General features: G+C 37.8%; 54 protein-coding genes, 4 tRNA genes and 3 pseudogenes (1 of these 61 running past the window's edge). 36 read left to right on the top strand and 25 right to left on the bottom strand.

The window, feature by feature from the left end:
• Positions 1–2,097: the 5' portion of a penicillin-binding protein 1B gene (mrcB, locus tag HJG58_RS09095; protein WP_170248641.1), read on the bottom strand. 300 nt of this gene lie to the left of the window's left edge; only the first 2,097 of its 2,397 coding nucleotides appear in the window; its start codon is at positions 2,095–2,097; the stop codon falls past the left edge of the window.
• 185 nt (positions 2,098–2,282) lie between these two features.
• On the opposite strand from mrcB, the gene HJG58_RS09090 reads away from it, so the two are divergent.
• Complete coding sequence (locus HJG58_RS09090) at positions 2,283–3,191, top strand: NAD(+) kinase (protein ID WP_005073476.1); 909 nt, start codon at positions 2,283–2,285, stop codon at positions 3,189–3,191.
• Positions 3,188–3,460, top strand: coding sequence for a YeaC family protein (locus HJG58_RS09085; protein ID WP_002118245.1), 273 nt, complete (start codon positions 3,188–3,190; stop codon positions 3,458–3,460). The genes HJG58_RS09090 and HJG58_RS09085 overlap by 4 nt, the downstream gene beginning before the upstream one ends.
• 201 nt (positions 3,461–3,661) lie before the next feature.
• Here HJG58_RS09085 and HJG58_RS09080 read toward each other — a convergent pair whose 3' ends face one another.
• A complete protein-coding gene (locus HJG58_RS09080) occupies positions 3,662–4,675 on the bottom strand; it encodes a glycosyl transferase family protein (RefSeq protein ID WP_170248640.1) in 1,014 nt (337 codons plus the stop codon).
• Positions 4,676–5,178: 503 nt separating this feature from the next.
• On the opposite strand from HJG58_RS09080, the gene HJG58_RS09075 reads away from it, so the two are divergent.
• Both HJG58_RS09075 and HJG58_RS09070 read left to right on the top strand, forming a co-directional pair.
• On the top strand, positions 5,179–6,537 hold the full coding sequence (locus HJG58_RS09075; protein ID WP_002118145.1) for a dicarboxylate/amino acid:cation symporter: 1,359 nt from the start codon (positions 5,179–5,181) through the stop codon (positions 6,535–6,537).
• A 163-nt stretch (positions 6,538–6,700) separates the two neighbouring features.
• The gene (locus tag HJG58_RS09070; RefSeq protein WP_002118240.1) at positions 6,701–7,846 is read left to right on the top strand and encodes an acyl-CoA dehydrogenase family protein; all 1,146 of its coding nucleotides are present in this window, start codon (positions 6,701–6,703) and stop codon (positions 7,844–7,846) included.
• 50 nt (positions 7,847–7,896) lie between these two features.
• On the opposite strand, the pseudogene HJG58_RS09065 reads toward HJG58_RS09070, so the two are convergent.
• Both HJG58_RS09065 and HJG58_RS09060 read right to left on the bottom strand, forming a co-directional pair.
• Positions 7,897–8,522, bottom strand: a pseudogene (locus HJG58_RS09065) (hypothetical protein).
• 108 nt (positions 8,523–8,630) lie between these two features.
• Positions 8,631–9,575, bottom strand: coding sequence for an alpha/beta hydrolase (locus tag HJG58_RS09060; protein ID WP_170248639.1), 945 nt, complete (start codon positions 9,573–9,575; stop codon positions 8,631–8,633).
• Positions 9,576–9,758: 183 nt separating this feature from the next.
• On the opposite strand from HJG58_RS09060, the gene pheA reads away from it, so the two are divergent.
• The 4 genes from pheA to HJG58_RS09040 all read left to right on the top strand — a co-directional run bounded on the left by pheA (position 9,759) and on the right by HJG58_RS09040 (position 15,362).
• Positions 9,759–10,868, top strand: coding sequence for a prephenate dehydratase (gene pheA, locus HJG58_RS09055; protein ID WP_002049199.1), 1,110 nt, complete (start codon positions 9,759–9,761; stop codon positions 10,866–10,868).
• Between the two features lie 107 nt (positions 10,869–10,975).
• Positions 10,976–13,222 (top strand): bifunctional prephenate dehydrogenase/3-phosphoshikimate 1-carboxyvinyltransferase, encoded by a 2,247-nt coding sequence (locus HJG58_RS09050; protein ID WP_216076553.1) that lies wholly within the window; start codon positions 10,976–10,978, stop codon positions 13,220–13,222.
• Between the two features lie 127 nt (positions 13,223–13,349).
• Positions 13,350–13,733, top strand: a complete 384-nt coding sequence (locus HJG58_RS09045) for a hypothetical protein (protein WP_044100993.1) — start codon at positions 13,350–13,352, stop codon at positions 13,731–13,733.
• Positions 13,734–13,901: 168 nt separating this feature from the next.
• Positions 13,902–15,362, top strand: a complete 1,461-nt coding sequence (locus HJG58_RS09040) for an aminoacyl-histidine dipeptidase (protein ID WP_170248637.1) — start codon at positions 13,902–13,904, stop codon at positions 15,360–15,362.
• A gap of 36 nt (positions 15,363–15,398) precedes the next feature.
• Here HJG58_RS09040 and rtcA read toward each other — a convergent pair whose 3' ends face one another.
• The 5 genes and pseudogenes from rtcA to HJG58_RS09015 all read right to left on the bottom strand — a co-directional run bounded on the left by rtcA (position 15,399) and on the right by HJG58_RS09015 (position 20,059).
• On the bottom strand, positions 15,399–16,445 hold the full coding sequence (gene rtcA, locus HJG58_RS09035) for an RNA 3'-terminal phosphate cyclase (RefSeq protein WP_170248636.1): 1,047 nt from the start codon (positions 16,443–16,445) through the stop codon (positions 15,399–15,401).
• A 258-nt stretch (positions 16,446–16,703) separates the two neighbouring features.
• Positions 16,704–17,162, bottom strand: a complete 459-nt coding sequence (locus HJG58_RS09030; RefSeq protein WP_170248635.1) for a DIP1984 family protein — start codon at positions 17,160–17,162, stop codon at positions 16,704–16,706.
• Positions 17,163–17,175: 13 nt separating this feature from the next.
• Positions 17,176–17,558, bottom strand: a pseudogene (locus HJG58_RS09025) (DUF7684 family protein).
• Positions 17,559–17,560: 2 nt separating this feature from the next.
• On the bottom strand, positions 17,561–18,829 hold the full coding sequence (locus HJG58_RS09020) for an RtcB family protein (protein ID WP_170248634.1): 1,269 nt from the start codon (positions 18,827–18,829) through the stop codon (positions 17,561–17,563).
• A 255-nt stretch (positions 18,830–19,084) separates the two neighbouring features.
• Entirely contained in the window at positions 19,085–20,059 is a 975-nt protein-coding gene (locus tag HJG58_RS09015; RefSeq protein WP_170248633.1) for a ribonuclease Z, read from the bottom strand.
• 67 nt (positions 20,060–20,126) lie between these two features.
• Here HJG58_RS09015 and rtcR point away from each other — a divergent pair, with 67 nt between their 5' ends.
• Entirely contained in the window at positions 20,127–21,728 is a 1,602-nt protein-coding gene (gene rtcR, locus HJG58_RS09010) for an RNA repair transcriptional activator RtcR (RefSeq protein WP_170248632.1), read from the top strand.
• Between the two features lie 56 nt (positions 21,729–21,784).
• Here rtcR and HJG58_RS09005 read toward each other — a convergent pair whose 3' ends face one another.
• Positions 21,785–22,417 (bottom strand): alpha/beta hydrolase, encoded by a 633-nt coding sequence (locus HJG58_RS09005; protein WP_032053414.1) that lies wholly within the window; start codon positions 22,415–22,417, stop codon positions 21,785–21,787.
• A 125-nt stretch (positions 22,418–22,542) separates the two neighbouring features.
• Here HJG58_RS09005 and yaaA point away from each other — a divergent pair, with 125 nt between their 5' ends.
• Positions 22,543–23,316 carry a peroxide stress protein YaaA gene (gene yaaA / locus HJG58_RS09000; protein ID WP_170248630.1) on the top strand — a complete coding sequence of 258 codons (774 nt, stop codon included), beginning with the start codon at positions 22,543–22,545 and terminating at the stop codon, positions 23,314–23,316.
• Between the two features lie 19 nt (positions 23,317–23,335).
• Entirely contained in the window at positions 23,336–23,959 is a 624-nt protein-coding gene (locus tag HJG58_RS08995) for an HD domain-containing protein (protein ID WP_170248629.1), read from the top strand.
• A gap of 99 nt (positions 23,960–24,058) precedes the next feature.
• On the opposite strand, the gene HJG58_RS08990 is transcribed toward HJG58_RS08995, so the two are convergent.
• The 5 genes from HJG58_RS08990 to HJG58_RS08970 form a co-directional block, all read right to left on the bottom strand.
• The gene (locus tag HJG58_RS08990; RefSeq protein ID WP_001154366.1) at positions 24,059–24,844 is read right to left on the bottom strand and encodes a thiazole synthase; all 786 of its coding nucleotides are present in this window, start codon (positions 24,842–24,844) and stop codon (positions 24,059–24,061) included.
• A gap of 13 nt (positions 24,845–24,857) precedes the next feature.
• Positions 24,858–25,055 carry a sulfur carrier protein ThiS gene (gene thiS, locus HJG58_RS08985; RefSeq protein ID WP_002115323.1) on the bottom strand — a complete coding sequence of 66 codons (198 nt, stop codon included), beginning with the start codon at positions 25,053–25,055 and terminating at the stop codon, positions 24,858–24,860.
• A 13-nt stretch (positions 25,056–25,068) separates the two neighbouring features.
• Complete coding sequence (locus HJG58_RS08980) at positions 25,069–25,434, bottom strand: DUF423 domain-containing protein (RefSeq protein WP_002115263.1); 366 nt, start codon at positions 25,432–25,434, stop codon at positions 25,069–25,071.
• 112 nt (positions 25,435–25,546) lie between these two features.
• Positions 25,547–26,413 carry an RNA polymerase sigma factor RpoH gene (gene rpoH, locus HJG58_RS08975; protein WP_002115267.1) on the bottom strand — a complete coding sequence of 289 codons (867 nt, stop codon included), beginning with the start codon at positions 26,411–26,413 and terminating at the stop codon, positions 25,547–25,549.
• Between the two features lie 133 nt (positions 26,414–26,546).
• The gene (locus HJG58_RS08970; RefSeq protein ID WP_086265859.1) at positions 26,547–26,792 is read right to left on the bottom strand and encodes a sulfurtransferase TusA family protein; all 246 of its coding nucleotides are present in this window, start codon (positions 26,790–26,792) and stop codon (positions 26,547–26,549) included.
• A gap of 373 nt (positions 26,793–27,165) precedes the next feature.
• Here HJG58_RS08970 and HJG58_RS08965 point away from each other — a divergent pair, with 373 nt between their 5' ends.
• Together HJG58_RS08965 and rhlB are read left to right on the top strand one after the other, a co-directional pair.
• Positions 27,166–27,378, top strand: coding sequence for a cold-shock protein (locus tag HJG58_RS08965; RefSeq protein ID WP_000126912.1), 213 nt, complete (start codon positions 27,166–27,168; stop codon positions 27,376–27,378).
• A gap of 108 nt (positions 27,379–27,486) precedes the next feature.
• Entirely contained in the window at positions 27,487–28,638 is a 1,152-nt protein-coding gene (rhlB, locus tag HJG58_RS08960) for an ATP-dependent RNA helicase RhlB (protein ID WP_016140502.1), read from the top strand.
• A gap of 37 nt (positions 28,639–28,675) precedes the next feature.
• Here rhlB and HJG58_RS08955 read toward each other — a convergent pair whose 3' ends face one another.
• Positions 28,676–29,056, bottom strand: coding sequence for a putative periplasmic lipoprotein (locus tag HJG58_RS08955; RefSeq protein ID WP_170248628.1), 381 nt, complete (start codon positions 29,054–29,056; stop codon positions 28,676–28,678).
• A 204-nt stretch (positions 29,057–29,260) separates the two neighbouring features.
• Here HJG58_RS08955 and HJG58_RS08950 point away from each other — a divergent pair, with 204 nt between their 5' ends.
• The 12 genes from HJG58_RS08950 (at position 29,261) to HJG58_RS08895 (ending at position 41,616) form a co-directional block, all read left to right on the top strand.
• Positions 29,261–29,836 carry a nitroreductase family protein gene (locus HJG58_RS08950; protein ID WP_170248627.1) on the top strand — a complete coding sequence of 192 codons (576 nt, stop codon included), beginning with the start codon at positions 29,261–29,263 and terminating at the stop codon, positions 29,834–29,836.
• Positions 29,837–29,870: 34 nt separating this feature from the next.
• On the top strand, positions 29,871–30,944 hold the full coding sequence (locus tag HJG58_RS08945) for an NAD(P)H-dependent glycerol-3-phosphate dehydrogenase (RefSeq protein ID WP_002115297.1): 1,074 nt from the start codon (positions 29,871–29,873) through the stop codon (positions 30,942–30,944).
• Positions 30,945–31,000: 56 nt separating this feature from the next.
• Positions 31,001–31,456 (top strand): SixA phosphatase family protein, encoded by a 456-nt coding sequence (locus HJG58_RS08940; RefSeq protein ID WP_086265862.1) that lies wholly within the window; start codon positions 31,001–31,003, stop codon positions 31,454–31,456.
• Positions 31,457–31,479: 23 nt separating this feature from the next.
• Complete coding sequence (gene gspL, locus HJG58_RS08935; RefSeq protein ID WP_170248626.1) at positions 31,480–32,619, top strand: type II secretion system protein GspL; 1,140 nt, start codon at positions 31,480–31,482, stop codon at positions 32,617–32,619.
• Positions 32,619–33,098 carry a type II secretion system protein GspM gene (gspM, locus tag HJG58_RS08930; RefSeq protein WP_170248625.1) on the top strand — a complete coding sequence of 160 codons (480 nt, stop codon included), beginning with the start codon at positions 32,619–32,621 and terminating at the stop codon, positions 33,096–33,098. The genes gspL and gspM overlap by 1 nt, the downstream gene beginning before the upstream one ends.
• An 89-nt stretch (positions 33,099–33,187) precedes the next feature.
• Entirely contained in the window at positions 33,188–34,192 is a 1,005-nt protein-coding gene (locus tag HJG58_RS08925; RefSeq protein WP_086265864.1) for a quinone-dependent dihydroorotate dehydrogenase, read from the top strand.
• 6 nt (positions 34,193–34,198) lie between these two features.
• Positions 34,199–34,786, top strand: coding sequence for a CvpA family protein (locus tag HJG58_RS08920; protein ID WP_002115251.1), 588 nt, complete (start codon positions 34,199–34,201; stop codon positions 34,784–34,786).
• A gap of 25 nt (positions 34,787–34,811) precedes the next feature.
• Positions 34,812–36,353 (top strand): amidophosphoribosyltransferase, encoded by a 1,542-nt coding sequence (gene purF, locus HJG58_RS08915; protein ID WP_044100970.1) that lies wholly within the window; start codon positions 34,812–34,814, stop codon positions 36,351–36,353.
• 78 nt (positions 36,354–36,431) lie between these two features.
• Positions 36,432–38,321, top strand: coding sequence for a M48 family metalloprotease (locus HJG58_RS08910; RefSeq protein WP_078221132.1), 1,890 nt, complete (start codon positions 36,432–36,434; stop codon positions 38,319–38,321).
• A gap of 100 nt (positions 38,322–38,421) precedes the next feature.
• Positions 38,422–39,069, top strand: a complete 648-nt coding sequence (locus HJG58_RS08905; protein ID WP_170248624.1) for a hypothetical protein — start codon at positions 38,422–38,424, stop codon at positions 39,067–39,069.
• An 11-nt stretch (positions 39,070–39,080) separates the two neighbouring features.
• Positions 39,081–40,046, top strand: a complete 966-nt coding sequence (locus tag HJG58_RS08900; protein ID WP_078221130.1) for a 2-hydroxyacid dehydrogenase — start codon at positions 39,081–39,083, stop codon at positions 40,044–40,046.
• 142 nt (positions 40,047–40,188) lie between these two features.
• Entirely contained in the window at positions 40,189–41,616 is a 1,428-nt protein-coding gene (locus tag HJG58_RS08895; RefSeq protein ID WP_080759594.1) for a M48 family metalloprotease, read from the top strand.
• A gap of 90 nt (positions 41,617–41,706) precedes the next feature.
• On the opposite strand, the gene HJG58_RS08890 is transcribed toward HJG58_RS08895, so the two are convergent.
• Both HJG58_RS08890 and rpsU read right to left on the bottom strand, forming a co-directional pair.
• Positions 41,707–42,153: a GatB/YqeY domain-containing protein gene (locus HJG58_RS08890; RefSeq protein WP_002115302.1), complete on the bottom strand. Its 447-nt coding sequence runs from the start codon at positions 42,151–42,153 to the stop codon at positions 41,707–41,709.
• A 25-nt stretch (positions 42,154–42,178) separates the two neighbouring features.
• A complete protein-coding gene (gene rpsU / locus HJG58_RS08885) occupies positions 42,179–42,394 on the bottom strand; it encodes a 30S ribosomal protein S21 (RefSeq protein ID WP_001136722.1) in 216 nt (71 codons plus the stop codon).
• A 145-nt stretch (positions 42,395–42,539) separates the two neighbouring features.
• Between rpsU and tsaD the strand changes: the two genes are divergently transcribed.
• On the top strand, positions 42,540–43,550 hold the full coding sequence (gene tsaD / locus HJG58_RS08880) for a tRNA (adenosine(37)-N6)-threonylcarbamoyltransferase complex transferase subunit TsaD (protein ID WP_005068344.1): 1,011 nt from the start codon (positions 42,540–42,542) through the stop codon (positions 43,548–43,550).
• A gap of 2 nt (positions 43,551–43,552) precedes the next feature.
• On the opposite strand, the gene HJG58_RS08875 is transcribed toward tsaD, so the two are convergent.
• Together HJG58_RS08875 and HJG58_RS08870 are read right to left on the bottom strand one after the other, a co-directional pair.
• Positions 43,553–44,656 carry a DUF6670 family protein gene (locus HJG58_RS08875; RefSeq protein WP_170248623.1) on the bottom strand — a complete coding sequence of 368 codons (1,104 nt, stop codon included), beginning with the start codon at positions 44,654–44,656 and terminating at the stop codon, positions 43,553–43,555.
• 105 nt (positions 44,657–44,761) lie between these two features.
• Positions 44,762–45,643: an ATP-binding protein gene (locus HJG58_RS08870; RefSeq protein WP_170248622.1), complete on the bottom strand. Its 882-nt coding sequence runs from the start codon at positions 45,641–45,643 to the stop codon at positions 44,762–44,764.
• A 177-nt stretch (positions 45,644–45,820) separates the two neighbouring features.
• Here HJG58_RS08870 and HJG58_RS08865 point away from each other — a divergent pair, with 177 nt between their 5' ends.
• The 8 genes from HJG58_RS08865 to HJG58_RS08830 all read left to right on the top strand — a co-directional run bounded on the left by HJG58_RS08865 (position 45,821) and on the right by HJG58_RS08830 (position 50,082).
• Positions 45,821–47,329 carry a DUF3336 domain-containing protein gene (locus HJG58_RS08865; RefSeq protein WP_170248621.1) on the top strand — a complete coding sequence of 503 codons (1,509 nt, stop codon included), beginning with the start codon at positions 45,821–45,823 and terminating at the stop codon, positions 47,327–47,329.
• Positions 47,316–48,131, top strand: a complete 816-nt coding sequence (locus HJG58_RS08860; RefSeq protein ID WP_216076549.1) for a protein kinase domain-containing protein — start codon at positions 47,316–47,318, stop codon at positions 48,129–48,131. The genes HJG58_RS08865 and HJG58_RS08860 overlap by 14 nt, the downstream gene beginning before the upstream one ends.
• Positions 48,132–48,223: 92 nt before the next feature.
• Positions 48,224–48,308 (top strand) — tRNA-Leu (locus HJG58_RS08855).
• Positions 48,309–48,363: 55 nt separating this feature from the next.
• Positions 48,364–48,437 (top strand) — tRNA-Trp (locus HJG58_RS08850).
• Positions 48,438–48,464: 27 nt separating this feature from the next.
• Positions 48,465–48,549 (top strand) — tRNA-Leu (locus tag HJG58_RS08845).
• Positions 48,550–48,616: 67 nt separating this feature from the next.
• A tRNA-Trp gene (locus HJG58_RS08840) sits at positions 48,617–48,690 on the top strand.
• Positions 48,691–49,126: 436 nt separating this feature from the next.
• On the top strand, positions 49,127–49,336 hold the full coding sequence (locus HJG58_RS08835) for a cold-shock protein (RefSeq protein WP_086265869.1): 210 nt from the start codon (positions 49,127–49,129) through the stop codon (positions 49,334–49,336).
• A 275-nt stretch (positions 49,337–49,611) separates the two neighbouring features.
• Positions 49,612–50,082 carry an AnBLUF65 family BLUF photoreceptors gene (locus tag HJG58_RS08830; protein ID WP_170248620.1) on the top strand — a complete coding sequence of 157 codons (471 nt, stop codon included), beginning with the start codon at positions 49,612–49,614 and terminating at the stop codon, positions 50,080–50,082.
• On the opposite strand, the gene HJG58_RS08825 is transcribed toward HJG58_RS08830, so the two are convergent.
• On the bottom strand, positions 50,083–50,406 hold the full coding sequence (locus HJG58_RS08825) for a hypothetical protein (RefSeq protein WP_005073518.1): 324 nt from the start codon (positions 50,404–50,406) through the stop codon (positions 50,083–50,085).
• Positions 50,407–51,111: 705 nt separating this feature from the next.
• Entirely contained in the window at positions 51,112–52,263 is a 1,152-nt protein-coding gene (locus HJG58_RS08820) for an alpha/beta fold hydrolase (RefSeq protein WP_170248619.1), read from the bottom strand.
• Positions 52,264–52,620: 357 nt separating this feature from the next.
• Between HJG58_RS08820 and gltS the strand changes: the two genes are divergently transcribed.
• Together gltS and HJG58_RS08810 are read left to right on the top strand one after the other, a co-directional pair.
• Positions 52,621–53,856 (top strand): sodium/glutamate symporter, encoded by a 1,236-nt coding sequence (gltS, locus tag HJG58_RS08815; RefSeq protein ID WP_170248618.1) that lies wholly within the window; start codon positions 52,621–52,623, stop codon positions 53,854–53,856.
• 194 nt (positions 53,857–54,050) lie between these two features.
• Positions 54,051–55,886 carry a monovalent cation:proton antiporter-2 (CPA2) family protein gene (locus tag HJG58_RS08810; RefSeq protein WP_170248617.1) on the top strand — a complete coding sequence of 612 codons (1,836 nt, stop codon included), beginning with the start codon at positions 54,051–54,053 and terminating at the stop codon, positions 55,884–55,886.
• A gap of 148 nt (positions 55,887–56,034) precedes the next feature.
• Here the strand turns inward: HJG58_RS08810 and HJG58_RS08805 are convergent, their stop codons facing one another.
• The 3 genes and pseudogenes from HJG58_RS08805 to HJG58_RS08795 all read right to left on the bottom strand — a co-directional run.
• The gene (locus tag HJG58_RS08805) at positions 56,035–56,868 is read right to left on the bottom strand and encodes an SDR family NAD(P)-dependent oxidoreductase (RefSeq protein WP_170248616.1); all 834 of its coding nucleotides are present in this window, start codon (positions 56,866–56,868) and stop codon (positions 56,035–56,037) included.
• 31 nt (positions 56,869–56,899) lie between these two features.
• Positions 56,900–57,301: a DoxX-like family protein gene (locus HJG58_RS08800; protein WP_170248615.1), complete on the bottom strand. Its 402-nt coding sequence runs from the start codon at positions 57,299–57,301 to the stop codon at positions 56,900–56,902.
• Between the two features lie 197 nt (positions 57,302–57,498).
• Positions 57,499–57,594 (bottom strand): annotated as a pseudogene (locus HJG58_RS08795) (TetR/AcrR family transcriptional regulator); the annotation flags it as partial.
• Positions 57,595–57,671 lie beyond the last annotated feature (77 nt).

Genomic DNA, 57,671 nt, shown 5'->3' with positions numbered 1-57,671 from the left:
TAGATTTACAGGCGTTTGACGTAATTGTTTCATCACATTAATCCATACTGGCAATGCACCAGATGAACCTGTTAATCCAGTCACTTTGTTGTCATCTAAACCTAACCAAACTACAGCAACGTGGTTACCTGAGTAGCCCGCAAACCATGAGTCACGTGTATCGTTAGTCGTACCTGATTTACCTGCCAATTTTAAAGCAGGAGACAAGCTATTATAAGCTGCGCGACCAGTACCCGAAGACATGACCTGTTGTAGACCATAATTCATGATATAGCCAACAGACGGATCAATCGTTTGTTGAACATTCAGACCATAACGGTCAAGTAGGCGACCATTGGCATCTACGACAGATCGAATTGCACGAGTCGGATATTTAAAACCACCTGTAGCAAAGTTCTCATAAATTCCAAGAACCTCCATTGGTGACATATTGACTGCCCCAAGGAAAATAGAAGGGTAGGCAGGAATGGTCGACTCAACACCAAACTTTCTTAAGTTGTTGGTAAATGTAGATAAACCAAACTCTTGACCCAAGCGTACAGCAGAGAGGTTATATGAGTTTGCCAAAGCTTCACTCAGGCTGACTACACCATGTCCGCCACCACTGTAGTTTTTAGGTGTCCAGCTTTTGCCCCCATCTACAGGGACACTAATCGGTGCATCTTCAATTTGGGTTGCCCAGTTATAACGCCCAGATTCAATAGCACTTAAATAAATCACAGGTTTTAATAAAGAACCGACTTGGCGTTTTGCATCTACAGCACGGTTAAAACCAGTAAAGTCTTGTGTAGAACCAACAGCAGCAACAAGCTCGCCGTTTTCTGGATGTGCAATCAGTACAGCACCTTGTAAATTTTTCAAACGTGATGGGTTGCTGTTTGCTAAGCGCTCTACAGAAGCTTTAAACGCATTTTGAACTTGAGTTTGAGTAATAGGATCTAACGTCGTAAAAATACGTAAGCCTTGATTAGTTAAATCACTTTCTTGATATTCTGTACGTAATTGACGACGCACAATATCTAAAAAGTCAGGGAATTTTGCAGGACCTAAACTTGGTTTGCTTAGCACATTTAAAGGACGTGCAATTTCATCTTCATATTCTGCTTGAGTTAAATAACCCATTACACGCATGTTATTTAACACGGTATCGCGGCGTTTTTTTGCACCTTCAGGATTTTTCCATGGGTTATACAAAGAAGGGCCTTGCACTAAACCAACTAAATAAGCTTGCTGTGCGACACTTAGCTCACGTAACGGTAAACCAAAATAAAATTGAGAAGCCAAACCATAGCCATTAATTGAGTAGCTACCATTTTGGCCTAGATTCACTTCATTTAAGTAGGCTTCTAAAATTTCATCTTTGCTGTAATGCAGCTCAATGAGTAAAGCCATTAATGCTTCATTAACTTTACGTTTGAGTGTACGTTCAGGTGTGAGGTAGAAGTTTTTAACTAATTGCTGAGTCAGGGTTGAACCACCTTGACGTTTACCACCTGTGATATTACTCACTAATGCACGGGCAGTACCACGAATTGAAATACCGTGATGATGATAGAAATTACGGTCTTCTGTTGAAATTAAAGCTTCAATAAGTGGTTTAGGGACATTATTCAGTTTAATGAGAACACGGTCTTCATTATGTTGAGGGTAGATCCCGCCAATCAGAAGTGGCTCTAGTCGTGCAACACCAGTTGAAGAAGGTTTTGTACTTCGAACTTCAGCAACCTGATCATTTGCAAAACTTAACTCTAGTACTTGTTCGGGTTCAACACTGTCACCGTAATCAAAACCACGTGTATGGATATACATGTTGCTACCCTGAGTAACATAGGTTCCAGACTTGTCATAATTACTTGAAGTTTTGTAACCCAAAAGTTTTAATTCTTGAGTGAAATTTGCTTGGGTAATAGGCGCGTTATTATAAATTTCCAAAGGTCGTGCAAACACTTTGGCGGGAATATCCCACCGTTGTCCTTCAAATTTTTCACGGATAATATTATCTAAACGAATCAGATAGATACTAAGAGCAATAAAAGCACCAATGACCAAAATGGAAAAAATTAGTGCAAAGAAACCGATACCACGTTCAAACTTCATAAAAATGAGATAAAACCCTAACAATGCCTGTAATGATGCGATAGCTTGTCATCAATTTGCAATGATAAAACTGTGAATAATTGGAAAACTTAGATTGAATTTTACAGCATCTTGTTGTTATGTTTTTTTAAATTAATCAGGTTAATGTTATTATAGCCAAGTATCGCAGCGGAGCTTACTCATTCGTGCAAATTTCACATAAGTCCTTCAGAAACGTCGGGTTAATCGGTCGACCAGATAAATCATCAGTAGTAGAAACACTATGTTTAATTCATGATCATTTGTTGAACCTAGGCTTAAACCCCATTTTTGATCAGGAAACTGCTGAATTAGTGCCTTATGATCATGCACAAATAGTAAGTCGTCATTTATTGGGTGAAGTTGCTGATTTAGTCATAGTTGTTGGAGGTGACGGTTCTTTACTCCATGCTGCTAGAGCTTTAGTTCGCTACAATACGCCTGTTATTGGTATCAACCGCGGGCGGTTAGGTTTTTTAACTGATATCAAACCTTCAGAAGCCATTTTCAAACTTGACCAAGTACTTCAAGGGCATTTCCAGCTTGACCGCCGTTTCTTACTTGAAATGGAAGTAAGAACAAATGGTGAAGTCATTTATGACGCCATTGCTTTAAACGATGTGGTTTTGCACTCGGGTAAATCAGTACATATGATTGACTTCGAACTTAATATTGATGGTCAATATGTTTACCGCCAACATAGTGATGGTTTAATTGTTTCGACTCCAACCGGATCAACGGCTTATGCATTGTCAGGTGGTGGTCCAATTTTACATCCAAGTATGGATGCTATTGCATTAGTTCCAATGCATCCCCATACATTGTCATCACGTCCCATCGTAGTCGGTGGTCAAAGCGAAATTAAAATTGTTATTCGCGAAAATCGGGTGTTACCAATGGTGAGTGCAGATGGGCAACATAGTGTCTCACTCAATGTTGGAGACAGTTTACACATCCGTAAACACCCATTTAAACTAAGTTTATTACATCCACCAGGTTATGATTTCTATATGGCCTGCCGTACCAAACTTGGTTGGAACCAAGATTTTGAATCTTTTCAAAGAGATGAATCATGAATATTGAACAAATGCTATCTGTTTTAAACCCTGAAATTGTGGAGCGGTTAAAAACAGCAGTAGAAATTGGTAAATGGCCAAACGGCGTTGTTTTAACTAAAGAGCAACGTGAGACTTGTATGCAAGCTGTAATCGCTTGGGAGTTAAAGAACTTACCAGAAGATCAGCGTAGCGGTTATATTGACCGTGGTACAAAAGAAGAAGGTGAAGAGTGTGATGATGATCATCACAAGCATGAACCAGAATTTAAACCAATTCGTTTTGTTTAAAACTTAATAAGACAGAAAAATTATTTTTGGTTATTCCATACAGCCTTATATAGCATGTTTTTCATAAGTTATAGAATATAGGCTTTTATTACTTTTGAAGGATCAAAAGTAACCAAAAATCCTCTGTATCACTGATGATACTTCCTGTATCGCAGTGATACGGTCGACATCCATGTCGACCTTCACGATAGCATTTGTTAACTACGAATTAAGATTGCTTAAATTTCGTGTTTCCCATAACACTTTTGCTTTTTGCATCGCTTCTTCAAAGCTAGCAACAACTCCCATCGTATATAGCGCGATTCCGATGGTTTCTGTTACGGCCATTTCTCCATATTCATGGTGCTGCTGACCAAGCCATACTGCTTTAAATGTTGCTAAATCTAATTCTTCTTCAATTGGGCTTCGCTCAGGTGTGAGCTTTGGCAACTCATGTTCATAAAGCTCACCATTTTTAATACCACAAATCAGCGTTTTAGCATCTGGATTTCGTTCAAATTCACCACCTTCACCTTTAATAACGGCACTATTTTGATAGCCTAAGCGTAATGCGCTATGTTGGTGAGAAGTTCTATAAGCAGGGTGGAATATTGCTTGTAAGGTGGCTTTAGCGTTAAAAGGATTAATTAAACGAGCCAAAGTATGAATAGGCGAACGCAATCCCATGACATTTCTTAGAGATATCAAGTCGCTTAAAACTGGTGAAATCACATCTAGTGGTAAGTAAGCGAAATTTTGCTCTACTAATTGTGTACGGACTTCTTGTTCAGAATGACAAATTTGATAACCCAGATATTCTAATACTTGCTCTGTATAAACACGGTTAAGTGTGTGACCTGACGCACCATGCATAACAATTTTATGGCCATGCTGGGCAAGTGTAAGGGCGGCTAACAAAAACCATGGATAGTGTTTGCGCTTACCCGCATAAGATGACCAATCTAAATCAACATCTAAAGGTTCAAAATGAAGCTGATCTTTGGTCGCTTGCACAAACCCTGCAAGTTCATCAATCGATTCTTCTTTAACCCGAAGTAGCATTAAAAATGCACCTAGCTGCACATCTAGCACTTCACCTTTTAAAATCATGGTAAAAGCTTGATAGGCTTCTTCATAGCTTAAAGAGCGAGATCCGGTTTTCCCCTTACCTAAAATACGGACATATTGAGCAAAGGGATGTTCAGCATCTTTATAGATATTACGTTTAGTATTCATCGTAGTTCAAAACAATAAAAATGATGGGATGTAGGCAGCTCAAAATGAAATGTCCACAAGTATTTAATCAATATGACATAAAAAGCTGCTGAAAAAATATCAAAAGTGTTTCTTATACTAAAGTCTTAAGGCTGCCTGAGTGTTTTTTATGCGTATTAGCTAAAAAATTAACCGAATCGTTATTTAATTCGAGTAAACTTTCCCGTGCTTTTTTGAGCACTCATATCATAATTTTATGTGATTCTCCTATATCTTCAGCTTTTTATTGAAAAAGTAAGAGGTTATTTCTGGCTACTCAAAGTGGTTAGAAACTTCAGGTATTCTCCTGTTTTAGAAAACAGTTATTTTGTTTTCATTGAGGTAGTAGGAAGGTTTTTTGTTCACAAAAAACCATTTCCCTTTTGCGGTGTTAATGTGAAAGGTTAGGGCTGTGTATTCGTAAAGAATAGACGTTTCATTTTGGTATTTCCAACGGACTTGGAAATATAGATTGAAGTAAAGTTATGGCTAAAAAACCGATTTATAAATCACTTTATTTTCAGGTGATTATTGCGATTATTGCGGGTATCTTGGTAGGGCATTTTTCTCCAAGCTCAACGCAAATTGTCAATGGTGTCGAACAGCATATTCCGGGGTTAGGTGAAAAACTCAAGCCATTAGGTGATGCCTTTATTCGTTTGATCAAGATGATCATTGCTCCAGTTATTTTCTGTACCGTGGTAAGCGGTATTGCTGGCATGGAAAGCATGAAGTCAGTCGGAAAAACTGGCGGCGTTGCGTTGTTATACTTTGAAATCGTTTCAACAATTGCACTTCTAATTGGCCTTGTTGTAATTAACATTGCTAAACCGGGTGTAGGGATGAATGTTGACCCTACCACTCTAGATACTTCGGGCATTCAAAAATACGTCAGTTCTGGTGAGTCACAATCTACCATTGATTTCTTAATGCATATTATCCCTGATACGGTGGTTGGTGCATTTGCAAATGGTGAAATCTTACAAGTCCTTCTTTTTGCAATCCTCTTTGGTTTTGCTTTACATAAGTTAGGTGATGCAGGACGTCCAGTTTTAAAATTTATTGATCAAGTTGCACATGTGTTCTTTAACATTGTGAATATGGTCATGAAATTGGCTCCGATTGGTGCATTCGGTGCAATGGCATTCACTATCGGTAAATATGGCGTTGGTTCACTCGTACAATTAGGGCAGCTCATTATCTGCTTCTATATTACGTGCTTACTCTTTATCTTCTTGATCTTGGGTACAATCAGCCGTATTAGTGGATTCAGTATTCTTAAGATGATTCGCCTGATTCGTGAAGAGTTATTAATTGTACTTGGTACATCTTCTTCTGAATCTGTTTTGCCTCGCATGTTACGTAAACTTGAAATTGCAGGTTGTGAAAAATCTGTAGTTGGTTTGGTTATTCCAACAGGTTATTCATTTAACCTCGATGGTACGTCAATTTATTTGACTATGGCTGCAATCTTTATTGCTCAGGCAACAAATACACAGCTTGATATTCAACATCAGATTACTTTGTTGTTGGTACTCTTAATTTCATCTAAGGGTGCTGCGGGTGTAACAGGCTCTGGCTTTATTGTTATGGCTGCAACTTTATCTGCTGTAGGACATATTCCAGTGGCAGGTCTGGCATTGATTTTAGGTATTGACCGTTTCATGTCAGAAGCCCGCGCATTAACTAACCTTGTTGGTAACTCATTAGCAACGATTGTTGTTGCAAAATGGGTCGGTGCTTTAGATAAAGATAAGCTAAATGATGCCTTAAATAATCCAGATGAAGTCGACAGAAAAATGATGGAGCAAAAAACTCCTCAAGTCGCTGAAGGTTTAGATTAATTCAAATAAACCTATATAAAAGAGGAAGCTTGGGCTTCCTTTTTTATTGGCTGACTGAAAAGTACAGTTTTAATGAGCAGCTATGTCATGACAGTAGCTTAAAAAATGATTAGCATGCACAACAATCAGATTAGATAAAACAATAAAGCCGAAGGAAAATATTATGTTGGCATACGATGCAGATTTAGAATTATTCCGTGATAATTTTAAACGTTTTATGAATGAGCATATTGCACCGCAATACGATCAATGGGAACGCGAAGGAATTATGCCTCGCTCTGTCTGGAATCAACTGGGCGAAAATGGCTTTTTGTGTGTGGATGTTCCAGAAGAATACGGTGGTTACGGCGTACCAACCTATTATTCATTAATGTTGGTTGAAGAATCGGCACGTGCTGGATTCTGTGCATTATCAACAGCGATTTCTTGCCACTCTGAAATTGCTGCACCGTATATTTTGCACATCGGGACAGAAGAGCAAAAACAATATTGGTTGCCGAAAATGGTGACAGGTGAAGTGGTTGGTGCAATTGGTATGACTGAACCTGGAGCAGGCTCGGATTTACAATCAATGCGTACTAGCGCCATTTTGCAAGATGACCATTATTTATTAAATGGCTCAAAAACATTTATTTCAAATGGACAACATGCTGACCTTGTGGTGCTTGCAGTAAAAACTGATCCTCAAGCGCGTGCGAAAGGGGTGTCGTTATTATTGGCAGATACTCATCTGGAAGGCTTTAAGAAAGGTACCAACCTCGACAAAATCGGTCTGCATTCTCAAGACACATCTGAGCTATTTTTTGACAATGTTAAAGTTCCTAAAAACCAGTTACTCGGTCAAGCTGGACAAGGCTTTGCTTATTTAATGCAAGAGTTACCACGTGAACGTACAGCTATTGCATCTACCGCAATTGGCGCTATTCGTGGTGCAATTGATTTGGCAACGGCTTATGTAAAAGAACGTCATGCATTTGGCCAACCTATTTCACAGTTCCAAAATACGCGTTTTGTTTTAGCACAAGCAAAAATTGATGAGCTTGCTACGGCTGCTTTCTATGAGAGAAACGTTGCTCTATATCAAGAAGGCAAGCTAGATGTGGAAACTGCGGCAGCGCTTAAAAGTTTTAGCACTGACATGCAAATGAAAGTCGCAGATAACTTGCTGCAACTCTTTGGTGGTTATGGTTATATGACTGAATATCCAATTTCACGTTTCTTTGTAGATGCACGTATTCAACGTATTTACGGTGGTACAAATGAAATTATGAAAGAAATCGTAGCGCGTGGATTAATTGGCAAAGCCTAATTAAATAGATTTAAAAAAAGCCTACCTTTGAGTAGGCTTTTTTATATTACCTATTTGTTAGTTTGATGAATGACAGGATAGTCTTGTTGTTTCGGTAATTGCTGTAATGCATGATTCATCTTTCTTAAAAACTCATCAGCTTCATCTTGATGAAATGAATCTTCGGTGTATTTACTACGTTCTTGAAAGACGACACCACAACCCGTTATTTTCATATTTTCAGGATTAAATGACCAGTCATTTGGATTCTTTAAGTTAATGTTTAAATCACTTTCACAGCTTTTCCATAAACGTAAAAACTCATTTGATAATTCTGCTTTAAATCCTCGTGCTGGATAGACTGAAAATCCTTTCATTTCAGGATTAGAAAACTGTATAAACTTGTCTACTGGCATACCGCCCCAAATGATTGCTGTATCTGGTGGTAAATAGATACCTGATAAATTTTTCTCTTTTAAAGCATGTATTTGCTCAAATTTTGTCTGAAATGTTGCGACTTATAGGTCAGCTTGGTTTGAGGTGGGATTGGAATGCCACGAACTTGATTACCGACAGTCGTCATATAGTACGGAGAATTATCCCTACCATTGCATCCTGCGATTAAGGGACAACCGCCACAAGCCGTTAAACTAAAACTTGTAATACCCAGTAAGCCTAAAACAATAATTTTATTCATTCTATTTTACTGTTGTTATGACATATTGGGTCAGTATAACCAATCTATACATTAAGAGGACTATCTTTAAGAACAACGAAATAATCATCTTTAAATGTAATTATGTTTTTACTTGGCTGGCTGCTGCAAAGGCCCATCAAATAAAGATTTACAGCTTTCTAAATTTTGACATGAAGCAAACATAAGTGCTTTAGGCAAGCTCGCATACAAATTTGTAATGTGTTGTTCAGCAGGGTTATAAAAATGCCAATAACTAAATTGGTTTGAACGTTTATTTTCTAAAGCTTTAAAGAAATCTGCTTCATTAAATTTATTGTTAAGTTGAGTGTGAGGGCCACCTTGCTCATGTGTACCGACTGTGGTCATGAGGAAAGGGGAATGATTTGGTTTCTGACTTTGCCAATGATTTAACTTCTGAAATAACATGCCTTGGTCAAACCAGAGAGAAGGGCTTGCAGCAAAGTAACGCTGAAATGCATTTGGCTTTTGAAAAAAATGATAAAGCACAAACAAACCTCCAAAAGAATGTCCATAAAGACTTTGCTGTTGGCTATTAATCGGAAATTGTTTTGCAATTGTAGGCTTGAGTTCGCTATTTAAAAAAGCAATAAACTGATCAGCGCCCCCATATTTATATTTACCTTGTGCTTGAAATTCAGCAGAAGGTTTTGGAGTGTAATCATAAGCACGCTTTTGCACATCAAAGGTTTTTTGCTGAGGGTAACCAACTGCTACGATCATGAGTGGATCTAGTCCTAATTTAGTAGAACCAGCGCCAATCGACTGAGCAATATTGGTAGCACTTGGAAACGTAGCATTTCCATCTAATATATAAAGTACTGGATAACCATGTTGGGGTGGGGCGACAGGCGGTTTATAAATTTGAACAAGATAATCATGGGCTGTATTTTTAGATTTGATTTGAAATTGTGCCTGATTATTTTGAAAATCGATTTTTTGTTGATTTTGTATGGGCATTTCGGCGAAGGCAGAGCAGCTTATTAAAGTACTCGATAAAAAACTAGTAGATAAAAGGAAAAATGATTTTTGCATAATGGACGATAATAAAATTTATTATGCAAATGATAAATGAAAATCATTATCAAATAAAGTGATCAAGAAATGTGAGCAAAAAGGTTAATGAAAAAAGCTCTTACAGCTATATTGCCTAACAAATCAAAGCAGACTATTGTTATACTCTCGTTTAAAAGATGATTTTACTGAGGCTGCATTCTAATGATCAACGATGATCAAAACAAAACGACTTCTCTTAGTTTAGAACAAATTCGCGAAGATATTGATAGTGTAGATCAACAGATTCAAGAATTATTAAATCGACGTGCAAGCCTTGCTGAAGCTGTTGCAAAAGCTAAATTTGCTTCCGAAGAGAATCCTCTGTTTTATCGTCCTGAACGTGAAGCACAAGTTTTACGCAAAGTCATGGAGCGCAACCAAGGTCCTTTGTCTGATGTAACCATGGCGCGTTTGTTCCGTGAAATTATGTCTGCTTGCCTTGCTTTGGAAGCTCCGCAAAGTATTGCATTTTTAGGACCGGAAGGGACTTTTACTCAATCTGCTGTTCTTAAACACTTTGGTAAAGATGCAGTAGTTCGTCCATTACCAACTATTGATGAAGTGTTCCGTGAAGTAGAAGCAGGTAGTGCACATTATGGTGTAGTCCCAGTTGAAAACTCATCTGAAGGTATTGTGAACCATACTTTAGATTGTTTTAAAACATCGAATTTAAATGTGATTGGTGAAGTTGAATTGCGTATTCATCATCAATTCCTAGTGTCTGAAAATACACGTAAAGACAGTATTAAACAGATTTATGCCCACCAGCAAACTTTGGCTCAATGTCGTCAGTGGTTAGATGCGCATTATCCGGGTGTTGAACGTGTTGCCTTAAACTCAAATGCAGAAGCTGCACGCCGTATTCGCAACGAATGGCACTCAGCAGCAATTGCATCTGATATTGCAGCAGGTATGTATAACCTTGAAATCTTGCATAGCAATATTGAAGATAATCCGGAAAATACCACTCGTTTCTTAGTCATTGGCCGTGAAAAAATTCCACAAAGTGGCAATGACAAAACTTCATTATTAATTTCAGCACATGACCGTGCTGGTGCTTTATTAGAAATTTTAGCGCCGTTTGCAAAACATAATATTAGCTTAACAAGTATTGAAACTCGTCCAGCATTACCTGAAAAGTGGGCATATGTATTCTTTATCGATTTGGAAGGCCATATCGATCAAGAGAATGTTGCTGCGGCAATCAATGATATTCGTCCAATGGTAAAAGAGCTTCGTATTTTAGGTTCTTATCCTGCTGCCGTTCTCTAATTAATCATGTTGGAATAATGACATGCATCAAGATGGGCATGTCATTATGCTTAAAAACAAATTGCTCAAAGGATTAAATAACGTTGAGCAAAAGCAAAGTTGAAGTTATGTCACAACCCCTATTTAAAAAAGTTGCATTTATTGGTTTAGGACTCATCGGGTCGAGTTTGGCACGGGTTATTGTTGCCGAAAAGTTAGCGACAACTATTGTGGCTTCTACACGCTCACAGAAAACTTTAGAAGATGCAAAATCACTTGGCTTAATACAAGAAGGATTTTCTGATCCTGTAGAGGCTGTGAAAGGGGCAGATTTAGTTGTTTTAGCCTTGCCAGTACGTGCGACACAAAAAGTGCTTGAGCAAATTAAGCCTTATTTGTCAGAAAGCACGGTTTTAACAGATGTGGGAAGTACAAAAGGTAATGTTGTTGATGCAGCAAAAGCTGTATTTGGTGAAGATTTACCAGCAGGTTTTGTACCAGGACATCCTATTGCTGGTAGTGAGCATACGGGCGTTCATGCAGGTAAGGTTGATTTATTTGCAAATCACAAAGTTATTTTAACGCCATTACCAACAAGCGCAAAATGGGCAGTTGAGAAACTGATTCAACTTTGGTCAGCTGCTAAGGCTGAAGTTATTTGTATGGATGTTGCCAAGCACGATGAAGTTTTAGCACATACAAGTCACTTACCGCACTTGATGGCATTTAATTTGGTTGAGCAACTTGCAAACCGAGAAGATAACCTTGATATTTTCCGTTATGCAGCAGGTGGTTTCCGTGACTTTTCACGGATTGCAGCTAGTGATCCACAAATGTGGCATGACATTTTCTTTGCCAATAAAACAGCGATATTAAATGCTGTAGATGGCTTTGAAAAGCAACTTACCGTACTTAGAAAACTGATTGAAAACGAAGATTCTCATGCATTAATGGGTTTACTCGGCCATGCTCAGGCAGCACGTCAACATTTCAATCATATGTTAGCCAAAAAACCTTTAATGGAGAAAAATAAGGTGACACAGCAATTCAGTATCTTACCGGGAAATAAGGCATTTAAAGGTAAATTTACCGTACCGGGTGACAAATCTGTGTCACATCGCTCCATTATGTTTGGTGCTATTGCAGAAGGCACGACTCATGTCACTGGTTTCCTTGAAGGTGAAGATGCTTTGGCGACTTTGCAAGCTTTCCGTGATATGGGTGTAAGCATTCAAGGCCCGAAGAATGGTGAAGTGACCATTCATGGTGTAGGCATGCATGGTTTAAAAGCACCAGCGAGTGCCTTGTATATGGGTAACTCTGGAACCAGCATGCGTTTGCTTTCAGGTATGTTATCTGCACAAAAATTTGATTCAGTAATGACAGGTGATGCATCACTTTCTAAACGTCCAATGGAGCGTATTGCTAAGCCATTGCGTTTAATGGGCGCACAAATCCAGACAACAGGTGAGAAAGGTACACCACCTGTCAGCATTACGGGTAGCCAGCAATTAAAAGGTATTCAATACGACTTGCCAATGGCATCTGCTCAGGTGAAGTCGGGTATTTTACTTGCGGGCCTATGGGCTGAAGGTGAAACTTCGGTAACTGAGCCAGAACCAACTCGTGACCACACAGAGCGCATGCTTCGTGCTTTTGGTTATGATGTTAAAACCGAAGGAAATAAGATTTCTCTTGTTGGTGGCGGAAAATTAGTAGGTACTAATATTCAAGTTCCATCTGATATTTCATCTGCTGCTTTCTTTATGGTGGGTGCTGCAATTACAGAAGGTTCCGATGTTGTTCTTGAAGCTGTAGGTATTAATCCAACACGTACAGGCGTAATTGAAATTTTAAAACAGATGGGTGCTGACCTGACCGTTGAAAATGAACGTATTGCCGGTGGTGAACCTATTGCTGATATTCATATTAAAGGTTCACGCACGCTTAAAGGCATCCATATGCCTGAAGACCAAGTACCTTTAGCAATTGATGAATTCCCAGCTTTGTTTATTGCAGCAGCGTGTGCCGAAGGGCAAACAGTATTAACTGGTGCGGCGGAACTTCGTGTGAAAGAGTCTGACCGTATTCAGGTCATGGCAGATGGTTTAAAAATCATGGGCATTGACTGCACACCAACTGATGATGGCATTATTATCGAAGGTAAAGGCAAATCTGGCGATTGGTCACCAATCTTTGCTGGCGGTGAAATCGAATCACACCATGACCACCGTATTGCGATGAGTTTTAGCATGGCAGGTCTTCGTAATTCTGGTCCGATTACAATTCATGGTACTGAAACTGTGGCGACAAGCTTCCCAACTTTCACTGAGTTGGCGAATCGTGCAGGTTTAACAATCGAAGTTAGCCAATAACTTTTGACCTAACACATTTTATAATTGCTAACACAATAGCAACGGCAGCAGCGGGCTAAAGGCTTGGCTGCTGTTTGTTTATTGCTTATGCTAAGTGCAGATAATGATAAAAGTGTTAGGACAAAGGATGAAAAAATTACAATTTATTGCCAGTTGCCCGCAACATGGGGTGCTTGATCATCCACCAAATGAATGCCATATCACTCAAGAATATGTAGCGGCTTTACTGTTTAAACAATTGGGGCATTATGGCTTCGATGCACAGCATATTGTGCATGAACATGAAAAAGTAGAAGTGAGTATTGATAATCATCTTTTGCCATTATCGATTACTTGCCAGAAAACAGACCATGATGGGCATTTGATGTGTGAAATCTCTGCCAATCCAGATGAAGAACAAGATTGGTTTGAGAAAATCGAAACACAAAGTATTATTCGTCAGCTTGCACAGGCAGTTGAAAATAGCTTGAAAGCCGATCATAGCTTTTCAGCATTTGAGTGGAAAAGCTAAAATATATTGTTTTAAGAGCTTTTTATGAAGTGCGGCTTTTTAGAAAGTCGTACGATCTCTTTAGATTAAGATAAAAATACAAAATCTTTCCCGAAATCCCTACCTATCTTTAATGCATTGTGTATATTGAAATTATTAAGATATTTACATAATTAGAGTGTGGTTTTCATGACACAAGTTAATATTGCAGCGTTATCTCCTCAAGTGGTTTGGCAGCATTTTCAAACACTTTGCACTATTCCTCGTCCATCGAAGCATGAACAGCAGCTTCGAGAGTTTTTACAGAACTGGGCTAAAAGTCGGAATCTAGAAACTTATGTAGATGAAGTAGGAAATTTGATTATCCGTAAAGATGCGACTGCGGGTAAAGAACATGTGTCTGGAGTTATTCTTCAGGGCCATTTAGATATGGTTACACAAGCCAATACTGGTACGGTACATGACTTCTTTAAAGACCCGATTCGTCCAGTTCTTGAGGATGGTTGGCTAATTGCCAAAGACACTACTTTAGGTGCTGATAATGGCATTGGGGTGGCCTTAGCTTTAGCAGTTTTAGACTCAAATGATATTGCTCATGGCCCAATTGAAGTTCTTCTAACAGTTGATGAAGAAGCAGGGATGAGTGGTGCACGGCTTTTAGAGTCTGGGATCCTAAAAGGGAAATGGTTATTTAATATTGATACAGAAGAGTGGGGGCAGTTATATCTTGGCTGTGCTGGAAGTATTGATGTTGAAGTAGAACAACCACTTACTTATGAACCAATCCCTGAAAATCTGAACATTGTGAATATTCAGGTTGCGGGTCTTAAAGGTGGTCACTCTGGTGTAGATATTCATTTAGGACGTGGTAATGCCAACGTTATTCTGGCCCGCTTTTTAAATGAGTATTTAGCAAAGCTTGGTGGACACCTTGTTGAATTTACAGGTGGTACGGCCCGTAATGCTTTACCGAGAGAAGCTGTAGCGACTATTGCAATTTCATCTAACCAATTGCCTGAATTAGAAAAATTAATCGATGAATATCAAACAGCATGGAAAAAACAGCTACAAGGTGTTGATGACAATCTGCAATTAACTATTCAGCCTAATAGTGCTGAAGTGACCGAAGTGATTGCTCAACCACAGCAAAACGAGTGGTTGCAAGCTTTAGCAACAAGTCCTTATGGCGTTGCAAGTATGAGTCAAGCTTTACCAGATGTAGTTGAGACTTCAAATAATATTGGGGTCGTAAAACTAAATCGAGAAGGTGGAAAAGCTGTTTTAATGGTTCGCTCAATGGTGAATCAAGAAGCTCAAGATTTTGCAGAAAAAATTCAGGCACATTTTAGTCAATTTAATATTGCTTCTCCACTCACACCCTTAGTTTCGGGTTGGACACCAAATCCAGATTCGGCTGCTCTAAAGTGCTTACAGCAGGCCTATCAAAAGGCATTTAACATTGAGCCAAATCTTAAAGTGATTCATGCAGGCTTAGAGTGTGGGATTATTGCTGAACATTACCCACATTTACAGATGGTTTCATTTGGACCAGATATCCAAGGTGCGCATGCACCGGGTGAACGAGTAAAAGTTGATACTGTAGATAAATGCTGGAAGTTACTAGTAACTGCTTTGGCATCTGTAGAGTAATTTTTTTAAGAAATAAGAAGCTCAGTTATGAGCTTCTTAAACTTTGACCTTTACATGAAAATGATTTTTACCTAACTCGATAAATTCGATTTCACAATCAATAAATTTTTCAATCATAGCTGCTTGAGTGCGAGTGTGTTCGCTAATACATTGTGCGGTGAACTCACCACCTTGACCTAAGGCCAAAGGCAATAACAACTGATCTGCTAAATACTCATCCACAGCAGCATTAGATTTCATATATTGCTTCACTTGTTCAGCCAAATGATTGGCAATTTGTTCTGCACTTTTTCGCATTTCGCCTAAAGAGGTAAATAGCTGGGTATGATGCTTATGTTCAAGTTTGATATACACCGTATTGCCTTGGCTGATTCCATTCAGTTGAAATTGCTTTTGTGTATCCAATTTCAGTCTTTTATTTAAAGTCGCTAATTCTCGTTGTGCAATTTGCGCTTCTTCTGAAAGGTTCAGGATGGCTGCAAAAGCCTCGGTACATTGCAAAGCACCACGATCTAATAAATTCAGTTTGTTGCGATGTTGCCATGGCTGAACAATAACCTGAATTTCACCTGCACCAATTGGAAAGAAGCCTGCTTTATTTAATTTAAAATCGACGTGAATTCCAATTTTTGTTAGAGCAGGTAAAAAGCACTGTTCAATAAAATCTGCCGTTGGTGCAAGCGGGTTATGTGTGCCACCTGAAATGATAAGCTCAGAGGCTTGATTTTGTAATAACAAAACAGGTAGAAGAGTTTGTAAAACCAGTGTTGTACTACCTGCGGAACCGATTTGAAATTGATATTTTCCACTTTGAACATGTTGAGGTACGAAATATAACCGTTGGCTGTGTAATTCAGCACCTTCCACATAAGCTTGGCTAATTTGTTGAGATGCTTGAACACAGACCAAATGCTGACGCATTAAGCCTGGTTTTTTTCGTCCCGCACGTATATTAATTAATTCAAATGCCTGACCTGTAATCATTGAAAGGGCAAGGGCAGTTCTTAAAATCTGCCCACCGCCTTCACCTTTTGAACCATCAATTTGAATGGTTCTTGGCATATTTGCCAAAGCTTTATTCACTTCTATTTTCCTTATTTTCTAATTTAATGAACATACTGTCAGTACATGGTAATGCGAAGTAACGCGTGACTTTGCTTTCGACAAAGGTTTGCTAGGTGCGTAGTGCTGAGCCTGATAAGTGAATATCGATGCACGGCTCACATGCTGCCATAGCCGCCTGAATTATTTTCAATCCCTCAGATCGGAGTAACGCAGGATCTTGTACTCGCCCAGTATGCCCAAACTTTGATTGTGAACTAAATTCACAAAATTTGTTGTTTACTCAACTAAATCGATCTGCCAGTTGGCAGCTTGAATTTTGATATTTAAATCACGCAATTTCGCACTGATATCATCCGCCTGCTTTTGTAAGCTAGAAACAGGAATGACTTTCTTCCACTTAATTTCACGTGAGCTATAACGATCAGGTTCTCGATGCGTATTGGTAATCGCATCTATTAAAATCTTATGCTGTTCAGCATAACTATCACGCAAGCTTAATAGAGACAATAATACTTTGCCATCTTCCAGTTTTGCTTGCGCATTGGTCAAATGAATACGACAAATCAATTGATTGCTTTCTTGGGTTAAAGCAAACACCTGTTTGATGAGTTCATTAGGGTCTTCACTAGGCTCATCGCCATCTTGTATCAATACATTGGCATTGATACGTTGTTTTAACGAAGCGAGCTTTTTTTGTTGATCGCTTCGCAGTAAAAGTGCTTCTGCGAGTTTCATTTTTATTTACCTATTATTCAATATGTAGAATGACTAAGTTCGAAATATCTTCCAATTGCATACTAAATTTTGCACATTCAGTAATGTCTTCTAAAGTTTCATCTTCATGCCAAGTTGTCATGAAGCAATGATCGGCTGGTGGTTGATAGTTATGAAAAAATAGATACTCTTCATCTAGAACATCATCCCAAACAGAACACTCATATTCTGTAACCATTGCTTGAATACAGTGTTTTGAATAGACAATCTGCTCACAGATCCAATTACGCCATTTAGGCAGAATTTCATCAGTCTTCACAACCAAGATGATGTAATACGGTTGTTCAGGTAGAATCAGATGCTTTTCTTCATTGCCCTGATTCTATAGCTTCGAATATCTAAACAATATTTTTCCATGATCACCCTTTAACACACACCACTTGTCTTAATGTATAAACCACCTCAACCAAATCACTTTGAGCTTTCATTACATCCTCAATTGGTTTATATGCTGATGGAATTTCATCAATAACTGCGGCATCTTTACGGCATTCCACACCTTCAGTTTGGGCAATTTGATCTTCAACAGTAAAGCGTCGTTTTGCTTCAGTACGGCTCATAACACGGCCTGCACCATGCGAACATGAGCAGAAAGCCTCCTGATTTCCAAGCCCGCGGACAATAAACGATTTCGCACCCATTGAACCTGGAATAATTCCGTATTCACCTAGACGCACACGGACTGCACCTTTACGGGTGACCATCACTTCTTCACCGTAGTGTTCTTCCTTTTCCACATAGTTATGGTGACAGTTCACTGCTTCCAAACGTGCTTGAAAAGGCTTTGGTACAATAGTAGCCAAGGCTTTAATCGCAGATTGCATCATGATTTCTCGGTTCTTCATCGCAAAGCGTTGAGCCCAACCTACCGCAAACCAGTAATCATCAAAGTGTTCAGTTCCTTCTACTAGGTATGCTAAATCTTTATTTGGCAAATTAATGAAATGTTTCTGCATGTCTTTACGTGCAAGTTCAATAAAATGATTACCGATAGCATTTCCTACACCACGAGAACCTGAGTGCAACATAATCCAGACATAATCATGCTCATCTAAACAGATTTCTACAAAGTGGTTTCCAGTACCTAAAGTTCCCAAATGTTTGCGGTTGTTGGTGTTTTTTAAACGTGGGTGTTTTGCGCAAATATATTCAAAATCTGCAACCAGATCAGCCCAAGCTTGATCTACCATTTCTGGTGGAGTTTCCCATGAACCACGATCACGTCCGCGCTTAGTCATTCCATGGGGAATTAATCGTTCAAGTTCACTACGTAGAGCATGTAAGTTATCTGGTAAATCTGAAGCAGTTAAGCTTGTACGGGTTGCCATCATTCCACAACCAATATCTACACCCACGGCAGCAGGAATAATTGCCCCTTTAGTTGGAATTACGCTACCAATAGTTGCTCCTAAACCAAAGTGTACATCTGGCATAACAGCCATCCATTTATAAATAAAAGGCATTTGAGCTGTTTGTAATAATTGTTGTTTTGAGTTGTCATCAACAAGCACGCCTTTAGTCCACATTTTGACTGGCATACTTTTTTCATTTTGCAGAACTTCATAAGAACGTTGTTGCTGCTTTTGTTCAAACTGAGCTTGTTGGTTAATTTCTTCAATGACAGACATTTTCTTTTCCTTTCAAAGCCTGCCTGCCAAGCGTTTGCAGGCAGGTGTTATTCACAATATCCGAATGATGTTGTGTGCTTTGTACTATTGCACTGAGTGTGCCAACTTTTAAAAATACACTTAATTTAAAATATAAGTTATTGAAAGTAAGATATAAAAATAATTATTCTTTCTGTGTAACTAATTTCTGTTGGAAATTTTAATATTTAAAAGATATCTAAAAATATATTTAAATATCTTTTTGGATATATTTATTTAATGGGTCTTCTCATTTTTATCGACTTTTAAAAGCTGTCCAGCTTCACTTAAAGTAAATTCATCAAAATCATTTGCTAAATAAAAATGACCTTTATAAAACTGACGAACTTCTTCAGTAATAGCTTGCTGCCCAGCTTTATCCTGATGTCGGGGGCTAAAATGCGTCAGAATTAAATTGCTTAAAGATTGCTGTTCTGCAAATTCAGCCACCATTTTTGCTGAGCTATGCATTGGACCTTTGCCGACTTTATCTAAAACCGTTTGCAAATAAGTCGATTCGTGAATAAGGAGTTGAGCATCTTTGCAAGCATCAACTAATAGTTCTGGTTGGTCATTATCACCACCTATAATTGCATGAACTTGGTGATTTTGAATTTTGTTAAAGTCTTGAGCTTTTAAAGTTTGTCCCTCAAATTCAATATTGTAGCCTCGTTTCAAATGGCCCCACATATCTCCTTGAGGTACGCCAAGCTGAGTTAGAGCTTTGGTATCTAACTTCTTCTGAATCGATTTGATGTAAATGCTAAAAGCAAAACTTGGAACACGATGGCTTAGTGGATGTGCTTGAACAATGAATTCGTCAGTGATCTGTTGTGGCTGCGTTGCTTCATTCACATCAATAAATTGAAGGGAATAGGGTAAATGTAAATCTGTAAGTTGGGCAGTGATTTCAAACCATTGCTGAATTTCTTTCGGTGCAATCACGATTAAGGGTTTGCTACGGGCATTCATGCCTGCACTTGCCAATAAACCAACTAGACCATAACAATGGTCGCCGTGAACATGTGTAATACAAATGGCAACTAGGTTTTGTAGTGAAAGTTTGGCTTGTTGAATGCGATGCTGTGTCCCTTCGCCAGCATCAATTAAAACCCAGTCCTTATTTTTGCTGTTACGAACTGCTAATCCTGAAACATTACGTGTCAGGGTCGGTACACCTGAAGACGTGCCTAAAAAAGTAAAATGAAGCATATTCTTGGAATTGTTTGGTCAAATGCGTATTGTATATTATAGACACTTATAAAATTTTATAGAAATTATGGCGGATGCAAAGAAAACAGTCGTTATTGGCTTTGTCGGTTCTACACTTGATCAGGGGAGAAAGCCAGATCGATGGCAACGTTGGCGTCCTACAATTAGCCTGTTAATGCATGAAGATTTACTTGTAGATGAATTGGTGTTGTTACATGATCGCCAACATCATAATTTAGTTAAATCTATAGCAGTAGATGCTAAAGAAATCTCACCACAAACTGAAGTTTCTGGACATAAGGTCAGTATTAAAGATCCTTGGGATTTTGCTGAAGTTTATGGTGCACTTTATGATTTTGTAAAAACCTATCCGTTTAATGTCGAAAAAAATAACTATTTATTGCATATCACTACGGGAACACATGTTGCCCAAATTTGTTGGTATTTATTGGTAGATGCACATTATTTGCCAGCTCAACTTATTCAAAGTTCACCTAATCAACAAAAGACCTCAGAAGGTGAATATAGAATTATTGATCTGGACTTATCTCGATACGATGTTTTAAAACAGCGCTTCGATGATGAGCAAAAGCAAAATTGGCAACAACTTAAAGCCAATATTTCTACTCATAATAAAGCGTTTAATCAGCTTATTGAGGAAGTTGAATTAGTTGCAACCCGCTCTAGTGCGCCTATTTTAATTATGGGGGCAACAGGGGTTGGTAAGTCTCATTTGGCAAAACAAATTTTTCAGTTAAAGAAAGATAAATTTCAATTAAGTGGTCGTTTTATCGATGTTAACTGTGCAACCTTACGTGGTGATAGTGCCATGTCGACCTTATTTGGTCATATAAAAGGTGCATTTACAGGAGCAGCTGCATCTCGTGCTGGTTTATTAAAAAGTGCTGACCAAGGCATTTTATTTTTAGATGAAATTGGTGAATTGGGACTTGATGAACAAGCTATGCTGCTAAAAGCGCTAGAAGACAAAAGCTTTTTTCCTGTTGGAAGTGATAAGGAAATTCAGGCCGATTTTCAGCTGATAGCGGGTACTAATCGTGATTTGCGCAATGAAGTTCAAGCGGGTCGTTTTCATGAAGATTTATGGGCTCGTTTGAATACGTGGACGTTCTTCTTACCAAATTTAAAAGATCGTGTAGAAGATATTGCACCCAATATTGATTTTGAGTTACAGCGTTTTGCGGCAATTCATCAAAGACAATTACGTTTTCAACGTGATGCCTTAGAAACATATTTAAAGTTTGCTAAATCAGCAGATGCATCATGGCAAGGAAATTTTAGAGATCTAGCCGCGAGCGTGACTCGTTTAGCAACTTTATCGCAAGGTGAGTTAATTCGCCGTGAAACTGTAGGAAAAGAAATTCAACGGTTAAAGCAACTTTGGCTTATTCAGGGTGAATCTTACAAAGATAAAGATGCTGATATTCTGTTGAGCTATTTAAGTACTGAGCAGCTAGAACAAATAGATGAATTTGACCAGATTCAATTACGAGGTGTGCTCAAAGTTTGTAAAAATTCAAAATCAATGGCAGAGGCGGGAAGACAACTCTTTTCGGTATCTCGTCAACAACGTAATACAACGAACGATAGTGACCGAGTGAAAAAATATTTGGCACGTTTTGGGTTAAGTTGGAATAATTTTCAATAAGGACATGGCTTAAAAATGATGGGCATACTCTCAAGTTATGCCCATCAAGTTACCGTTTATTTCATGATAATAAAACGTGTAATGATTTGGCGAAGCTGTTTTAAATAACCTGTAAAGAAGTGGTTAGCACCCGGTAAAATCGTGATTGGATGCTTTTGTGGTTTTGCCCATTCAATCGCATCTGAAAGCAAAGTAATGTCATCTTGCTCACCATGGATGAGGAGAATATCACCTTGAATTTCAGGAGTTTTATAGTGGCGTAAACCTACTACAGTAGCTGTTGGTAAACCACATAAAATTAACTGTACAGGTCGTAATTCAGGTTCGAGCTGTGCAAAGCATTTTGCTAAAACATGTGAGCCAAAGCTAAAACCGCCTGCATAAAATGGTAGGCCTTCATGAAGCTTACGAACGTGCTCAATTACAGCTAAGATATCTTCAGTTTCACCATGGCCTTCATCATGAACACCTTCACTGCCCCCTAAACCACGGAAACTAGGACGATAAACAATACAACCATATTCATTAAAAATTTGGGTTAAAAGGGCAGGGACTTTATGTTGAGGGGTTCCACCTTGCAATGGGTGCGGATGGCAAACAACCGCAAAGCCTTTGATTTCACCTTCAGGGCGGTCAACGAAAAGTTCAATTTTACCTACTGGACCCTGGATGAAAGTTTGCTCAGACATATAAGAACCGCTAAATAACAAAACGTGATGCTATTTTACCGATAGTCGTCATTGAAAACACGAGTTAGCATTAAAAAATATCTACTGTTATAGTTGGTATTAAGAATAATTTTTTCAGGTTGTCTATGCTTGCTTTAATTTCTCCTGCAAAAACTTTAGATTATGAAACAGCGTTACCTACAGATGAGTTTACTCAGCCTCGCTTGTTAGAAAACTCAGCACAATTAATTGATGTTTGTCGCAAACTTTCTGCTTCGGAAATTGCGAGTTTAATGAGTGTGAGTGAGAAAATTGCCACATTAAATGCAGATCGATTTAGAGACTGGAATCCAGAATTTAATTTCTCGAATGCTCGTCAGGCGATTTATGCATTTAAAGGTGATGTCTATACTGGTTTAGATGCTTATCAATTAAAAGACAAAGATATTGATTTTGCACAGCAGCATTTACGTATGCTTTCTGGTCTTTATGGCTTACTGCGTCCTTTAGATTTAATGATGCCTTATCGTTTAGAAATGGGTACCAAATTAAAAAATACTCGTGGTCATAATTTGTATGAATTCTGGGGTGATATTATCACTAACCAAATTAATGAAGACTTGGCAGCAATTAAATCTGAATTACTGGTAAATCTAGCTTCAGATGAATATTACAAGTCTGTCAATGAAAAGAAAATTAAGGCTGAAATTGTAAAGCCTGTTTTCCTTGACCAGAAAAATGGCAAATATAAAGTCATTAGTTTCTATGCGAAAAAAGCACGCGGTTTAATGGCCCGTTTTATTATTGAAAACCAATTAAATAAAGCTGAAGACATCAAAGCTTTTAATACCGAGGGTTACTACTTTGATGCTGATAACTCATCAGCAAAAGAGTTGGTGTTTAAGCGTGATGAACAATAATCTTAAGCGTGGTTAATAGATGATGATGCAGCTTTATTTATCAAAACTAAAGCATGTTTGGTTTGAGCTGCATCAGCATTATGATTTTTCTGAACCGCAGAAAATCTATAATGAACTTATTGCGGCTTATAGTGAAAAGCAGCGAGCCTACCACACCGTACAACATTTATATGAATGTTTGAGTTTAATGGAGGCGGTTCAATACGAATTGAATGATCCGTATGCTGTTGCATTGGCTCTCTGGTTTCATGATGTTATCTATGATCCTCAAGCACCAGATAATGAGCTTAAAAGTGCCGAGTTATTTGAACAATTGATGGCGCAAGATTTATCGTTCGATACCCTAGAGAAAATAAAGCGTTGGATACTTGCGACTCAAAAGCATGCATTAACCGATGAAATAGATTTGCAATTTTTGTTGGATATTGATTTAGCTATTTTGGCAGCAACACCTGAACGTTTTATCCAGTATGAACAGCAAATTCAGCAGGAGTATTCTTGGGTTGATCCAGAAGTATATTCAATTAAGAGAAAACAAGTTTTAATACATTTTTATCAGTCTGAGCCACTTTATCAAACTGGATATTTCCAAAAGAATTTTGAGTTAAACGCCAAGGATAATTTAAGACGAATATTGGAATAGCCTAAGCATATTAGAATAAAGCGATATATTTTTAAAACGTAAAATGGTTATATGACAGGAGAGGAATCACTGGAAAAGCAGTGATTCCTTGGAAATAAATTATTTAAAGAAATAACCTGTTTCTGGCGAGCTTGCATTTGCCATACGTTTGCGTGGCATACGACCTGCTAAAAATGCTTCACGTCCTGCTTCAACAGCTTTTTTCATTGCAGAAGCCATTAAAATAGGGTTTTGCGCAGCTGCAATTGCTGTATTCATCAATACACCATCACAACCGAGTTCCATTGCAATAGCAGCATCACTTGCTGTGCCAACGCCTGCATCGACTAAAACTGGAACTTTCGCATTCTCTTTAATAATTGAAATGGTGTGTGGGTTTAGAATACCTAAACCTGAACCAATTAGACTGCCTAAAGGCATAATCGCAACACAGCCCATACTTTCAAGTTCTTGCGCAATGATCGGGTCATCAGAGGTATAGACCATAATCTCAAAACCATCATCAATCAAAGTACGAGCCGCTTTTAAGGTCTCGGTTACATTTGGATATAAGGTTTTTTCATCACCTAGAACTTCAAGTTTTACTAGGTTATGACCATCGAGTAACTCACGCGCTAACATGCAGGTACGTACTGCGCTGTCAGCATCAAAACAACCTGCAGTATTTGGCAAAATTGTATATTTTTCTGGTGGAATGACAGAAAGTAAATTCGGTTGATCTGGATTTTGTCCAATATTCACACGGCGGATTGCGACAGTTACGATTTCTGCACCACTAGCTTGAATGGCTAAATCCGTTTCATTTAAGTCTTTATATTTCCCTGTTCCTACCAATAAACGAGATTGAAAAGAACGTGAACCAATAATGAGAGGGGTGTCTTGCATGGATAACTCCGACTTAGCCGCCGCCAACAGCGTGAATAATTTCGATACGGTCATGTTGAGCAATAGAAATTTGCTCTAATTTGCTTTTAGAAACGATTTGCTGATTGTGCTCAACAGCAAAACGTTTTCCTTCAAGTGCCAACTCCTGAATGAGTTGCAACAGGTTTTGGCTAGGCGTGTCCGTTAATTCGCCATTTAAATAAATTTGCATGATCACATTCCGATTATTTTGCGTATTTGAAAGCATTCCAAGCCAAGACTAGCCATCCCGCAATCATTAAGGCTCCACCGATTGGCGTAATTGCGCCTAATATTCGTGGTAAACCTAGCGCCATGATGTAAAGCGAACCACAAAAAAATAGAATACCAATTTGGATAAGCAAGAAAGATAACTTGATTGGGAAATGAGGAAGAACCTTACTTAAAATACCAAGAGCTAATAGGCCAAGCGCATGATAAAAAAAGTAGTCGGTTGCAGTCTGCCACCAAGCAAGTTGCTCAGGACCCGCGTGAGCTTTAAGACCATGTGCTCCAAAAGCACCCAACATGACTGCAAAAGCAAGATTAAGGGCTGAAATGGCGATCCACATAACAAAAAATGCAACTGAATAATGAAAGGCAACGTTACCATAGAATAGGTTGGCTAAACATAGCCAGATAAAACAAAAGGGCGAATCGCCCTTTTATTTTTTACATTTATTTTTAGCTAGCTGACATGGCAGTTTTAATTTTTTCCATCGCATTTTTTTCAAGCTGACGAATACGTTCTGCCGAAACATTATATTCAGCGGCAAGCTCATGTAGGGTAGATTTATCATCATCTAACCAACGGCGCTGCAAAATATTACGCGAACGGTCATCTAACTGGTCCATGGCATCATGCAAGGCTGAAGTACTTTGCTCTTCCCAGTCTTCGTTCTCGACTAAACGGGCAGGGTCGTAGCGGTTATCTTCAAGATACAACGCAGGCGCTGTGTGTGGAGTATCGTCGTCGTCATCGCCTTGTGCTTCAAAAGCAGCATCATAAGCAGTTAAACGACCTTCCATTTCCAGAACTTGTTCTGGAGTTACATTTAAGTCATTAGCAATTGATTGAGCTTCTTCGAGCGTTAATTTTTTACTCGATTTTTTTAAACTACGTAAATTGAAAAATAATTTACGCTGAGCTTTTGTCGTTGCAATTTTAACGATACGCCAGTTGCGTATAACGTATTCATGAATTTCTGCCTTAATCCAATGGACGGCAAAAGATACTAAACGCACGCCCATATTTGGGTCGAAACGTTTTACGGCTTTCATTAAGCCTAAATTACCTTCTTGAATAAGGTCGCCTTGTGGTAGGCCATAACCTGCATAGCTGCGCGCAATGTGAACGACAAAGCGTAAATGCGACATTACCAGCATTTTTGCGGCATCAAGATCTTGGTCATAATAATAACGTTCAGCAAGTTCTTTTTCTTGCTCTGCCGTTAAAATAGGAATCTGATTGACAGTACTGATATATGCACCAAGGTTTACACCGGGCGCAGACAATGACAGGGGCATCAATTGATTGCTGCTGTCACTCATGAGTTCTCCTTATAGGATCGAATGGGATAACCAATAAATTCATCTTAATTTGAATCAGCTTCATAATTAAGGAAAATTGGGTAGAGAAATGTAAAATTTTATGCAATTTCTAATCTTTTAGTTTAGCAAAGAATTATTGAGTTTCAATTAAATAGTGAAATTCTCTGTCTGATATGTGAGTTGTTTGACACATAAAATGATGTAAACCACAGTAACGAGTTACATCAATTTCACTATGAGGATCTGACGATTTTAATAAAAATTGTTGTTTGCCCGACGCTTTTTTAAGTTCACGTTTTAGCATTAACAATGGCATTGGGCAGGGTTGTCCAAGGGCATTAATTTCAATGGGTGCTGTATTAGAAGAAGTATTGCTCATTCATCATCAAAACAACTAAAAAAAATATTCTAACAAATTTTTAGTAATTGCAGCATATTTTATGGAAGAAGATCTGGCTAATTTCTATAAAAAATATTGTAATAAGCTGTTTAAAAAAAGAACTAAAAATAGGGGAAATAATTGAAAAAAATTCTATTAATTGTCATAAACCCATGTTAAGCTCGAACCGTTTTAGGATTTACCACACAATCAAATTGATTTAATAACCCTATAACAAATGGATGTAACCGGAAATTGTTGATAGTTTTACAGAATGATTACAAGCTTTAAGATTATAAATATTTTAAAACCTTGTTTGCTCTGCTGTTTGCAACACCGGAAGGTCCTTTTTTCAACATCTGAGGATTGACTTATGACAGCTCGTGAACAAGGCGTAGTAAAGTGGTTTAATGACACTAAAGGCTTTGGTTTTATTCAACGTAACGGCGGTGACGACGTATTCGTTCATTTCCGTGCAATCGTAGGTGACGGTCACCGTTCTCTACGTGATGGTCAACGCGTAGAATTTAGCGTTGTACAAGGTCAAAAAGGTTTTCAAGCTGAAAACGTTCAGCCTTTAGACTAAGACTAATTCATCTTTTGATGAATCATGGACGCTCCAATTTTTGAATTGGGGCGTTTTTGTTTATAATGATCTTCTCATTCGAGAGATTGTTTGTTAGAGCACGTATTTATGACATCTGGTTTTGAAACCTTGAATTTACATCCGCAACTTAAAAAGGCGATTGATGCTTTAGGGTTTACTCAAATGACCCCAATTCAGCAAAAGGTTTTAAAATATACATTAGCCGGGCATGATGCAATTGGGCGAGCACAAACAGGAACTGGTAAGACAGCAGCCTTTCTGATTAGTGTAATTAATGATTTACTCAATAATCCAGTTCAAGAGCAGCGTTTCCGTGGTGAGCCACGTGCCTTAATTTTGGCCCCTACTCGTGAATTGGCATTGCAGATTGAAAGTGATGCAAAGCTACTCACAAAATTTTCAGATTTGCACCTTGTAACATTATTAGGGGGTGTGGATTTTGATAAGCAAAAGAAACAGCTAGATGCTAATTTTGTCGATATCATGGTGGCTACACCTGGGCGTCTAATTGATTTTGTAGAACAGAAAGAAGTTTGGCTAGATCAAATTGAATTTTTAGTTATTGATGAAGCCGACCGTTTATTGGACATGGGATTTATTCCTTCGGTAAAACGTATTGTCCGTTATTCTCCTCGTAAGGAACAGCGTCAAACGCTCATGTTCTCAGCGACATTTAGTTATGATGTTCTTAATTTGGCAAGACAATGGTTGTTTGAACCAATCACTGTTGAAATTGAGCCTGAGCAAAAAACGAATAATGATGTTGAGCAACGTGTTTATGTTGTGGCTAAACAAGATAAATATCGTTTATTACAAGATATCTTGCGTGAAGAACCGATCGATAAAGTGATGATTTTTGCTAATCGACGTGATCAGGTGCGTCGTCTTTATGATCATTTAAAGAAAGATGGATACAGAGTAGGTATGCTTTCAGGTGAAATTGCTCAAGATAAACGTTTAAAAATGTTAGAGCAATTTAAGCAAGGTAAACATAATATTATGATTGCGACAGATGTTGCTGGTCGTGGTATTCATGTGGATGGTGTGTCGCATGTCATCAACTTTACATTGCCTGAACAGTCTGATGATTATGTGCACCGTATTGGTCGTACAGGTCGTGCTGGCTCACAAGGGGTAAGTATTAGTTTCTTATCTGAAGATGATGCCTTCTATTTACCCGAAATTGAAAAAGCAATTGGTAAAAAATTACCACTGACCAGATTAGATGGTTATTGCTAATAAAAAATCCCAATCATTTGATTGGGATTTTTTTTGATTAGTTAATTTTACAATAAAAGGTAAGCGTGGTTTGGTAGTCATCATCTTTTGCTAGAGATGCATTTTTACCAGTTAATGTACCAATAACACCTGCTGCTGCTTCAACCATTTGACCTGTTTTTTCGCTTACAACATCTTTTAATACACCGTTATATGTTGTTTTTTCATCTACAACGACTGGCGTAGTGTTTTTTGAGCAAGTTTTTTGAGCTGCAGTAATCGCATTATTCTTCGCGATTAAATTGGTTTTACCAATACCTGTAACTTCAAACTGATTATTTTCTTTTTGAACTGCTAAAGTATTTTTAGGAGTAGTTGCGCAAGCACTAAGTAATAAAACAACACCGCTCATTGCGCTCGCTAAAATTATTTTTTTCATAATGCACCTAAAGTTAATCGCTAAAAGATATTGATATTTGAACACAAGTTTTCTATTTGATTTTGAAGACGTTGTATGAGTTTTGATGTTTTGTATTAAAAAATGTCAAAGTGAGAGTTCGCTAATTTTATAAACTAGATTCAATGGTGGATTAACGGTAGATTATGCTAATCTATTTTGAATTTTTGAGTTAGATCAATATTAATGACGGATTCAGCAATACAAATAATTCACCAAAATATTCATCAGCGTCAGTCTATTGGCCAATTAGTTGAACCAGCTCCAAGTACAGAGCAATTAGAGTTAGCTTTCCAAGCAGCTTTGACTGCTCCAGATCATCATCGACTTAAGCCAACGCGTTTTGTGGTTATTTCACGCGAACAACGTGGTGCTTTTGGTGAAGTTCTAGCAAAAGCTTTGGCAGATTTAGGTGAAACTGATCCCGCTCAACTCGAACGTGTTAAACAACATCCTTTTCGTGCTCCGCTACTCATTTTAGCGCTTACACAACTCCAAGATCATCCGAAAGTACCGCATTTTGAACAAATCTTAAGTACGGGTGCCGCAGTACAAAATCTTTTATTATCTCTACAAGCTCAAGGTTTTTCGACCATGTGGCGTAGTGGTGCAGTTGTCGAATCAAATTGGTTAAAACAGCATTTAGGTCTGCAACCCCGTGATTTAATTTCAGGTATTATTTACGTCGGCACAGCAGCTAAAGTGATTGCACCGCGTGCAGATATTGAAAGTAAAGAATTCGTAAAAGTTTGGCAGGCTTAAACGTCTGTAGAAGTAAGAAATAGGATAATAAAAGATGGCTGAATTTAAGTTTACAGATTTGGTAGAACCAGTTGCGGTTGATAAAAAAACCGCTTTACGTATTACTGTTCTGGGGGGAGGTAGCTTCGGGACGGCTATGGCAAATTTAGCTGCACGTAATGGTTGCGATACCATGATCTGGATTCGTGATGCCGAAACAGCTGAGGAAATTAATAAAACCCACATTAATAAACGTTATTTGCCAGATTTTATTTTAGAGTCATCATTACGCGCTGTGTCTGATCTTGAGCAAGCCGTGTGTGATCGAGATATTATTTTGGTCGCAATTCCGAGTCACTCATTCCGTGATGTCTTAAAACAAATTGCTCCTTATATTACTGCACAGGCGGTTGTGTCTTTAACCAAAGGTGTTGAAGCTAAAACTTTCAGCTTCATGAGCGATATCATTCGTGAAGAATTACCTGAAGTTCCTTATGGTGTGCTATCAGGTCCAAACCTTGCAAAAGAAATTATGGCAGGTATGCCATCTGGCACTGTTATTGCCAGTGACTCTGAATTAGTACGTTATGCTGTGCAACATGCTCTGCATAGTGCTCTATTCCGTGTTTTTGGTAGTGATGATGTGCACGGTGTGGAGTTAGGTGGTGCGCTTAAAAATATTTATGCGGTTGCAATGGGAATTGGTGCCGCTTACAAGATTGGTGAAAACACCAAGAGTATGATTTTAACGCGTGCTTTGGCCGAGATGAGCCGTTTTGCAGTAAAACAAGGTGCAAATCCGCTTACATTCTTGGGGTTGTCAGGTGTTGGTGATTTATTCGCTACTTGTAATAGTCCTTTAAGCCGTAATTATCAGATTGGTTATGCTTTAGGTTCAGGTAAAACACTTGATCAGGCAAGTAAAGAGTTGGGGCAGACAGCAGAAGGCATCAATACAATCGTTCAGGTGCGTGGTAAAGCAGAAGAATTAGATGTTTATATGCCTATCACTAACGCTTTATATGAAGTTATTTTTGAAGGGGCACCTCCTTTAAATATTGCATTATCTCTTATGAAAAACGGACACCGTAGTGATGTTGAATTTGTTTTACCTCATCACGAAGTCTGAAGAAGAAATGTCATAAATTGTGGTTATAATGCAGGAATTATTAACAAGGAAAATTTATGCAACTGACATTGGTTCGCCATGGGGAAGCCGCTCCACCTGTAAATGGTAACGACACTAAACGTCCTCTTACTGCTCGTGGACATGCTCAAGCAGAACAGACAGCAACATTTTTAAAAGATATTGTTAAGCCTGATATTTTTGTAGTTAGTCCTTTGTTACGTGCTCAAGAGACATTGGCACATATTCAAGCTTATTTTAAAGATGTGCCTGTGTTGTTATGCGATAAAATTAAGCCAGATGATAATGCTAAAGAAGCAATTGAGTGGTTGTCACAGATTCCTTATGAGTCAATTGTAGTAGTTTGTCATATGAATGTAGTAGGGCATATTGCTGAGCTACTGACTCATGAAAACTTTAATCCATTTGCATTGGCTGAAGCTCGAATTTATGATCAGGCTGTGATTGCAACTGGCTTATCAACACAAAAAAATAGTTTTATACCCACAATATAATTAAAAAGGTTATTTAGCCCATTATGCTGTATTTATGGATGCCTGAAACCAATGGAATATGGCATTGGTCTAACGGAGAAAACTGGTTGCAGGCTGAAAGCCTCGACCAATTAATACAAGACCTACAATTACATCAAGGAAAAGAGGCTGTCGTCTTTTTTCCTAGTCGTCATGCTCAGGTATTCCAGCAACAAATAGCAAAGTCTCATTACAAACAACTGGGGGCAGATGGTGTTAAATATTTGCTTGAAGAGTTTGTGACTTTACCGATTGATCACATGAAAGTGGTTCATCATTTTCATGCTGATCAATTAACAATATTGGGCGTTGCAAAAACCACTGTGGAAACATGGCAACATGCAATGAATTTGTTGCCAATCAAGCTTGTTGCTTTGTTGCCAGACTTTTTGATTTTGCCAGAACCACAAGAACACCAAGTTATCCTTTGTAATATTGATCAAAAATTACTGGCGCGTGAAAGTAAATGGGTGGGTAATTCACTAGATGATTTGGGATTATTTTTGGAATTCCAGCCAGTTGAAACAAACTATCAATATAGTGGATTAACGACAGAACAATTAGAAAGCTTAGAAGCAGCTTCTAGTGTTGAGCAACGTTCAGAGTTTTTTTATCAATTTCAGGGTTTAGATAAACCTAAACAGCATCCTTTTAATATTTTACCGAAAGCCAAAGGACAAGAGCAAACTGTCTCAGGTTACTGGAAAGCATGTGCTGTTATTCTTTTAGCAATCATTGTGGTTCAGTTTAGCTATGATTTATTGCGTTGGGTCAAATTAAGAAATGTAGCGAATCAAACAGCTGAACAGGCGATAGAGCAATATAAATATTGGTTTGGTCCTTCTAGTCGTGTAAACGAACAAAATATAAAAAGCCAATTTGAAAGTCATTTACGCATGAGTAAGCAAGGTGATACACAAGCACTTTCTTTATTGAGCCGTGTTGGACCTATTTTGATGCAAAGACAAATTTTAGCTCAACAATTAAATTATGATGCCTCTACACTAACCATGGCTTTAAAAGCAAAATCTGCAGATGATTTGCAAGCTTTAACTCAGCAACTCAATCAGCAAGGATTTAAGGCAGAGTTAGGTAATGTTCAAGCCGATGGTGGTGGGGCAATTGGGGTGGTGAAAATACAATAATGAAAATGTTAGCTCAATTGCAGAACCGCTTTGATCAGTGGATCCAACAAGTTAATCAATATTTAGACCGTTTGACTGTCCGTGAACGTATTATGGTGGTCTTTACTACAATTTTTGTTGTAGTAGCTATTATTGGAGCTTCACTTTGGAAAATGCATTCCTTAGCAGAACAACAGCAACAGCGTTTAAATGATTTAAAAGATTTGATGGTGTGGATGCAAAGTAATGCGGTCACTATGAAACCTGCGAGTGAGCTTGAGCTGGGGCAGGCAGAAAAAATACAACGTGTAGCTCAACAGCAAGGTTTAACGGTTACTTCTCAACAAAATGGTGAGCAGTTACAAATTATTGTTACTCATCAGAATTACGCAATTTTAGCTAACTTTTTAACCCAACTGGCACAAATGGGCTTAAGTATTGAAAAAATGGAAATGGTTTCAAGTGAAGGTCAGATTAAATTAACAGCGACGGTTCAATAACATATTAAAATATGCTGGTCTTAAGCATGGTGTTTTGTGCTCCCTGTGCCTATAATATGCCTACCTAAAATCAGTAGATTGTGATTGGTATGTTATATTCACTTGCTCGCCCGATGTTGTTTAGTTTAGCACCAGAGCGTGCCCATGAATTAACATTATCTATGCTTGATAAAGCACATAAGTTCGGCCTACTCCGTCAGAGCGTAGAGGCGAAACCAACGACTTGTATGGGAATTGAATTTCCAAATCCAGTAGGTTTGGCAGCCGGTCTTGATAAAAATGGTGCACACATTGATGCTTTAGCTGGGTTGGGGTTCGGTTTTATTGAAATTGGAACCATTACACCTCGTCCTCAATCGGGTAATCCGCAGCCGCGCTTATTCCGTATTCCAGAAGCTCAAGCCATTATTAACCGTATGGGGTTCAATAATGATGGTGTTGATAAGCTGATCGAAAATGTCAAAGCTTCAAAGTTTAAAGGAATTTTAGGCATTAATATTGGTAAGAATGCTGATACGCCTGTAGAAAAAGCTGTTGATGACTACTTGATTTGCCTTGAGAAAGTGTATAACTACGCTTCATATATTACCGTTAATATTTCATCTCCAAATACTAAGAACTTAAGAAGTTTACAAAGTGGCGATGCATTAACTGAATTGTTGCAAACCTTAAAAGAAAGACAACTTGAGCTAGCTGAACAAAATAACCACTATGTTCCTTTGGTTTTAAAAGTTGCACCTGATTTAACAGCTGAAGATGTTGAGTTTATTGCAGCTCAATTAGTGCAGTTCAAAATTGATGGCTTGATCGTTACTAATACTACCTTATCAAGAGAAGGTGTAGAAAATCTACCTAATGGTAATGAGTCGGGTGGTTTATCTGGTGCACCTGTTTTTGAAAAAAGTACAGAATGCTTACGTTTGTTTGCTCAAACATTGAAAGGACAAATCCCATTAATTGGTGTGGGTGGAATTTTGTCGGGTGAACAAGCAGCAGTCAAACAGCAAGCTGGAGCAACATTAGTGCAAATCTATAGCGGGCTTATTTATACCGGTCCTGTTCTAGTGAAACAATGTGTTGCAGCCATGACTTAAGTGAATATGAACACAATTGATATCATTATTCTGATACTTTTGCTCATTGGGGGGCTAAACGGTTTGCGACAAGGATTTATTAAAGCCTTTGCGAACTTGGTAGGATGGGTCATTGCATTAATTATGGGTGCAAAATATGCTGTCCTTCTTGCTCCGTCTATGTCGGGTTTAAGTCATGATCCAGTTGTTCAAAAAATTGCAGCTTTTGCATTTATAGCACTTTTGATCATTGTTTTAACATGGATCGTCTCTGCATTTTTAAATGGCCTCTTGAAAAGTCTGAAATTGGGGCCATTAAATCGTTTAGCAGGTGGTGCTTTTGGTTCTTTAAAAGGCTTGTTGGTTGTACTAATTACAATGCAGGGTGTAGGGCCTTGGGTTGAAAGTTCACCGCACTGGAAACAGTCCAAATTTATACAGTTTTTATTGCCTTATGCGCCTTTAGCTACCGAGTTATCTAAAGATGCTGCAAGTGAGGCATTTCATCAAATAACATCTGGAGGTAGTGCATCAGGCACTCCTTCAAAACCAATGGACGAATCGGAAGATTTAGAAAACCGATCCGACCATTCGACAAAGAATCCTTTTTATTAATTCCTAGCTTGTCTGCGAGGTTGCTATGTGTGGAGTTGTTGGTATAGCCGGTAAATCGCCAGTGAACCAAATGTTGTTTGATGCTTTAACGATGTTGCAACATCGTGGGCAAGATGCAGCTGGAATAGTAACCTGCCATGAAGGCCGTCTTTTCCTTCGTAAGGATAACGGTATGGTGCGTGATGTCTTTCATACTCGTCATATGAGAGCATTACTTGGTAATTATGGTATTGGCCATGTACGTTACCCAACTGCTGGTTCTGCGAGCAGTGCTGAAGCACAACCATTTTATGTAAACTCACCTTACGGTATTACACTTGCACATAATGGTAATTTGACCAATGCAGAAGAAATTCATGATGACCTGTTTAAAACAGATTTACGTCATATGAATACTGATTCTGACTCAGAAGTTCTTTTAAACGTGTTCGCGCATGAATTACAGAAGAAAGGCACTTTAAATCCTACAGCTGACGATATTTTTCACACGGTTTCTCGTGTGCATGAGCGTTGTCAGGGTGCGTATGGTGTCGTAGCGATGATCACTGGTCATGGCTTGGTAGGTTTCCGTGATCCAAATGGTATACGTCCACTCATTTATGGGTCACGTGTGACTGAACAGGGTGAGATGGAATACATCATTGCTTCTGAATCGGTTGCTATTACTGCTCTTGGTTTTAAAATTGAGCGTGATATTGAACCAGGTGAGGCAATTTTCATCGATGCAAATGGTCAGTTGTTCTCTAAACAATGTGCTGCTAATCCTAAATATCGCCCATGTATTTTTGAGTACGTTTATTTTGCTCGTCCTGATGCCATTATTGACGGAATTTCGGTTTATAAAGCGCGTTTAAAAATGGGTGAAAAGCTTGCTCATAAAATTTTACGTGACTGGGGTGAGGACCACGATATTGATGTGGTTATCCCAATTCCTGATACGAGCCGTACTTCAGCTTTAGAACTTGCAAATATTCTAGGTGTGAAGTTCCGTGAAGGTTTTATGAAAAACCGTTATATCGGTCGTACCTTTATTATGCCGGGTCAACAGCAACGTAAAAAATCTGTACGTCAGAAATTAAACCCAGTTGAGTTAGAATTCAAAGGTAAGAACGTTCTATTGGTGGATGACTCTATTGTACGTGGTACAACGTGTAATGAGATTATTCAGATGGCACGTGATTCTGGTGCAAAAAAAGTATACTTTGCGTCAGCAGCACCAAAAGTGATGTATCCAAACGTTTATGGTATTGATATGCCTGCTAAAGCTGAGCTTATTGCTTCAGAACGTAGTGTGGAAGAGATCCAAGAAATTATTGGTGCTGATCGTTTGATTTTCCAAGAATTGGAAGACTTGAAAAATGCTGTACGTACCAGCAAAGTGCCTGACTTAACTGAGTTCGATTGCTCAGTATTTGATGGAATCTATGTAACAGGTGATATTGATGGTAACTATCTAAATAACTTAGAGCAGAAGCGTAATGACTCTGCGAAAAAGAAAAAAGATGGTTATATTGATGTCAATGTCGATGCTGCTTCTGTAGATTTAACAGGCATCAAAGAAGAATAGAAATCGCCGAAAAAAGCGGGTATTTCCCGCTTTTTTCTTTTATGATGAAACCTAACAATGTAATTGGGAATATTTACATTGAAAGAAGTAAGCCACTATCTAATCGAAAATAAAAATATGGCATGGTCCATCACTATGTGTTTGGTTGCTGTGTTGCTTACTATTTTTATCTTAAATTTAATTTTAGGTTTACTCGTACATTTTTTTGATTATAGCCAACCAATTTGGTGGCATACTTTAAGTCCTTACTTCATTGCGCTATTACTTTTTATTATGGTTTGGTCGGTAGTTACCGAACTTTATATTCTGCGTAAAGGTGGGCACTCTTTAGCAAAACAACTTAAAGCACGTCGTTTGGTGAAAGAGGAAAGTACTCCCGAAGAACTTGCGGCATTAAAAATTACAGAACACTTAGCGCAAACTTTTTCACTTAAAGTTCCAACCGTATATGTACTACCTGATGAAGTTGGTGTAAATGCACTTACGGCAGGTTTTCATCCCAAAGATATCGTAATTATTCTGACATGGGGTGCTTTACAGAATCTGGATAAGCTTGAGTTATATGGTTTATTGGGCCATGAGTTTAATCAAATTTTATCGGGTGAGGCTGTTGAGAATACAAAATTAAAGATTTTATATAGTGGTTTAACAACTTTTAGTCAGTGGGGTAGTAAATTAGCCAAACAAGGTTTTAAGCGCTATAGCCCGGGCTATAAACATAAATTTGAAACAGTTTTTGTTGCGGTGGGTGGAGTCATCTGGTTGGCTGGAAGCCTCGGTGTACTGATTACTCGTTTTATCAAATATTTGACTTTGAGTGGGCGTACCTTTCGTAATGACCAAAAAACAGTACGACTATTAAAAAATAATGCAAATACCCAAACCTTGTTGCGTATTTATGTTCACCACTCTGGTTCGCAAATTCATAGTGCTTATTCCGAATCAATCGCACATATGTGTTTTGCTAACTCACTGAGCCCCCAAAGCTGGATGAATATTCACCCGAGTATTCGTGAACGTATTTATGAGTTAAATCCCACTTTGCTACAAGATTTACAATTAGAAAATTTAAAGAAACTTCGTAACCGTCCGTTGTTTAGCTTATTTCATTTCTTGGAAGAATCTGAGAAAGAAATTTATATTCCGTGGTCATCTCCGCAGCCTCTACCTTTATTAAGGCTTTCACCAATTAGTTTTGCATTAAATGATGCTATTAAGCCTCTGAGTAGTGATGTACGTCGAAATAAAAAGCGTCCAGAATTAATTCAACGAGCACTACAAACTGCGACTGGTTCGCGTGAAGTGATGGTCGCTATTTTGATGATTCGCCAATATCGGGAATTCATTCCAAAAGATGCACCTGTGAGTCATGCCATTATTGATGCATTATTGAATTTGGATGGGCGTATCCATATTCAGATATTTCATGATGCTTGTAAAAATATTGGGCATATACCTGCAAGTATTGCGCGGCAATTTCTTACTAAGCTAGCACTTATTATCCAAGAAGATGGTGAAATTGGGTTGTTAGATGCACTTTTACTGGAGCGGGTTAAACATGAGTTGAACTTGATGCCGTTACATCTACCGACTGCATTTGAAGAAGTGAAACCTCAAATTGTCCGTTTGATTGATGCTCTGCTTCATGTTCAACAAATTAATAGCCCGAATCAGTTAGAAGTACGTGAGCGCATTTTACGTTCGTTACTCAATCCAGATGAAATGTATATCTATGATGAAATTTCAGATGAGCCATTAGATCTGGCTGAAATTTTAAATGATATTGCTGGTTTATTATTACGTGACCGTCTAAGTATTCTAGCTATTGCAGAAATGTGCTTGTGGAGTGACCGTATTATCACGCAAGATGAACTGGATGTGCTTGAATTGCTTTATTGGCGTTTTGGCTTTGAGACAGAAGAAATTGTGGATCAAATGCAAAAGAGAAATAGTGTGATGATTATTTAAAAGACATATACGATTATAAAAACATCTGAATGAAATAAAACACTGAAAAAAAAACTGAAGCCCGTTAGAATGTAGGTAGAGTAGAGGTATTGATTTACAGATGATTGGGCAGCAAAGAAATATATTGGCAACTTTGGGAATTGATGTATGGATTCCTAAGATACAGGTGTGCCAAAGAAATAATGCTCAAAGCCTCTGGCGAGATCAAGCTGCTCCAGAAGGTGAGCCAATTATATTGCCTTCTAAGAGCAATCCAGTTGTTGAGCAGCCGACAAAACCACAAGTCAACGAAATTCCAAAAGCTGAACCTGAAATTGCGGTACCACTTCCAGTAGAAGTTCCGCCTGTTGTAGTACCTCGTGCTGAAGTACAAGCTCCAGTGGTTACGATTGCTTCATTTGAGTTGCAGGCTTTTGCGCTTGAAAAGTGTGTTATTTTTTTAGATGTTACTAATTTAAGTGAAGAAGAAAAGCAGCTTTGGAATAACATTCAAAAAGCAAAAATAGGGCAATATGCTGAACTAAAATGGCCGTTCCCTTTAGCTAACTATCAAGACCAACGTGGTGCAGGTTCATATATTCAAGGATTTTTAGATGCTGTCGCAGCAGGCAAGAAAATCTTGTGCCTTGGTGAATGTTCTTATATTCAACATGCCAATATTATTCATTTGGCGAGTTTAAAAGAGATGTTGGAGAAACCACTCCTTAAAAAAAGGTTATGGCAATTAATGCAAGATAACAACGAGTAGTAGGGATTTACATGAAAAAAGTTGTAGTTTTTAGCCAAATTGATGAAGAAATTTTGTCTCGATTACAACAGGATTATCATGTTGTGGTTCTTAATCCAAAACTGGGTGATATTAATGAGCAAATACGCCAACAAGTTGTAGATGCTGATGGAATGATTGGTGCTGGTCGACTTCTTAATGAAAGTAATCTTGCGCCTGCTCAAAAACTCAAAATTATTTCATCTGTAACAGTTGGCTATGACAATTATGATGTGGCTTATCTAAACCAAAGAAAAATCTGGTTATCAAATACCCCTCATGTTTTAACTGAAACAACGGCTGATCTTGCTTTTACATTATTACTAAGTGCCGCTCGAAAAGTTCCTTTTCTTGATCATTGGACTAAACAAGGTGAATGGAAAAGAACTGTTGGGCCTCAACAGTTTGGTTTAGATGTTTTTGGAAAGACGCTAGGAATTATTGGACTTGGTAATATTGGTGCTGCAATTGCACGACGTGGTTTTTATGGATTTAACATGAATATTGTTTACCATAACCGCCGTGAAAAACCTGAATTGGCAGAGCCTTTAAAAGCACAATATCTTGGTTTAGATGAGTTATTGCAACAGTCTGATTTTGTAGTAACCGCAGTTGATTTAAATAATGAATCGAAAGCCTTGATGGGTAAAGCTCAATTTGAGCTTATGCAAAAGCACGCTATTTTTATAAATATTGCGCGTGGTTCAGTGGTTGACGAGCATGCATTGATTGAGGCCTTACAAAGCGGTGAAATCTTCGGGGCTGGTTTAGATGTATATGAAAAAGAACCTTTACAAGATTCAGAGCTTTTTAAACTGCCAAATGTTGTTACTTTGCCTCACGTAGGATCTGCGACTGCAGAGACCCGTAAAAAAATGGCAAATCTTGCTTATAAAAATCTGGTTGAAGCTTTAGAGGATAAAACTCCTAGATATTTGGTAAACCCAAACTTTGCATAAATGATTAATAACACTTCATTGCAAAACTAAGCGATCTCGAGTGATATATTAAAAGTCTATTGATTGAACATAATTTTTTATGTTTTATATCAGTAGACTTTTTTGATGGTTTAATTTTACTAGAGAAAAACTTTTGAGATTTTTGCCAATTATTTTAAGTACGGCTTTTATAACAAATGCTTCGTACGCACAGCCTTTCGACCCTCAGCCTTCTGCAAATCAAGTAGAAATTCCAAATATTGGAAGTGGGATTGGTTTGCTTGATCAACAAAAAGAAAAATTTATTGGCGAAAAAGTTTTTCGTGAAGTTCATAAACAAATGCCTGTTATTCAGGATGTCTGGTTAGAAGATCAATTTTTTCAGGTATTTTCGAGTATTTTAAGTGAAACTCAGCTTGGTCAGCCGATTGGTTTAGTCGTGATTAAAGACCCGCAAATTAATGCTTTTGCTGTTCCGGGTGGCTTATTTGCGCTCAATACAGGGCTTATTGCCTCAGCACGAAATATTGATGAAATTGCTGGTGTTATGGCGCATGAAATTGCGCATGTATCGCAAAGACATTTTAGTCGCTCTGAAGAAGCCTTTAAAGGTCAAACATTGCTAAGTCTAGCAGGACTTTTAGCGGGGGTGGCTATAGCTGCGCAGGGTGGTGGTGATGCGGGTGCAGCAGTGATGCTTGGAACTCAAGCTGCACTCATGGATAAGCAATTAACATATAGTCGAAATCAAGAGCGTGAAGCAGACCGTATTGGTATGCAATATATGTATGCGGCGGGTTATAACCCTCAAAGTATGGCTGATTACTTTGAAACAATGCATAGAGCTACAAGTCGAGTAAGTTTTTTACCGGATTTCTGGTTGACTCATCCCTTGACGACTGAGCGTATGAGTGAAGCTAGGCTCCGTGCAAACCAGCTGCCTAGAGTTAAAAATCGTATATATGATGCAGATTTTGAAATTTTAAAATGGTACACCATGGTGGTTGCCAATCAGGCCACTGAAAACCAACTACAAAGTTTGGCCTCGCAAAAAAATATTGCTGGTCTGATTGCCTTGGCAGCATTTTACACAAGACAAGGTGATTATGTACAAGCGCAGTCTACTCTAGATCAAGCGAAATCTAGTGGAAAGCCTCTTGTAACATTATTGCAGACAGATATTTATCTTGGCCAAAATAAGTTAGATCAAGCTTATACTACAATTGCTTCTATGCAGATGACGATGCCTGAAAATAAAGCTTTTAGTTATAAGTTGGCTGAGGTGTTGCTGCGCCAAGGTAAGTTTGCGCAAGTTCAAACCTTGGTTCAAAGATTTATTAATAAGAATCCAAGAGATATACAAGGTTGGCAATTTTTACAGCAAGCTGCGAATTTGGATAAGAATGGACCTTTAAGAGCGGTTAATGTTTTACGCTATCGGGCTGAAGCAGAATATTGGTCGGGTAGTGAGGAAAATGCAATTAAATCAATGTTGCATGCCCAGCGATTGGCAAAAGATAATCAAGCAATGTCGGCAAGAATAGACAGTCGTTTGAAACAAATGCAAGATGAGCGAAGAATGAAAATTTAAGAGTTATAACTTACTTAATTTGCGGATGTGCAAGTATAGACAAAATAAAGAAGCTTGATTGGAAGAAATATAAAATTTAAGAAAGGGTAATTAAGCTAACTTAGCTTTAATTTTTGCTGAAACTTGAGCAGGATCGGCACGCCCGGCTATGATCGGACGTAGAGAATTCATCACCTTACCCATATCTTTCATGCTAGTTGCTTCTTGAGCAGCAATCGTTTGCTCAATGATAGAATCAAGCTCTTCCTCAGTCATAGCTTCTGGTAGAAACTGAGAGATAATCTCAGCTTCGGCTTGTTCTTTACTAGCTAAATCATTACGACCAGCACCTTCAAAGGCTTTGATCGATTCTTTACGTTGTTTAATTTGCTTTTCAATGACCGCAAGAACCTGAGCGTCGTCAAGCTCTTTGCGCTCATCGACTTCGATTTGCTTAATTGCTGCTTGTAGACTACGCAAAACCGTCACTGTTGCCATATCTTTGGCACGCATAGAAGTTTTTAATGCATCAGTAATTTGGTTTTTTAAAGTAGTCATAATTCAGCAGTCAATCACAAATTAATTAGTAAAGGCGAGTAGTACGTACAGATTCGCGAGCCAATTTCTTTTGGTAGCGTTTAACTGCTGCAGCTTTTTTGCGCTTACGTTCTTGAGTTGGTTTTTCGTAGAATTCGCGTTTACGAACGTCAGCTAAAACACCAGCTTTTTCGCATGAACGTTTGAAACGACGGATAGCTACGTCAACTGGTTCGCCTTCTTTCAACTTAACTTGTGGCATGTAAAATCCTCTAGATTATGGATAAGATCAGGCACACCATTGCGCCGGATCACAAGTGAAGGTCAGTATTTTACTCATTTACAACTCATATCACAAGTCTATAATAGCGATTGCAATATTTTGACTCATATAAAAGGCAGTTTTGATGATTGTTTTAGGCTTGGAAACTTCTTGTGATGAAACAGGGTTGGCACTTTATGATAGCGAACTCGGCTTACGGGGACAGGTTCTTTATAGCCAGATTAAACTTCATGCCGAATATGGTGGAGTAGTACCTGAACTTGCTTCTCGTGACCATGTTCGTAAATTAATTCCTTTAATGAATCAATTGCTTGAACAAAGTGGTGTAACAAAACAAGAGATTGATGCGGTTGCTTATACGCGTGGTCCTGGCTTAATGGGAGCATTAATGACAGGTGCACTGTTTGGCAGAACTTTAGCTTTTTCTTTAAATAAACCTGCAATTGGTGTTCACCATATGGAAGGTCATATGTTGGCCCCATTACTTTCAAGTCAACCACCTGAATTTCCGTTTGTAGCATTGTTAGTTTCAGGTGGACATACACAATTGATGGCAGCCCACGCTATTGGTCAATATGAACTATTGGGTGAGTCTATTGATGATGCTGCGGGCGAAGCTTTTGATAAAGTTGCAAAAATGATGAGCTTGCCATATCCGGGTGGGCCCAATATCGCAAAACTTGCATTATCTGGTGATCCATTAGCTTTCGAGTTTCCAAGACCTATGCTTCATCAAGGTCTAGATTTTTCTTTTAGTGGTTTAAAAACAGCTGTGTCTGTTCAATTGAAAAAATTGAATGGTGAAAACCGTGACGCTGACATCGCTGCTTCATTCCAAGAGGCAATTGTAGATACCTTGGTAAAAAAATCAGTAAAAGCTTTAAAGCAAACCGGACTTAAACGTTTAGTGATTGCAGGTGGAGTTAGCGCAAATTTAAGACTACGCGAGCAATTAGAAACTTCTTTGGCGAAAATTAAAGCGCAAGTTTATTATGCCGAACCTGCTTTATGTACTGATAATGGGGCAATGATTGCATTTGCTGGTTATCAACGTTTAAAAGCAGGTCAGCATGATGGTTTAGCGGTAACGACCACGCCGCGCTGGCCGATGACCGAACTTACTATTCCTGAGTAAGATTATTCATCTTCAAAGGCTTGTTGATTTTCGATATCAATATATTCGATGTAACCACGGCCTTGAACTTCATTGCCAAAACAATGACCTGTAAATATATAGCTACTCGCATAACCTCGCCCATGACCATAACGGAATGGGCAGTCAATTTCTGCCTGAATGTTTAAGATAATTTGCTTTGCATCATTTAGAGCGATCCAAGAAAAATATTTTGGAAGTCGCATCTTTTCTCCAGTCGGTGAGATATAGTCATCGACTTGATGAGAAATAACGTCAAAGCTAACATCTGTATAAATTTCAGCTGGCTGATCAAGATATCTAATATGCAGGCTATAAGCTACCGTCTGTCCTGCAATATCTGCTTTAGTAAGAAGAAGTTGAGTATTGTCGTTTAAATTAATAATTTGATAAGTAAAAAAATCAAGCGGCAGTTTATAAGCGTCAGGAAGAAGTTTGTTTATGAAACTATGTGGACCAACTGCTCGTGCATATTCGTAAGTGCAAAGTCCTTCACTTTCAATGCGTTCTGCTTGATAGTTTAAAAAACCTTTAAACTTTGCCAATAAACTAAAATGATCATAGATTGGTGTTTTTATAAACCACGAAACATGTGAAGTAATATCGATATCAAAGTCGAAATCAAATCCATCATAATGTCCATTAATGTGAATTTGAGGGAACTTCCCTTGAATTGAAATCTCTTTACCTAATTCTATTAAGCTTCCATCTTTATTAATTTGTGTCTCTTTTGGAATGATATAAGCTTTAAGCAAAGCTTGCTCAACCGCGGCAGTACTTGAAAAGAACGTGGCTGTTTTTCTGGGGTCTTCATTAATTATGTTGTCATGATCAAAGGCTAGCGCACCGGGCGTGCCTAATAAAATCATAATGTTTAGATAGCGATGCGGCTCTGGTAAAAGCGGGAAAAAGATACCGTAATGTGTCCAGCTATAATATTTTTCGTCAACTCGTGGACGGATGCTATGAGCTTGAGTAAAAGGAAGAGTTGAATATTTTTTTGCTTGGTCTAAAACGCCTTGTGCAAGTAATAAACTTTTACCAAGCGCTTTACTGGCTGTAGAAATTTTTGGCAATTGTTTTTTCATATATAAACCTAAAGAAGGGCTATCTTTGTTTTAGGTTATGAAAAACAACTGCCAAATCTAAGCGGCTTTCAGGCCAAAGCCAAGGCTTTGCGGGACATTCGTCATTTAATTGTTAGACAACTGTTTTAACCCATTTAAACCAATCCAATGCTTTGAGAACTGGTAAGCAGCACGGCCAGAGCGCTGACCACGCATCTGACACCAACGTAAACTTTCAGCACGAACTTCATCATTGAAAGGCATGTTTGCTTTATCAAGATAATGCTCAACGATTTCTAAATATAGGTTTTGATCCATTGGATAAAAAGATAGCCATAGACCAAAACGATCCGACAAAGAGATCTTTTCTTCTATCGCTTCTTGTGGATGTAGCTCAGTATATTGGGGAACATCGACCTTAGTTACAGGTGTATTTTCATGCATGAATTCTGGTAACAGGTGGCGACGGTTACTGGTTGCATAAATAATAAAATTACTTGAACCTGACTGTAATGAACCATCTAATACACTTTTTAGACTACGGTAATTTTCATCTTCGGCATTAAAAGCCAAGTCATCACAATAGACGATATATTTTTCAGGTCGATTTTGAATGAGTTTTTGAATTTTAGGTAAGTCTGATAAATCATCACGTTCAATTTCAATTAAACGTAATCCCTGAGGGGCATACTCAGTGAGTAAAGCACGAACAATAGATGATTTTCCTGTACCACGTGAGCCGGTTAACAGCACATCATTTGCTGGCAGGCCATTTAAAAATTGCAAAGTATTTTGAATAATTTTTTCTTTTTGACGCTCAATGCCTTTTAAGTCATCAAGATAAATATTTTTTGGCGTATAGATGGCATTAAGTTGCTGATTTTCCCATCTAAAAGCAGGTGCAGTAAAATCTGTTTCTTGTCTAGGCTCAGGCAAGACTTGCTGTAACTGATTTAATACAAGTGATAATGTTTGAACTAAATTGTCCGGTAAATCAATGGTAGCCATGGTAAGTCAATCATGTTAAACAGTGTTTGACAGGATACTAACACCGAAATTAACAGGCTTACAAAAAACTTATTGCCTATACACTTTATCGGTTTTGCAATTGATTGAAATGTTCAGACCGAGCATAGTGTTGTGATGTCTATTCAGTAAAATCATCTGTGAAGATGAGGACGAAATATGTTTGAAAAAATACGAAGTGATATGAATCCACATCAGGCTTACCGTATCAAAAAATTACAACGTCAATTAGACATGGCTGAATCTTATGAAGAATGGAAGTCTTTTGCATTAAAACTAGATGAAGAAACAGGTGTGCAAGAGTGGAAATTTGATAATAGTTCACCTTACTTCGATGCCGAACTCATTTCTTATCGATACACTTTGCTCAAAAGATATCGTCAGCAACATCGCACATTAGACCTCATCTATTTACTTAAAGAAGGTCTAACCTACGATATTGCAAATATTGGTCATCCAATGCTTTTTGCCGCCACACATGTCGGTACAAAAAAGTTAATTGAAGACTATATTGAAGAAGTTAGCCAAAGCTTGGCTTACATTGCTTCAAGTGAATGCATTACGTTTCAAAGAAAAGAAAAAATAGAGTTTTTTGAAAACTGTGAAAAGGCGTATGGACAACCTGCACTTATGTTTTCGGGCGGGGCGACTTTAGGACTTTTTCATACGGGAGTATGTAAGGCTTTAATTGAACAAGACTTAATGCCTAAAGTGCTCTCTGGCTCAAGTGCAGGAGCAATTATGACAGGTATGCTTGGAACCTCTGCCAGTGAAGATATCCAAAACTTATTAAATGGTGAGCAATTTTTTAGTGATGCTTTTCATTTTAGGAAATTCCGTGAACTCATTAAAGGCAATGGTGGAATTGCCGATGTTCAGTATTTGAAAAAATTCCTCATTGAGAATTTGGGTGATCTGACTTTTGAAGAAGCTTTCAAGAAATCTGGTTTAAACATTAATGTGGCAGTGGCGCCATATGATGCAACAGAAAACCCAAGAATTATGAACGCCATTATGACACCGAATGTTTTGGTGTGGAGTGCGGTATTGGCTTCATGTGCCGTGCCAATTTTATTCCCACCGGTGCGTTTAACCAGTAAACGTTATGACGGTGAACATACACCTTATATGGCAAATACAAAATGGGTGGATGGAAGTGTACGAAGCGATTTTCCACAAGAAAGAATGGCACGACTTTATAACTTGAATTACACCATTGCGAGTCAAGTTAACCCACATATTGTTCCATTCATGCAAAATGATGCGGACCGTTTTCGTAAGGACGTTTTAAGCTGGCCTGAAAGGATTCTAAGACGCCAAGGTAAAGTGTTATCAATGGGCGTTATGGATTTTACGCGTCAACGACTTGGTTCTATTTCTCCAGTTAGAAGATTGTTAGATCATGGCTATGGAGTAATGGGACAGCGTTATTACGGTGATGTGAACATCATTGCTAAATATAGCCTAAGTCATTATACCTATACTTTGCAAAACCCACGTCCACATCTGTTTAAGCGTTTGCAAAGAGAAGGGGAACGTGCAACTTGGCCAAAAATTTCTTCAATTGAGACCCACGCTCGTATTGGTAAGACGATTCAGCATTGTTTAGAAGTTTTGCGCTTTGAAGAAAAGAAACAACAGCCTGAGTCTTACTATGCTGAAGCATGATTTTGCTTCGCATATAGAAAACTTAACATGTGTAACAAAGCCAACAAGTGCAGCGTTAGGGCGGTGTTTATGGACATGTACCATAGACACCAAAAATTACTGGTTAAAATATCATTTGCCTGAAACCCATGCTCAAAGTGAGCAAGATTTTATGCATGAGCAATTATTTTACAAAGAAATTAACCTTAAAAAACCTGTATGGCTTTTACCTTATAAGTTGATTGAGGGCAGTTTAATTCCTCAGCTAGATCATTCTTTGGGTAAGGTTTTAATTTTACCTGATAGTGACCTGTGGTTTGGTTCATTCACTCATGAAAGTGATTTAACTGATGTATATCGTAAGATTTGGTTGTCAATAAATAAGCTTGCAGAGCTTCACGAACTTGGCTGGATTCATGGAGACGTTAAGGCAGAACATTTTAGAAAGTTTCAGCAAGAACTTTATTTAATTGATTTTGAGAAAACGAGACCTATCTTAAGTTGCGATACAGTCATGGATGCAACACCTCGTTATATGGCTCCTGAGTTATTTCAAGGAGGGCGTAAGGGAATACAAAGCGATTTATATGCATTTGGCATCGTTCTATATGAATGGTTAACACAAAATCGCTTAGAAGCAGGTAGTTATCGTGATTGGGCAATCTTGCACTGTCAAAATTTAACCATTCAATTACCCACGCAGTTTTTGATTTTTTATCCCTTACTTGCAGGTTTATTACAAAAACAACAGCAAAATCGGTTTTCAAATGCTGATGAAGCAATAAATTGCTTAAAACAGATTCAAATTGATAAAAATCATTGATCTAGTATCTGTATACAATTTACACGGTTAGTTTTTTTTAGAAAAAAAACACTTGTCACTGTCAGATCTTATCGCTAATATACACAGCCATCGGGGGCGTGGCGAAATTGGTAGACGCACTGGATTTAGGTTCCAGCGCCGCAAGGTGTAAGAGTTCGAGTCTCTTCGCCCCCACCACTTTAAGTTAATAACTTAAAGTTTGATGTGGATGTTAAGTCATCTAGATCTTGGAAGAGGATTGGTGTAATGGTAGCATGACGGTCTCCAAAACCGTTCGTCAAGGTTCGAGTCCTTGATCCTCTGCCACATTTATTTTAAATAAATGTCCCAGATGGGGGCGTGGCGAAATTGGTAGACGCACTGGATTTAGGTTCCAGCGCCGCAAGGTGTAAGAGTTCGAGTCTCTTCGCCCCCACCATTGAAAAAAGCAAGACGATGATCTTGCTTTTTTTATGATTAAATCTTGAGTGTTTAATCATGAATATAGAGGATTGATGTAATGGTAGCATGACGGTCTCCAAAACCGTTCGTCAAGGTTCGAGTCCTTGATCCTCTGCCATAAAATAAGGCTCCTAATCAGGAGTTTTTTATTATCTATATTTTTAAAATAACTTTTCATTCGCACTCAAGCAATTTTCTAAATGATATTTTTATATCTGTTGCTTCTCAATTCAATGTTTTTATCACATCATAGATTGTTTTTTAATTAAGCAATGTACTGAATTTCTTAATCTTTTTTAAGCTATTGTTTTATATTTATTTAACTTAAGTTTTGGAAATTATTTATATAAAAGCCTTGAATACAATTTTATTTCATGTATGATGCTGTTAACTAGAAAAAAGACTTGTTAGTAAATCTTCTTTTAAGTATCGTAGTTTTAGTCATAATCCTTCGTTTTTTAAGATATTAAGCTCAATTTGTTATTCTTTTTTCAAAGTTATGATAGGGTCATTATTTAATGATTCTAAAATATTAGAAATCAGTAGGATATATCATGTCTAATACAGTAAGTGGTACAGTAAAGTGGTTTAACGAAACTAAAGGTTTCGGTTTCATTCAACAAGACAACGGTCCAGATGTGTTTGCTCACTTCAAAGAAATCACAGGTTCTGGTTTCAAAACTTTGCATGAAGGTCAACGCGTAACATTTACCGTTACTCAAGGGCAAAAAGGCCCAAATGCTGTAAATATTATTCCACAATAATATAACAGCAAGTAAAAAAGCACTTTTTAGTGCTTTTTTTATTTTAGCTTTTAAAGAAGTTTATTGTTATTTTAGAGCATTAAAAGCCCTCAATAGGAGGGCTTTTTATTTTCTTGTGAATATAAATCATTAGTTATTAAGCTCTTATAGTTAATAATCGAACGTATTTTTAAAATAAACTTTAGAATATGTGTGAAATATAAATTATTAGTAATAGAGATATGGTAGATTAAAAATCTTTAAATAAAGAAATTTTATATTTCACGGAATTGCTAATGAACGTTCGTCTGTGTTATGCCAGTCAACGAAATGAAAAAAATGAAGATTTGTTGCAAGATTTACGTGATATTTTGACAGAAGCACGAGATTTCAATGATTTGAATCAGATCTGTGGGGTGCTCTATTATGCCGATAATGCTTTCTTTCAATGCTTGGAAGGTGAGCGGGAGGTGGTTGAACGATTATTTGAAAAAATTGCAAATGATGAAAGACACCACAATGTTAAATGGTTGTGTACATATTCCATTGAACAAAACTCGTTTCAACGATGGTCAATGAAATATGTACAACGTAATACAAATATCGAATCTTTCTTTCTAAAAATGGGAGAAAGTACTTTTAATCCTATTCGTCTTGATGAACAAAATTTAAAAGCTTTCATTAATGAATTAGTCATTGCCGAACAAACTAAAATTAACACAGTTAAGAAAGTGGGTATGGTGAATCGTGGGGTGAAACCGTTTTAGCTATTTGGCTATCACGCCAATATGGATGGTCTTGAGTTTAGGTAATATTTTAGTCATGACTAAATATACAATAACTGAACTTGCGAGCATCCATATCACTTCTAAGCTTTGACTAATGACAAACATAGCCCAATAAAAAAAGCTAAATAGGGCGAGACAGAGTCCACTACCTTTAAAATACCAAGTAATAAATATTCCAAACAGTGCAGAAGAGAGAAGAAGATTAATCGTCTCGTTCATTCCTATGTAATTAAAGAAAATAATCAGTAAGCATAAAGCTAACATTGATAGTAAATATACAAATATATTTTTTGCAATAAACATTTTCTATACCCTATCTGATCATTAAAAAAGTATTTTTCCTCTGTTTCCAGAGGAAAAATAGTACATATTAATTTTTGAGATTCTTTTTCTATTATTAAGAGTTTTTATATTAATAAAGATGACTTTATCATTTTCTCTAGATCTCTTTATTAATATTCAGCTTTCTATTTAATAGTAAAGAGTGCTTATATGTATTGAAATTAATTATAAGAAAAACAATCATTTGAGTTGTGGGTTTTGGCTTACATAATTGCGAGAAATTGCTTACATTTGTATAAATAATGATCAAATTTTACAAAATTAAATTTATAAAAAAAATGTTTAACAATAACTTAAGTAACTATATTGTTTAAATAAGCTTTACATAAATAACAAAAAGTAACATCAACTTTAAGAGGTACTTTTCTTAAAATTTATAAATATTAATAAGAGAAAATTGATCTATTTAAAAAATTTTAACATTTGATAAAATATTGTTTTATTAAGTTGTATTTCTAATAAATAAAATTTATGTGTTGAAGGATTTTAATGTGATTAATAGTGAGGAGATTATATTTATATTTTTGAGTTATCTAGTAATGAGCTGCTTTTGAATTATGAGAAAAAACTACTGTAATATAAATGAAACTAGAATATCAGACTTATAAAATTTGAATTATGGCCAGCATAGAACTGGCTACACTGGCTTTACTGCTTTTGAATTAATTATTCTGAACGAGTAGCTAACCAAGTACTCACTTCGGGCCAGACCGTAGTGGGGGCTTGACTACCAGAAACTACGCCCATATGACCACCCGGTACCACCTTAAATGTTTTGTCTTGGCTACTAATTAAATCCATGAGCGGTTTGACAGCATCAGCTGTGACAATAATATCTGTGTTGCCACCAACAGCTAACACAGAGCATTTAATGTCTTTTAGATAGGCGGTAAGTTCACCAAATTTAACTACACCTTTAGACAGTTCATTATCAATCCAGAAACGGAGAATAATGTCGCGCATGACACCGCCCGGATAGGCCAACATATTATCGATAAATGAGCTTGAGGTTGCATGATCGACAATAAACTCTCGGTTATCTAGATTTTTAAAAAGTTCCCAATATGTTTTCAAATTTCCAATCGGATCCGTTAATTTAAAGCCAAGCGTGTTTTGCCAGCCATGAATATGAAATGCTTCACTTGGTACATGATGGCGAATACGAAACGGCGTATGTTTGCGAACCCATTTGGCAGGTTTGGTAAGACTACCGTATAGTTTCCCCATATAACCTGCTTTGTGTGTGTCGATAGGGGAAGCGAGAATAATTAGATTTTTAATATCTTTATCTTTAAACAATGCGGTATAGCAGAGCGAAAGTGCGCCGCCTAAACTCCAACCATGCAAAGAAAGCTGTTGCTGACCACTGTGTAGGCGAACTTGCTTTAACATCTCTGGCATGAAAACTTTAATATAAGTACCGAAGTTGTATTTTGCTTGGTGTCGGGTTGGTACGCCCCAGTCAATTAAGTAAACATCAAACCCTTGGGCTAAAAAGAAACGTACAAAACTACGAGTAGGGAACAAATCGTAAATGAGCATGTTCACTGCTAGCGGTGGAACAATAACTAAAGGTACGCGGTGTTTAGGAGTAGAGGTATCAGTCTCATTTTTATAATGGCGTAAGGTAATGATTTCATGCTTATGAATCATATCAAATGGTGTTTTTCCTGACAAAGCTATTTGAGGCCCTCTGAAAAAGAGATCTGATGCATTGATCAGCATGTGAGGTATTTTTTGACCAGCACGTGTCTGAAGAGATTTTGTAATAGATTGTAGCTGTGGAACGTTCTGACGAACTTTAAGCAATAAACTCATTGAATATAAAACCTATAAAGATGTTGCCCAGAACAGTAAAGAGCTGGTCTTTGAAAGATATTAAAGAGAATGAGGGGGAAGTTCAGTGACCCAAAAGACAGGATTTTCTGTTTAAGATATCAAGGTGGGGTTATTTTTAATTAAGAGTGTATTTACATAAATATATGATATTAAAATAAAAATTCATGTCTAGTCAAAATTATACATTAAATACTCGAATTTAAATTATTCTTAATAATGGTTAAAAAATATTGGTAGAGTATTTTTGTAAAGTTTGTTTATATTTTTTTTACATATTAAAAATAAAAATATAATTATTTTACAATCCAATAGGAATGTAATCAGAAAGTAGTATATATGGAATTTACTTTTAATGCTTTTTATACGCTAATTTCGGCGGTTATTGTTTTGCTTTTAGGCCGATTTCTAGTTAATCGTATTAGTTTTTTACAGCGTTATAACATTCCTGAGCCCGTAGCAGGTGGTTTGGTTGCTGCTCTAGTTTCCTTGCTTATTCACTCTGTATGGGGGTATAGCATTGTTTTTGCTAGTGAATTACAAACCAGTTTTATGCTTGTGTTCTTTGCTTCAATTGGTTTAAGTGCCAATTTTATGAAGCTTAGACAAGGCGGGACTGCTTTAATCATCTTTTTAATTTGTGTTGCCTCCTTTATTGTTGTGCAAGATGCAGTAGGTATGAGTCTTGCGACTTTACTTGGTCTTGACCCACTTATTGGTTTGATTGCTGGTTCAATTACCTTAACAGGTGGTCATGGTACAGCCGGCGCATGGGGTGAAATTTTAGAAACTCAGCATGGTATTCAGGGTGCTTTAGCATTAGGTATGGCAAGTGCGACCTTTGGCTTGATTATTGGTGGTGTGATTGGTGGGCCTTTAGCGAAATTACTCATTAATCGTTACAGTCTTGCTCAACCAAAAACCAATGCTGAAATTCATTATAGAGATACGCATGTTGAGCAACATGCAGATGACCTTGCACCGTTTGAAAATCCTCATCAAGTTCGTTTAATTACTGCCGATAATGCAATTACTACGCTTGGTATGTTTGCAGCGTGTTTAGCGTTTGCTGAATTTATGACTGGCTTTAGTAAGGGAACGTGGTTTGAGTTACCAACTTTCGTTTGGGCACTCGGTGGCGGTGTAATCTTAAGAAACATTTTAGAAAGCGTGTTGAAAATTGATATTTTCGACCGTGCGATTGATGTATTTGGTAACGCGTCTTTGTCGCTTTATTTAGCAATGGCATTGCTTTCATTAAAGCTTTGGCAACTTGCCGACTTAGCTGGTCCGCTTGTAGTGATTTTGGGTGCCCAAACACTGACTATGGCTTTATATGCAGCATTTGTGACTTTCAAAGTAATGGGCAAAAACTACGATGCGGCAGTATTGGCAGCAGGTCATTGTGGTTTCGGTATGGGGGCAACCCCAACAGCCGTGGCAAATATGCAAGCCATTACTAACATGTATGGTCCATCACATAAGGCTTTCTTAATCGTTCCGCTTTGTGGTGCATTCTTTGTTGACTTAATTAATGCGACAGTCATTCAGCTCATGTTGAAATTTATTGCCTAATATAAAAAAAGCCCGTTAGGGCTTTTTTTATGGGTGTTTGTCCATGAATATTTGATTCTTATTTATAGGCTCAATTTTTATTTTCGGATCATTTAAACCATTTTATTTTTAGGAGGCTTTTTCTCAAAACTAATAATCGCCCTTAAACCTCGTTTCACATAGAATAAATTGCAGATAAATAAAATGAGAAATGTATGAGCTCAGAAGCACATTCAATTAGCTTGGTTGCCCCCGTGGTTTTATTGGCGGCTGCTGTGATTGCAGTTCCTATTTTTAAACGTATTGGTTTAGGTTCAGTATTAGGTTATTTAATTGCGGGTCTAATTATTGGCCCATTTGGTTTTGCTTTTTTTCAAGATTCCACCGCAATTTTGCATATTGCCGAGTTGGGAATCGTGATGTACCTCTTTGTGATTGGTTTGGAAATGCAGCCGTCACATTTGTGGAGTCTTAGACGCGAGATTTTTGGCCTTGGTACATTGCAGATCATCATTTGTGCGTTGGCTTTAACTGGTGTCGGGCTTTTATTTGGTTTTACGTGGCAAGTTGCTTTTATTGGTGCCGCAGGGTTTGTATTAACCTCGACTGCAATTGTGATGCAGCTCTTGGGTGATCGGGGTGATCTGACTCAACCCCGAGGACAAAAAATTGTAGCCATCTTACTTTTTGAAGATTTACTCATTGTGCCATTGCTGGCTATGGTTGCTTTTATGGCACCGAATCATGTGGTCGAAAGCACATCGGTACGTCTAGAAAATATAGGGATTGGTTTGCTCGCAATTGCAGGGCTTATTGCGGCAGGGTATTGGTTACTAAACCCATTATTTAGACTGTTGGCCGCTGCCAAGGCCCGAGAGGTCATGACGGCTGCGGCTTTACTGGTTGTGTTGGGTGCGGCGTTACTCATGCAAGTCAGTGGTTTGACTATGGCAATGGGTGCTTTTTTGGCGGGCGTGCTTTTATCTGAATCGACCTTTAGACATCAAATTGAAGCGGATATTGAACCATTCCGAGGAATATTACTGGGCCTGTTTTTCCTTGGGGTCGGTATGTCATTGGACTTATCGGTAGTTGCTCAAAACTGGCAACTGATTGTGAGTGGCGTAATTGCCCTGATGCTTGCCAAAGCGCTCATGATTTATATAGTCGCTCGAATAACGAAAAGCCCTCATACAGAAGCATTAGACCGCGCTTTACTTATGGCTCAAGGTGGAGAGTTTGCCTTTGTACTTTTCTCGGCTGCGCTAAGTGCACAAGTTATTGATAGTATCGTTAAATCTAACTTAACCGCCATTGTCGTGCTTTCAATGGTGTTGACTCCAATTGTCGGTATTATTTTCAAACGTTTTACTCAAGCAAAAACGAAGCTTTCATTAGAAAATATCAATATTGCCGACGGGCTAAGTGGTAGCGTTTTAATGATCGGTTTTGGGCGCTTTGGACAGGTTACTAGTCAATTGTTGTTAGCAAGAGGTGTCGATGTCACCATTATTGATAATAATACCGACATGATTCGAAACGCCGAAAAGTTTGGTTTTAAAATTTATTATGGCGATGGTTGCCGTCTAGATATTCTGCATGCGTCTGGCGCCGCAACAGCACAAGCGATTGTGGTGTGTGTAGATAGCAAGGAAACGACCAATAGAATTGTAGAACTCGTGACCCATGAATTTCCTTTGGCAAAATTATTAGTCCGTTCATATGACCGTGAGCATTCACTGCATTTAGTTAAACAAAAAGTGGACTTTATGATTCGTGAAACATTTGAATCTGCAATTAAGTTTGGCGGTGTGATTTTGCAAGAACTTGGTGTGGATGAAGATGAGGTAGAAAGAATTACCGAGGAAATTCGAGATCTCGATAATGAGCGTTTTGAAACTGAAATCGCTGCAGATGACGTCAATGCGGGAGTAGGTATGCAATATACACATACTCATCATCCAAGACCTACAGCCCCGTTGATTCGACCAAAACAAGAAGGGCGGATTTTAAATAAAGAAGATACTTCAGAGAATGAGGGTGTGGATTAGTCATAAAACTCAGTAAGAGTTTTGTAGAAAAGCTTTTACTGAGCATTTTTATTGGTGGAAGTACCTAAGTTGCTAAATTCCATCCGTTTGCCAATCAAATCATTTGACCTTATTAAAGTTAGATTTTTAGTTATATTTATAAACCCGATTACAAACGCTCTAAAGCCGTACCTTTAACTGGGTTTCTGCACCAATAATAGGGTTGTAAAAATCTAAGGAAAAGCTTCCAAGGCGTCATCCATGCGATGCGTCGATTGGTTTTCTTGTTTTGAATAATTTGTTTTGCTAAATATGAACAAACAACTTCTGGTGGATCAATCACAAAGAAAAATAAGCGCTTCATCTTTTTCCAGTGTTGTACGTTGCCATTGGTCCAAGACGAAACTAACAGATCGGTTGCGACCATACCGGGGCTGAGCGTACCAGTTAAAATAGAAGTCGATTTGGTCTCTTTATAAAGTGCTTTGCTAAAATAACTTACTGCTTGTTTAGTGGTCGCATAGGGGGTCATTCCCGGACTCCATTCGCCGTTGCTTCCCCAACCTTCCATGTTAAAGATTTGACCATACCCTTGTCTGAGCATGCCTTTTAGAGCCACTTGCGAACCAAGCATTGTGCCCAGAATATTAGTTGAAACGGCTGCATTTAATTCATCTGGCTGAAGGTCAATAAACTCTTTCGTTGGGTGGCAGCTGCCTGCGTTATTAATCCACACTTTTACTTGTCCAAAATGCTGAATTGCTCCATCCCATAAGGCTTGTAAATCTGCAATTTGTGTCACATCACAGCATGAACCAATAAATTTTTCTTTACTAAAATGATTTTCTAGGTGAGTGAGAGCATGCTTAAGACGCTCCGCGTCTCGTCCAGCGATGACAACTGAACATCCCAGATCTAAAAAAGCGTGGGCGAGTGCCAAACCTATACCTTTTGTGCTTCCAGTGATGACTACACAGCCAACTTCACGACTAGATAAACTCATTGAAATCTCTAAATTTTTTTAAAACTTAACGCTATTGAGCAGCTTTATGAAAATGAGTTGTTTGCTCTTTTAATAAAAGCAAATAGATAATTGATAAACTTATCATCGAAATATTCATTACGATAGGGTTATAAGGCGAGATAAGTGTAGAAGGTTTTAAAAAACCAATTAAGAATAGTAAACCGAATAAACCTAAAATACTTAAATAGTGAATATATTTATGAGTAGAAAAAAGAAATAATAAACCAAAAATAATTTCAGCTATACCGCTCGCGCGCCCTGCAAGTTTTGCATGCTCAAAAGAAAGTCCGATGGTTTGCCATACAAATATTTCATCAGAGTTAATAAAGATTAGTTTAGGAACCAGTCCTTGATAAAACCACAAGAAAGCGAGCATAAAGCTTATAAATTTTAATGATTTAGCATTATCCATTAAGATTCTCTAAAAGATTGAAATTTCAATTTTGATCATTGCGACTATTATGTTTTGATTTAATTTATTCTTCAATAGCTAATAAGATTAGCTTGTTTTTTTATCATTTCTTATATTTGTTTTTTAACATTAATGTAGGGATATGATAGGAAAATTTTATATTAAAACATAGGAGAAATACTCCTATGTTTTTAATTTTATGGTTCACTAACTAATCTTGATATATTTTTTAAAAGTATATTTCTTAAAAATTGTTTATAGCATTCATCTGTATTTTTGTTTGAATGTTGAACGGCTTTGTTGCATAAAGCCTTTGAAGGTAAAGTTTTCCTAAGTTGCTAAAATTTAGGTTACAACTTGGGTATGAGGT

The sequence above is a fragment of the Acinetobacter geminorum genome, assembly GCF_013009345.1.
In the GTDB taxonomy this organism is placed as follows: Bacteria; Pseudomonadota; Gammaproteobacteria; order Pseudomonadales; family Moraxellaceae; genus Acinetobacter; species Acinetobacter geminorum.
This window is presented reverse-complemented; position numbering and strand designations above follow the sequence as displayed.

What these genes read in the sequence shown, in the direction of transcription:
- rhlB (WP_016140502.1), top strand. Translation starts at nt 27,487, where the DNA reads ATGACATCTGGTTTTGAAACCTTGAATTTACATCCGCAACTTAAAAAG.
- rpoH (WP_002115267.1), bottom strand. Translation starts at nt 26,413, where the DNA reads ATGAGTGACAGCAGCAATCAATTGATGCCCCTGTCATTGTCTGCGCCC.
- HJG58_RS08890 (WP_002115302.1), bottom strand. Translation starts at nt 42,153, where the DNA reads ATGACTACTTTAAAAAACCAAATTACTGATGCATTAAAAACTTCTATG.
- HJG58_RS08990 (WP_001154366.1), bottom strand. Translation starts at nt 24,844, where the DNA reads ATGCAAGACACCCCTCTCATTATTGGTTCACGTTCTTTTCAATCTCGT.
- HJG58_RS09020 (WP_170248634.1), bottom strand. Translation starts at nt 18,829, where the DNA reads ATGTCTGTCATTGAAGAAATTAACCAACAAGCTCAGTTTGAACAAAAG.
- HJG58_RS08920 (WP_002115251.1), top strand. Translation starts at nt 34,199, where the DNA reads ATGAACACAATTGATATCATTATTCTGATACTTTTGCTCATTGGGGGG.
- tsaD (WP_005068344.1), top strand. Translation starts at nt 42,540, where the DNA reads ATGATTGTTTTAGGCTTGGAAACTTCTTGTGATGAAACAGGGTTGGCA.
- thiS (WP_002115323.1), bottom strand. Translation starts at nt 25,055, where the DNA reads ATGCAAATTTATTTAAATGGCGAATTAACGGACACGCCTAGCCAAAAC.
- HJG58_RS08945 (WP_002115297.1), top strand. Translation starts at nt 29,871, where the DNA reads ATGGCTGAATTTAAGTTTACAGATTTGGTAGAACCAGTTGCGGTTGAT.
- HJG58_RS09030 (WP_170248635.1), bottom strand. Translation starts at nt 17,162, where the DNA reads ATGAAACTCGCAGAAGCACTTTTACTGCGAAGCGATCAACAAAAAAAG.
- HJG58_RS08865 (WP_170248621.1), top strand. Translation starts at nt 45,821, where the DNA reads ATGTTTGAAAAAATACGAAGTGATATGAATCCACATCAGGCTTACCGT.
- HJG58_RS09015 (WP_170248633.1), bottom strand. Translation starts at nt 20,059, where the DNA reads ATGCTTCATTTTACTTTTTTAGGCACGTCTTCAGGTGTACCGACCCTG.
- HJG58_RS08905 (WP_170248624.1), top strand. Translation starts at nt 38,422, where the DNA reads ATGATTGGGCAGCAAAGAAATATATTGGCAACTTTGGGAATTGATGTA.
- rpsU (WP_001136722.1), bottom strand. Translation starts at nt 42,394, where the DNA reads ATGCCACAAGTTAAGTTGAAAGAAGGCGAACCAGTTGACGTAGCTATC.
- gspL (WP_170248626.1), top strand. Translation starts at nt 31,480, where the DNA reads ATGCTGTATTTATGGATGCCTGAAACCAATGGAATATGGCATTGGTCT.
- HJG58_RS08810 (WP_170248617.1), top strand. Translation starts at nt 54,051, where the DNA reads ATGAGCTCAGAAGCACATTCAATTAGCTTGGTTGCCCCCGTGGTTTTA.
- HJG58_RS09060 (WP_170248639.1), bottom strand. Translation starts at nt 9,575, where the DNA reads ATGCAAAAATCATTTTTCCTTTTATCTACTAGTTTTTTATCGAGTACT.
- HJG58_RS08830 (WP_170248620.1), top strand. Translation starts at nt 49,612, where the DNA reads ATGAACGTTCGTCTGTGTTATGCCAGTCAACGAAATGAAAAAAATGAA.
- HJG58_RS08835 (WP_086265869.1), top strand. Translation starts at nt 49,127, where the DNA reads ATGTCTAATACAGTAAGTGGTACAGTAAAGTGGTTTAACGAAACTAAA.
- HJG58_RS08980 (WP_002115263.1), bottom strand. Translation starts at nt 25,434, where the DNA reads ATGTGGATCGCCATTTCAGCCCTTAATCTTGCTTTTGCAGTCATGTTG.
- HJG58_RS08925 (WP_086265864.1), top strand. Translation starts at nt 33,188, where the DNA reads ATGTTATATTCACTTGCTCGCCCGATGTTGTTTAGTTTAGCACCAGAG.
- gspM (WP_170248625.1), top strand. Translation starts at nt 32,619, where the DNA reads ATGAAAATGTTAGCTCAATTGCAGAACCGCTTTGATCAGTGGATCCAA.
- HJG58_RS08820 (WP_170248619.1), bottom strand. Translation starts at nt 52,263, where the DNA reads ATGAGTTTATTGCTTAAAGTTCGTCAGAACGTTCCACAGCTACAATCT.
- HJG58_RS09080 (WP_170248640.1), bottom strand. Translation starts at nt 4,675, where the DNA reads ATGAATACTAAACGTAATATCTATAAAGATGCTGAACATCCCTTTGCT.
- HJG58_RS09075 (WP_002118145.1), top strand. Translation starts at nt 5,179, where the DNA reads ATGGCTAAAAAACCGATTTATAAATCACTTTATTTTCAGGTGATTATT.
- HJG58_RS08875 (WP_170248623.1), bottom strand. Translation starts at nt 44,656, where the DNA reads ATGAAAAAACAATTGCCAAAAATTTCTACAGCCAGTAAAGCGCTTGGT.
- HJG58_RS08900 (WP_078221130.1), top strand. Translation starts at nt 39,081, where the DNA reads ATGAAAAAAGTTGTAGTTTTTAGCCAAATTGATGAAGAAATTTTGTCT.
- HJG58_RS08950 (WP_170248627.1), top strand. Translation starts at nt 29,261, where the DNA reads ATGACGGATTCAGCAATACAAATAATTCACCAAAATATTCATCAGCGT.
- HJG58_RS08970 (WP_086265859.1), bottom strand. Translation starts at nt 26,792, where the DNA reads ATGAGCAATACTTCTTCTAATACAGCACCCATTGAAATTAATGCCCTT.
- HJG58_RS09045 (WP_044100993.1), top strand. Translation starts at nt 13,350, where the DNA reads ATGAAAAAATTACAATTTATTGCCAGTTGCCCGCAACATGGGGTGCTT.
- purF (WP_044100970.1), top strand. Translation starts at nt 34,812, where the DNA reads ATGTGTGGAGTTGTTGGTATAGCCGGTAAATCGCCAGTGAACCAAATG.
- HJG58_RS08870 (WP_170248622.1), bottom strand. Translation starts at nt 45,643, where the DNA reads ATGGCTACCATTGATTTACCGGACAATTTAGTTCAAACATTATCACTT.
- HJG58_RS08995 (WP_170248629.1), top strand. Translation starts at nt 23,336, where the DNA reads ATGATGATGCAGCTTTATTTATCAAAACTAAAGCATGTTTGGTTTGAG.
- HJG58_RS08955 (WP_170248628.1), bottom strand. Translation starts at nt 29,056, where the DNA reads ATGAAAAAAATAATTTTAGCGAGCGCAATGAGCGGTGTTGTTTTATTA.
- HJG58_RS08860 (WP_216076549.1), top strand. Translation starts at nt 47,316, where the DNA reads ATGCTGAAGCATGATTTTGCTTCGCATATAGAAAACTTAACATGTGTA.
- HJG58_RS08800 (WP_170248615.1), bottom strand. Translation starts at nt 57,301, where the DNA reads ATGGATAATGCTAAATCATTAAAATTTATAAGCTTTATGCTCGCTTTC.
- HJG58_RS08940 (WP_086265862.1), top strand. Translation starts at nt 31,001, where the DNA reads ATGCAACTGACATTGGTTCGCCATGGGGAAGCCGCTCCACCTGTAAAT.
- HJG58_RS09005 (WP_032053414.1), bottom strand. Translation starts at nt 22,417, where the DNA reads ATGTCTGAGCAAACTTTCATCCAGGGTCCAGTAGGTAAAATTGAACTT.
- HJG58_RS09085 (WP_002118245.1), top strand. Translation starts at nt 3,188, where the DNA reads ATGAATATTGAACAAATGCTATCTGTTTTAAACCCTGAAATTGTGGAG.
- HJG58_RS09050 (WP_216076553.1), top strand. Translation starts at nt 10,976, where the DNA reads ATGTCACAACCCCTATTTAAAAAAGTTGCATTTATTGGTTTAGGACTC.
- HJG58_RS08825 (WP_005073518.1), bottom strand. Translation starts at nt 50,406, where the DNA reads ATGTTTATTGCAAAAAATATATTTGTATATTTACTATCAATGTTAGCT.
- HJG58_RS08805 (WP_170248616.1), bottom strand. Translation starts at nt 56,868, where the DNA reads ATGAGTTTATCTAGTCGTGAAGTTGGCTGTGTAGTCATCACTGGAAGC.
- HJG58_RS09070 (WP_002118240.1), top strand. Translation starts at nt 6,701, where the DNA reads ATGTTGGCATACGATGCAGATTTAGAATTATTCCGTGATAATTTTAAA.
- yaaA (WP_170248630.1), top strand. Translation starts at nt 22,543, where the DNA reads ATGCTTGCTTTAATTTCTCCTGCAAAAACTTTAGATTATGAAACAGCG.
- pheA (WP_002049199.1), top strand. Translation starts at nt 9,759, where the DNA reads ATGATCAACGATGATCAAAACAAAACGACTTCTCTTAGTTTAGAACAA.
- HJG58_RS09040 (WP_170248637.1), top strand. Translation starts at nt 13,902, where the DNA reads ATGACACAAGTTAATATTGCAGCGTTATCTCCTCAAGTGGTTTGGCAG.
- rtcR (WP_170248632.1), top strand. Translation starts at nt 20,127, where the DNA reads ATGGCGGATGCAAAGAAAACAGTCGTTATTGGCTTTGTCGGTTCTACA.
- HJG58_RS08965 (WP_000126912.1), top strand. Translation starts at nt 27,166, where the DNA reads ATGACAGCTCGTGAACAAGGCGTAGTAAAGTGGTTTAATGACACTAAA.
- gltS (WP_170248618.1), top strand. Translation starts at nt 52,621, where the DNA reads ATGGAATTTACTTTTAATGCTTTTTATACGCTAATTTCGGCGGTTATT.